Below are 56,091 nucleotides of genomic sequence, written 5' to 3' on the forward strand. Positions count from 1 at the left end.
GCCAAGACCTACGTCTCCGGCCTCGATCCGCAGACGGTGTTTGCGGAGACCATGGAACGGCCCGGTCTGCGCCGGTTGCGGGCCGTGATGCGCTACCGGGTGGAGCCCGACATGCGCATGGTGGAGGTGTCGCTGCTCGGCCTGCACGCCACCCGGGCCTCGTATCACGACGGTCTCGGTTGCGTGGCGCTTCAGGGTCAGAAGCCGCCTTACGTGCCCCACACCGACGTCGCTGCGCTGCGCGCCGCGGCGCCTGCTCCCGCCTTGCCCGACTTCGCCGAAGACGCTGCGGTGGAGCCCAGCGATCCCGCGCTGAAGGCGGCGCTCGATCACGCCTTCGAGGAGCCGGCCAGCCCGCCATTCCGCCGCACCAAGGCGATCGTCGTCGTCAAGGACGGTCGCCTGATCGCGGAACGCTATGCGCCGAACATCGGCGTCGATACCCCGCTCATGGGGTTCTCGATGACCAAGACGGTCACCAATGCGCTGCTGGGCATCCTCACCCGGCAGGGCAGACTGAGCCCGTCGATCCCGGCGCCGGTCGCGGAATGGCGCGAGCCAAGGGATCCGCGCCACGACATCACCGTCGAGCAGTTGATGCGCATGACATCAGGCCTGGCGCTGGACGAAACCAATTCCGGCTTCGATCCGTCGAGCCAGATGGACATCCACCGCGACATGGCGGCGTTCGCGGTGCATGCGCCGCTGATCGCGCCGCCGGGACAGCGCTGGGCCTATTCGAGCGCGAGCACCCAGATCCTGGCGCGCATCATCCGCGACGCCGCCGGCGGTCCCGAGCAGGCGATCGAATTCGCGTGGCGCGAGCTGTTCCATCCGCTCGGCATGCGCAGCCCGACGCTGCAGTTCGACGGCACCGGCACGCTGCAAGGTTACGGCAACATGCTGGCGAGCGCGCGGGACTGGGCGAAGCTGGGGCTGCTCTATCTCGGCGACGGCGTCGCCGGCGGCAAGCGCATCCTGCCCGAGGGCTGGGTGGCGATGTCGGCGACCGCGACGCTGGACACCGACTATGGCGCGGGATTGTGGACCAACCGCAGCCAGCACGTTCACGCGCAGGGACGGGCGCGCGCCGGCATTCCGGCGGATGCGTTCTTCGCCTTTGGCCTGCTCGGCCAGCGGCTCGTGATTATGCCGAGCCAGCGCATGGTGGTGGCCAGGCTCGGTGATTCCATCGACCCCGACGGCGACATCAAGGGCGTCGCGCGCCTGGTGCGCGAGGTGATCGCGGCGACGGAAGCCACCGCCGCGCAGTCGAAATAGACGCCGGCTTCAGCGGCCGACCTCGTAGGGCCCGCCCTTCTCCAGCGCGATCTTGTAGGCCGGCCGTGCCTCGATGCGGGCGAGGAAATCCATCGCCCGCGGATGGCCCTGCTCCAGACCGCCGCGCGATGCCGCCGCCTGCAGCGGGAAGCTCATCTGGATGTCGGCCGCGGTGAACGAATCGCCCGCAAACCACTCGCTCTTCTGCAGCTCGCTTTCCCAGAACGCCATGTGCTGCTTCAATTGCGGATTGACCAGCGTGCTCAACGCCTGGTTCGACACCTTGCGCACGATCGGACGCAGCAGCGCCGGCGCGCGCTTCGGCATGATGTTGAACAGCAGCTTCAGCAGCAGCAGCGGCATCGCCGAGCCCTCTGCATAGTGCAACCAGTACGAATAGCGCAGCCGCTCCGGCGTCTTCGACGGCGGGATCAGGCGGCCATCGCCATAGGTCTCGATCAGATATTCGACGATCGCGCCGGACTCCGCGACCGTGTTGCCGTTGTCGGTGATCACGGGCGACTTGCCGAGCGGATGAATGGCGCGCAGCTCCTTGGGCGCGCGCATGTCGGGCTGGCGCTCGTAGCGGATGATCTCATAGGGGACGCCGAGCTCCTCGAGCAGCCAGAGCACGCGTTGCGAGCGGGAATTGTTGAGGTGGTGAACGGTGAGCATGGGGTTCCCAGGGACGGATCGAGTGGCGGGCGGCGTTCCGTAGCAGGACGGCACGGGTTCGGCGAGGCGTCCTCGGCACTGGAGGAGAGTCACAATAATTATCCGGGTAATATTGACTTTAATTTCGCCCGGGTCTTATTAAGCGCATCAACGGGACCAAGCCATGGACACTTTCACCGCATTTGCCGGCCAGACCCGGATCGCCGCCGGGCCCCTGCCCAAGGTGGCGCTGGTGCTGAAACACGCCGCGCCGAACATCGAGCCGATCGTGATCTTCAACGACCGCACCGGGCAGCCGATCGACATCGATCTGCGCGGCAGCGACCGGGATATCCTGGCCCGCCTGCCGGTCGACGCCGGCGTGGTCGCAGACCAGCCGCCGACCGGGCCGCGCGGCCGCGGCCGGCCAAAGCTCGGGGTCGTGGCCCGCGAGGTCACGTTGCTGCCGCAGCACTGGGAATGGCTCAATGCGCAGCCGGGCGGCGCCTCGGTCGCCCTGCGCAAGCTGGTCCACGAAGCCCGCCGCGCCAACGGCGACAGCGACCGCGCCCGCGAGGCGCGCGACGCGGCCTATCATTTCATGTCGGGGATCGGCAGCAACCTGCCACAGTTCGAGGAGGCGTCCCGCGCGCTGTTCGCCGGCGATCTCGCCCGCTTCGCCGGCTTGATCGCGGACTGGCCGCCCGACATCCGCGACCATGCAGTGGCGCTCGCGCATCGCCACAGGGCCGAGTGAGATCGGCTGATTTCGACAGTCAACGAGAGCGGCCGCTCGCGGCGGCTCTCGCTTCCATTCCTCGCAACACGGCCGTGCCTCGAACGAAGGGCGGTCGACGGAGAACCACGCCGTGTCGCCGCCAACCGCCTCGCTGCGCAAGCCGTTCCTGATGTTCGTCGTCCCGATGATGCTGAGCAATATCCTGCAATCGCTGTTCGGCACCATCAACAATGTCTATCTCGGCCAGATGATCGGCGTCGATGCGCTCGCCGCGGTCTCGGTGTTCTTCCCGGCGATGTTCTTCTTCGTCTCCTTCGTCATGGGCCTCGGCTCGGGCGCCGGCGTTCTGATCGGACAGGCCTGGGGTGCCGGCGAGCCCGCGAAGGTGAAGCAGATCGCCGGCACGACGCTGAGCATCGCGCTGCTGCTTGGCGGCCTGATCGCGGTGCTGGGTGGCGTCTTCAGCCGCGAACTGCTCACCGCCCTCGCCACGCCCGCCAACATCCTGGATGCGGCCGCGGGCTATGCCCGCATCATGATGATCACAATGCCGCTGACCTTCGCCTACATCCTGCTGTCCTCGCAGATGCGCGGCGTCGGCGACACCGTGACGCCGCTGGCCTCGCTCGCCGCGTCGACCACGCTCGGGCTGGTGCTGACGCCGGTGTTCATCCGCGGCTGGCTCGGCGCGCCCGTTCTCGGCGTCGCCAGTGCGGCCTGGGCCTCGGCAATCTCGACGCTGACGACGCTGGCCTGGCTCCATGTCCATCTGCGCCGGCGCAAGCACCCGTTGGCGATCGATACGGCACTCCTGCGGGGCATGCTGCCGGACGCGAAACTGCTGCGGGCGGTGCTGCGGCTCGGCATCCCCGCCGCGATCGGCATGATCGTGATGTCCCTGGCGGAGATGGTGCTGATCGGCCTAGTCAACGGCTTCGGCTCGGACGCGACGGCGGCCTATGGCGCGGTCAACCAGGTGCTCGGCTATGTGCAGTTTCCGGCGCTGTCGATCGCGATCTCGGTTTCGATCTTCGGCGCCCAGGCGATCGGCCGCGGCCAGGCCAGGCAGATCGGCGACATCGTGCGGACCGGCATCGAGATGAACGTCGTGCTCACAGGCGGCCTCGTCGCGATCGGCTACCTGTTCTCACGGGTGCTGATGGGCCTCTTCATCACCGACCCCGCGGTCATCGAGGTCGCGCAGCGCTCGCTGCACATCGTGCTGTGGAGTTCCGTGCTGTTCGGCATGTCCATCACGTTCTCGTCGGCGATGCGTGCCTCCGGGACGGTGTGGATGCCGCTGGCGATCTCGGCGTTTGCGATCGCCGCGATCGAGGTCCCCGCTGCGACCTGGCTCAGCCGCAGCATCGGGCTCGACGGCGTCTGGCTCGCCTATCCCATCACCTTCGCCGCGATGCTGCTGCTGCAGATGAGCTATTATCTCGTGGTCTGGCGCAAGCGGACGGTGCACAGGATGATCTGATGCACTCCGATGCCTCCCGGCCGCTGGAATATGATGACCGTCATAAAACCCTGGACGGGGCTGCTGCGCTGGACCACAATGTGAAAAACCGAGGAGACCGCCCATGAGCCGTCCAGCGCCAGAATTCATGTTCGACTTCGGCAGTCCCAACGCCTATCTGAGCCACGAGGCGATCCCGGCGATCGTGCAGCGGATCGGCGTCCAGTTCTACTATGTCCCGGTGCTGCTCGGCGGCATCTTCAAGGCGACCAACAACAAGTCGCCCGCCGAGTCGCTCGCCGGCGTCAGGAACAAGCGTGAGTTCCACGAGGTCGAGACGCAGCGTTTCCTCAAGCGCTACCACGTGCAGCCCTGGGTCTGGAATCCATACTTCCCGGTGAATACGCTGAACCTGATGCGCGCGGCCATCGCCGCCCAGCTCGAAGGCGTGTTCGAGACCTATGTCGACGCGGCGTTCCACCACATGTGGCGCGAGCCGAAGAAGATGGACGATCCCGAGATCGCGATCGCTGCGATCACATCCTCCGGGCTCGACGGGGCCAAGCTGTTCGCGCGCGCCCAGGAGCCCGAGGTCAAGGCGAAGCTCGTGGAGAACACGCAAGCCGCCGTCGAGCGCGGCGCATTCGGTTCGCCCACCTTCTTCGTCGGCAACGAGATGTTCTTCGGCAAGGAGCAGTTGCGCGACGTCGAGGAATATATCCTGGGCAAGTGATCGCCATCATCGCGAGCCGACGGGTCCACTCGAAGCACGGCCGACGGGCTCGCCATAGGCGAGACCCGGGGCTCCTCGCAATGACGCTGAAGTGAGATCGGGAGACAAAGCATGCAACAGCGCAACGCCACCGTCGCGGTCGTCGGGGCCGGCGACTACATCGGCGCCGAGATCGTCAAGAAGTTCGCGTCGGAAGGCTTCACGGTGTTCGCCGGCCGCCGCAATGGCGACAAGCTCGCGCCGCTGGTCGCGGAGGTCGAGGCCGCCGGCGGGCGGATCGTGGCGCGCTCGCTCGATGCCCGCAAGGAGGACGAGACCACCGCCTTCCTCAATGACGCCGACAGGCATGCGCCGCTCGAGGTCGTGATCTTCAACGTCGGCGCCAACGTGAACTTCCCGATCCTCGAGACGACGGACCGGGTGTTCCGCAAGGTCTGGGAGATGGCGTGCTGGGCCGGCTTCGTCACCGGGCGCGAGGCCGCCCGGCTGATGCTGCCCCGCGGCGGCGGCAAGATCTTCTTCACCGGCGCGACCGCGTCGCTGCGCGGCGGCTCCGGCTATGCCGCCTTCGCTTCGGCCAAGTTCGGACTGCGCGCCGTGGCGCAGGCGATGGCGCGCGAACTGATGCCGCAGAACATCCATGTCGCCCATCTCATCATCGATTCCGGCGTCGATACCGCCTGGGTCCGCGAGCGCCGCGCCCAGCTCTGGGGTCAGGAGGCGCTGGACAATCCGGACCTGCTGATGCCGCCGGCGTCGGTCGCCGGTGCCTATTGGCAGCTCTACCACCAGCCGAAGAGCGCCTGGACCTTCGAAATGGAGATCCGGCCGTTCGGCGAGAAATGGTAGAGGCGAATGGCGAATAGGGAGTAGCGAATAGGAATGGAGCCTATTCCCATTCGCTGCTCGCCATTCGTCACTCGCTTCTGCATGATGCGGCCCGCTCACAGAGGGATCCACCCATGCGTATTCTCGTCGTCGGCGCCGGTGCCATCGGCGGCTATTTCGGCGGCCGGCTGCTGCAGTCCGGTGCCGATGTCACCTTCCTGGTCCGCCCGCGCCGCGCGGCTGAGCTCGCCAGTGCCGGCCTCGTGATCCGCAGTCCGACCGGTGACGTCACCTTGCCCAATCCGAAGACGGTGCAGGCGGACGGTTTGAAGCAGCACTTCGACGTCGTACTGCTGAGCTGCAAGGCGTTTGATCTCGACGACGCGATCGACTCGTTTGCACCCGCGGTGGGACCTGACACCGCGATCATTCCGATGCTGAACGGCATGAGGCACCTCGACGTGCTCGACGCCAGGTTCGGTCGCGCGCGCGTGCTCGGCGGGCTCTGCGCCATCGCCGCGACCTTGAACGAGAGCCGCGAGGTGGTGCAGCTGCAGCCGATGCAGTCGCTGAGCTTCGGCGAACGCGACGGCGGATCATCAGAGCGCGTCCGCGCGATCTTCGAGATTTTCCAGCGCGGCAATTTCAATGCGTCGGCCAGCGAGAACATCATGCAGGACATGTGGGAGAAGTGGGTTTTCCTGTCCTCGCTCGCGGCGTCGACCACCTTGATGCGCGGGCCGGTCGGCGTGATCCTGACCGCGCCGGGCGGCAAGGATTTCCTGCTCGGCATGCTCGATGAATGCAGCGCCACCGCTGCGGCTGCAGGCTACCCTCCGGCCGGCGCCTTCTTCCAGCGCGTTTCCGGCATGCTCACGGCGGAGGGTTCCCCCATGACCGCCTCGATGTTCCGCGATCTGCGCGCCGGCCTGCCGGTCGAGGCCGATCACGTCATCGGCGATCTCGTCGCCCGCGCCGATGCCGCCAAGGTCCCGGTGCCGCGGCTGCGGATTTCATATACTCAGCTGAAGGTGTACGAGGCGCAGCGGGGCAAGTAGTCCCTGACGTTGCGTGGCCTCAAGGGCGGACGCGTAAGTCAGCTCCGGCGCCACCACACACTCCGCCGTCGTCCCGGCCTTGAGCCGGGACCCATACGCCGCGGCCGTGGTGAGGCAGGCGACTGCCAGCGAACTTCCTCGATAGACTCCGCGGTATGGGTCCCGGATCGGCACCCACCGACGCTTCGCGTCGGCGGGCTTGTCCGGGACGACGGCTGTGGGTGGCGCGAGGCCTCCAGTCGATCACCCGTCACTGCACATGCGCGAGATAATGCGCGAGCGCCGTGATCTCCTCGTCGCTCAGCGGATAGGCAACATCCGTCATCGCGGCCTGGCTGCCGCCGACGCGTTGTCCGCTCTTGTAGTCGTGCAGCGCCTTGACGAGATATTCCTCGCGCTGGCCGGCGAGCCGCGCCACGCCCTTGGTGCCGGCATAGCTGTCGAGATGGCATGAGGCACAGCGGCGACCGGCGGCGGCTTCGGCGCCCTTCTTCGACAGCTCCGGATTATCGTCGGGCGGTGACTTCGCCGGCTGCAGCGAAGCGAAATAGGCGCCGAGGTTGCGGATGTCCTCGTTGTTCAGCTGATCGATGATCGGCTTCATCGCCTCGTTCTTGCGGGTGCCGGCCCGGAAGAACACCAGCTGCCACTGGATGAACTGGTCCTGCTGGCCGGCCAGCGAAGGAATGTTCTCGGTCTGGGAGATGCCGTTCTCGCCATGGCAGCCGACGCAGAGCTCGGCCTTTGCCTTGCCGGCTTCGACATCAGCCGCCTGCGCGGAGGGGCTCATCAACACCAGCGCCAGCACGCATGCCGCAGCGGCAACTCCATGACGCATGTCAAATCCTCCGAATGCCCGGCTTCGCCTGCGCGGCCGGGATCGCCACGCTCAGATCAACGCGCAGCCCCGAAAATAGTTGGGGCTGCGGCCGCCATAAGGCAGCGCGCAGCCCCGCTTTCACGACGAGATCACTTCTTCTCGTAGCTGATGCGATAGATCGCGCCGGCCCAGTCGTCCGCCACCAAGATCGAACCGTCCTTGGCGAGGATGATGTCGTCGGGACGGCCGAGGTAGCCCTGGTCGCCCTCGATGAAGCCGGAAGCGAACACCTCTTGCTTGGCGTCCTTGCCGTCGGGACCGACGATGACGCGCATGATCCGGGCGCCCTGGTACTTGTGCCGGTTCCAGGAGCCGTGCTCGGCGATCAGGATGTTGTTCTTGTACTCCGCCGGGAACTGGTCGCCGGTATAGAACTTCATGCCCAGGGGTGCGACGTGAGCCCCGAGGTTCAGCACCGGAGGCGTGAACTCCGAGCATTTGTGGCCCATCGCGAACTTCGGATCCGGCAGGTCGCCCTGGTGGCAATAGGGATAGCCGAAATGCTCGCCGAGCTTCGAGATCATGTTGAGTTTGTCGCTCGGCAGATCGTCGCTGACCCAGTCGCGCGCATTCTCCGTGAACCAGTATTTGCCGGTGCGCGGATCGACGTCGCCGCCGACGCTGTTGCGCACGCCGAGCGCATAGATCTCGGCATTGCCGGTGCGCGGATCGACGCGGCGGATCTGCGACACCGATGTCGGCGGAATGCCGATGTTGAAGGGCGGTCCGAAGGGAATATAGAACCAGCCGTCCTTGTCGACCGCGATGTATTTCCAGCCATGCGCCGCATAGGACGGCATGTCGTCATAGACGACCTTGCCCTGGCCGAGATTGTCGAGATTGGCCTCGGCGTTCTCATATTTGATCAGCTTGTCGACGGCGATGACGTACAGATTGCCGTCCTGGAAGGCGAGGCCGGTCGGCATGTTCAGGCCCTTGAGGACCGTCTTGACCTCGCGCTTGCCGCCCTTGTCGCTGATCGCATAGACGTTGCCGAGCCCGAACGAGCCGACGAACAGCGTGCCCTTGTCGCCCCAGGCCATCTGCCGCGCGGCAAGCACGCCCGAGGCCCAGACTTCCATCTTGAAGCCGTCGGGCAGCTTCACCTGCTTGACGATCTTGGCGAGCTCGGCATCGGAGGCGCCGGTCGGCGGGCCCGATGGCGGCGCCAACCCCTTCTGCGCCTCGGTCTCGTCGCCGAGGAACCAGTCGTCCGGCGGATGCGTCCAGAATTCCTTGGTGCCCGATTCGTACTTCTTGAGCGGCTTACCCGCGTCGGATTTCTGCTGCGCGCCGGCAATGCTGGTGCCGGCGAGAAGACCGATTGTTGCAAGCGCAAGAATGCTTCGGTGGAAAGCCGATGTCATCGCTTCACTCCCATGAGGCAGCTCGTCTGGCTGCGTCTACTTTTCGGAACGTATCTGAGGACGTCCTTTGGCCGGCCACGTCGAGTGGTCCTGCGCGAAAATGGTAGCACATCCTGAGCGGGTGAGAAGCGGATTGCGGCGAAGTTTGCGCGGCACTCACGAGCCGCCTCTGCACTCAAAGCATGCCAAATGCGCGCTTGATGTGCGCGCTCTTGCGACCCATCGATCGCTTTTGCGCTGACGGCAAGAACGGCCATGCGCTGTATTCATACGCACTGATCGCAGGCGCGACTGGCGGCCGCATCGCCAGTCGCTACTCTGCGGCAGCACGAGCGGGCGCGGGCCGTGCGAGAACCTCCAAGACTCGTGCCGAACAAAACTCGTGCCAAACAGGATGCCCGATGTCGCGACAGTCCGAACTTCAGACGCCGAAGGCCGGTGCAGGTGTTCTCGAGCTGCTGCGCCGGTTCGCCGCCGACCCGGCCGCGGCGGCGGGCTATGGTGAAGAATGTCTGACGAGGACACGGGCGATCGAGCCGCAGTTGAAGGCGTTCGAATATCTGCCGCGCGACGTCACGGCGAAGGCCGGACCGCTGGGCGGAATTCCCGTCGCCATCAAGGACATCATCGCCACCTCGGACATGCCGACCACCAACGGCTCGCAGATCTATCGCGATCACGTCCCGGAGGCGGACGCCTGGGTGGTCGAGCGGCTGCGCGATCTCGGCGCGACGATCTTCGGCAAGACGGTCTCGACCGAATTCGCCTGGCGTCATCCAGGCCCGACCGTCAACCCATGGAACCCCGAGCACACGCCGGGCGGCTCATCGTCCGGATCAGCCGCGGCGGTTGCGGCGGGCCTGGTGCCGCTGGCGCTGGGCACGCAGACGCTCGGCTCGGTGATCCGGCCGGCGGCGTTCAATGGCGTCGTCGGCTTCAAGCCGAGCTTCGGCGCGATTCCCCGCGTCGGCGTGCATCCGCTCAGCCCGTCGCTCGACCATGTCGGCTTCTTCGCCCGCCGCGTCGACGACGTCGCCTTGGCCCTCTCGCTGCTGGCCGGCAGCAGCGCCGACGATCGCCACGGCCGGCCGCTGCCGGGCTTCACGGTGGATGTTGCGCAGGGCGTCGCGCCGCTCTCCAGGCCGCGGCTCGCGGTGGTACGCTTCGCCAAATGGGAGCGCGCGGAGGCGGACCAGAAGGCGGTGTTCGAGTCGGTCGTCGACACGTTGCGCAGCGCCGGCGCAGCGATCACCGAGATCGAACTGAGAGAGCTCGATACGGTGAACGGGAAGGCGGTCACCACCATCATGCTCAGCGAGGCGACCACGATCTTCTCCGATCTGATCGCGCGTTATCCGGATCGCGTCAGCGCAGTCATGAAGGACCATGTCGAGAGCGGCCGCAGCAAGACCGCCATGGAATATCTCGCCGCCAAGGCGGCCCAGGCCCACCGGCAGAGGGCGCTCGCAACCGAGCTCGACGGGTTCGATGCGGTGCTCACCTTGCCGGCCTTCGGCGAAGCGCCGCGCGGCCTGGATTGGACCGGCGATGCCGAATATTGCGCGCCCTGGACCTTCGTCGGAGCGCCTGCAATCTCCCTGCCGGCGGGGTTCGGCCATGACGGCCTTCCACTCGGCGTGCAGATCACCGGCCCCTATCGCAACGACCTCCACGTGCTCCGCGTCGCGAAATGGGCCGAAGCTGTGCTGGCATTCGATCCCGGCGTACCGCTGCTGGCGCGCGAATAGCCCTCAAAGAGTGCGAGCGAGGATGCCGCCGCGCCACAAGGTTCACCTGCGACAAGCCCAGTGGCGGGTTTGCGGCCGGCGCTGTAGAACGATCACATGACAGTCACAGACATCGCGAGCAGGACCTATAATCACGGTTGGCGCCTCGATCCGATCGTGCGCAGCCTGCTCGATACCGATTTTTACAAGCTGTTGATGCTGCAGATGATTCGGGAATTCTACCCGAGTCAGCAGGTGACGTTCTCGGTCATCAACCGGACGAAGCGTGTACGCTTGGCAGACGTCATCGACGAAGGCGAGTTGCGCGCCCAGCTCGATCACGCCCGCACCATCCGCTTCTCCAAGAAGGAGCTGATCTGGCTGGCCGGCAACACGTTCTACGGCAAGACCCACATGTTCTCGCCGGAGTTCATCGCCTGGCTCGCCAATTTCCGCCTGCCCGAATACGAGCTGCGCAAGTCCGAGGGCCAGTACGAGCTGCATTTCCACGGGCCATGGACGCACACCACGATGTGGGAGATCCCGGCGCTCGCCATCGTCAACGAGCTGCGCTCGCGCCAGGCGATGAAGGGCCAGGGCCGGTTCGCGCTCGACGTACTGTTCGCTCGCGCCAAGGCCAAGCTGTGGGCCAAGGTGGAGCGGCTGCGCAAGCTGGACGGCCTGCGGCTGTCGGATTTCGGCACCCGCCGCCGTCACGGCTTCCTGTGGCAGCGCTGGTGCGTCGAGGCCGTGAAGGAAGGTCTCGGCTCGTCGTTCACCGGCACTTCCAACGTGCTGCTGGCGATGGACAATGATCTCGAAGCCATCGGCACCAACGCGCATGAGCTGCCGATGGTCGCGGCGGCGCTTGCCAAGGACGATGACGAGCTTCGCTTCGCGCCCTATCGCATTCTCGACCAGTGGCGGCAGACCTATGCCGGCAACCTCCTGATCGCACTGCCCGACGCATTCGGCACCAAGGCCTTCCTGCGCGACGCACCCGACTGGGTCGCCGACTGGACCGGCTTCCGGCCCGACAGCGCGCCGCCGATCCAGGCCGGCGAGGAGATCATCGCCTGGTGGAAATCGAAGGGGCGCGATCCCAAGCAGAAGCTGCTCGTGTTCTCCGACGCGATGGACGTCGAATCCATCGAGCAGATCCATCATCGCTTCTCCGACCAGGTGCGGCTGTCGTTCGGCTGGGGCACCAACCTGACCAACGATTTCGTCGGCTGCTCGCCGGACGGCTCGGTCGACCTCGATCCGATCTCGCTGGTCTGCAAGGTGACGTCGGCGGACGGCCATCCCGCCGTGAAGCTGTCCGACAACCCGGAGAAGGCGACCGGCGACCCCACCGAGATCGCGCGTTACCTGCGGGTGTTCGGCGACGCCGGGCGGGTGCGCACGCCGGTGGTCGTCTAGGCGGCCAACACCCGGCGGCAATTTTCTCTTTTCTGCCACGATTCTTGTTCCGGTTTTGTTCGACTTGCGGTATTACCACCGCGAGCGTTCGGATCGGATGGCAGGAGATCGTTGGCATGCGTCGGGTGATCGGCCGAGTTGGGCAGCTGCTGTCTGCAATCATCCTTTGGTTCGGCGCGATCCTGATCACCACGGGGCCGGCTGCCGCTGACAAGCGGGTGGCGTTGGTGATCGGCAACTCCATCCACGAGCGCGCGCCGCTGCTGGACGAGCCGGCGGCGGACGCCCGGCTGATCGCCGACAGCCTGTCGCGGCTGGGCTTCACCCTGAGCGGTGGTGCTGCGCAGATCGACCTCGACCGACGCGGCTTCGATCGCGCGCTGGCCGAGTTCAAGGGCCGGATCGCCGACGCCGACGTCGCGCTGGTCTATTACGCCGGCTACGGACTCAACCTGGGCGGCGCCGATTATCTCGTCCCGGTCGACGCGGCGCCGGCGACGCCCGCGGACCTGACCACCGAGCTGCGCGACCTGACTGGCATTCTGCGCGAGCTGAGCGGATCGAGCTCCCGGCAAAACGTGATCATTCTCGACGCCTTCCGCTCCAATCCGTTCGCCGGGCGCGGCATCGCCGGTCTTGCCGCCGGCCTTGTCCCGGTCGACGTTTCCGCACAGACCGTGATCTCCTTTGCCGCACAGGCCGGGACGGCGGGACAGCGCGGTCCGGACGGTCACGGCGTGTTCGCCGCCGCCCTTGCAGAAGCGCTCCAGCAGCCTGGCCAACGCCTGATCGAGACCTTCAACCAGACCAACGCGGCGGTGGAGCGCGCCACCGGCGGAGCGCAGCGCCCGCTCGTGATGTTCACGTCGATCGACGGCAGCGCCCAACTGAACGCCGCTGCGGCGAAGCCAGCGCAGCCCGCTGGCCTGGGCGCCGGACGTAGCAGCGCTCCCCTGCCCAGCCCGGCCGCATCCTCCGACGCGCCGGACGCGCGGACGCCCGGACTCGCGGTGCTGTATGACGAGGATCTCTCCAACCCCAACGGCAAGCGGTATTCCGGCTCGGTGACCTGGCGGACCGAGACGGTCAAGAATGCACAATCAGGACGGCCCACGCCGGTGATCCGCGGCGAGATCGACATTCCCGAGCGCAAGCTGAAGGTCAGCCTGCAGCTGCGCCGTAACGACGATCCCAGCCTGCCGGCCAGCCATGTCGCCGAGCTCACCTTCAGGCCTGCCGCCGATTTCGTCGGTGGCGGCGTCAGCAACGTGCCGGGAATGCTGATGAAGACGGATGAGAAGTCGCGCGGGACGCCGCTCGCCGGGCTCTCCGTCAAGATCACCGAAGGCTCGTTCCTGGTCGGCTTGTCCAACGTCGAGGCCGATCGCGCACGCAATGAGGAGCTTCTCGCGCGGCGCGAGTGGTTCGACATCCCGGTCGTCTATGCGAACCAGCGCCGGGGCATCCTCGCGATCGGCAAAGGTCCAAGTGGGGATCGGATATTTGCCGACGCACTCGCGGCCTGGGACAAATCCCCGGCGACGAAACGATGAGGCATAAAGCGAGAGAGCAACGGAGCGGAATTTTTGGAGCGGGCGAAGGGGTTCGAACCCTCGACCCCGACCTTGGCAAGGTCGTGCTCTACCACTGAGCTACACCCGCATCCGTGACGCCTTGGCGGCGTGGCCGCCAGCGACGGGCAGACCTATGCCAAATGCCGCGGACGAATGCAACAGGTCTGCGACAGGTTTCGTACGCCGGCGACGTTCAAATTTTGGCGGTCGGGACCGGCCGAACCGGGCCAAAACCTGCCCATCACCGGACCCCGAAGGGCGCTGATTGAAATTTCCGGCTGGACCGCCACTTAAAGTGAAAGAAAACGTGTATTGAGGCGCGGCGGCGGCCGGTTCCCGGTCGCCGTCCATCGGAATTTTTTCGGACGAGGGACCCCGTGACCATTGTTGAACAGGGCGGCGGAGCGGCGCCGCAGGTGCCGGATCTGATCAAGGACACCACGACGCAGAGCTTCGTGAAGGACGTCATCGAGGAATCGAAGCGGCAGCCGGTCCTCATCGACTTCTGGGCGCCGTGGTGCGGACCGTGCAAGCAGCTGACGCCCATCCTGGAAAAGGCCGTCAAGGCCGCCAAGGGCAAGGTCAAGCTGGTCAAGATGAACATCGACGAGCATCCGGCCATCCCGGGCCAGATGGGCATCCAGTCGATTCCGGCCGTGATCGCGTTCGTCGGCGGACGGCCCGCCGATGGCTTCATGGGTGCCGTGCCCGAGAGCCAGGTCGCCGCCTTCATCGAAAAGATCACCAAGGGCGTTCCCGGCGCCGGCGAGCCCGACATCGCCGAGATCCTCAAGGAAGCCGAAGCCGTGCTGGCCGAGGGCGATGCGGCCGGCGCGGCCGAGATCTATGCCGAGGTGCTCGCGGTCGACGCCGCCAACATCCCGGCGATCGCCGGGCTTGCCAAGTGCCAGGTCGAGCTCGGCGCGATCGACGAGGCCAAGCAGACGCTGGCGATGGTCCCGGACTCCAAGCGCAGCGATTCGGCGGTCTCCGCCGTGCAGGCCGCGATCGATCTGGCCGAGCAGGCCCAGTCGCTCGGGCCGGTCGGCGAGCTCGAACAGAAGGTCGCCGCCAATCCGCTCGACCACCAGGCGCGTTTCGACCTGGCGACCGCGCTGAACGCCGCGGGCAAGCGGAAGGAAGCCACCGACCAGTTGCTCGAGATCGTGAAGCGTGACCGCAAATGGAACGAGGACGGCGCGCGCAAGCAGCTCGTGCAGTTCTTCGAAGCCTGGGGCGGCGCCGACGAGGCCACCATCGAGGGCCGCAAGCGGCTGTCGACGATCCTGTTTTCGTAACCCGGCTGGGCGGGACGCGCGCTCGTTCCAGCGGACACGAGGTATCGCATGCCGATCAATGCCGAATATCGCGGTCCCGCCGAGCTGCCGGAGATCGTTCCGGTGTTTCCGTTGGCGGGAGCCTTGCTGCTGCCGCGCGGCCAAATGCCGCTCAACATCTTCGAGCCGCGTTATCTCGCGATGGTCGACGATGCGCTTCGTGACGGCCATCGGCTCATCGGCATGATCCAGCCCGATGTCACGCATTCCTCGAGCGAGGAGCGGCCGGTGCTGTTCAAGGTCGGCTGCGTCGGCCGGATCACGCAGCTCGCCGAGTCCGGCGATGGCCGCTACATCCTCGAGCTCACCGGCGTGTCCCGCTTCAAGGTGGTCGAGGAAATGACGGTGCTGACGCCCTATCGGCAGTGCAAGGTCGATTATTTCCCGTTCGTCGATGATTTCACGGCGCGCAAGGGTGAGGACGCGGTCGACCGCGAGGCGCTGCTCGCGGTGCTCACCGACTTCCTCAAGGCCAACAATCTGAAGGTCGACTGGGCCGGCATCGAAGCGGCGCCGAACGAGGCGCTCGTGAACGCGCTGGCGATGATGTCGCCCTACGGACCGGCGGAGAAGCAGGCGATGCTCGAGGCGCCGGACCTGAAGACCCGCGCCGAAATCCTCATCGCCGTGACCGAGATGGATCTCGCCAAGAAGCGGACCTCGGGCGATCCGCCGCTGCAATGATCATTCGGCGGGAGCCGCACGCGGCGCTGGCGGAGCCGCCGTCAGACGCATCAGCGCGATGGTGGCGACGATCACCCCGATGTAGACTGCGAGCTGCATCGCGGTAGGCTGATCAGTATAGCCGATCAGAGCCTTGAGCGTCCGCCCGGCGACGCCACGCTCGGGCAGAACCGCGCTCGAATCCCACACCACCTGGTCGAATGACGTCAGCCAGTTGGCGCGGGCGAGAAAGAACACCGCCTGCGCGGCCATTCCCGCCGACAACAGGGTGATCAGCACGGTGGTGGTCTTGAACAGCGCGCGCGGCGGGATGCGCATCAGACCGAGATAGGTCGCGAGACAGACGGCGACGCCGAGCAGCAGGCCAAGAACGCCGCCACCGAGCAGCGCCCGCCCGCCGCCGTCGCCGGAGGCCGCCACGCCATAGAGAAACAGCGCGACCTCACTGCCCTCGCGCAACACGGCGATGGCGATCACGGTCGCCAGCGCGACCAGCGGCTTGGCGCCTTCGGCCACCGCCTGGCCCATCGTCCGCAGCTCGTTGCTCATCTCGCGGCCGTGCCGGGCCATCCAGACATTGTGCCAGGTCAGCATGATCACGGCAGCCGACAGTATCCCCGCATTGAACAATTCCTGTCCCATGCCTTCAAAGAGCTGAGTCAGCGTTCCCGCGAACGCCGCGACGATGCATGCGCCGACCAGGCCGGCAAACAGCCCCGCGCCGATCCAGCGCAGGCGATGCGGGACCGCGCTGGTGACGGCAAGCACGATGCCGACGATCAGGCCGGCTTCGAACACTTCGCGGAAGACGATGATCAGGGCGGCGAGCATGGGATCTGGACCTATTGGACGTTGACGAAGCCGCGGGCCTTTTCGTTGAAGTCGTTATAGAACTCGTAGCGCCCGGACTTCATCGCGCGGACGTTGAGAACCGCCTCGCTGTTGGCCGCGATCACCTTCTCGACCTTCAGGGTCTCGCTCTCGAACTCGATCGCCTTGCCCTCCATGTTCCTGACGCGGATGGTCAGCGGCGCGTCCGCAGGAACGGTCGGCTCCTTGGGCTCGAATTGACCATTGGCATAGGTGAGGCAGATCTCGTTCGATCCGCCGGCGTGCGCCTGCGCTGCCATCACGAGCATGCCGACGCTTCCACCTACGACGACCAACTTCCGCACCACGTCGACCAACATCGATCCGTCCCCTCTCCTATCCAGACAAGCAAATCGGAGAACGGTTGCGCGCCCCGGATCGATGTCGACACCGGGCACCCGTTCGCGACGACGAACAACTAAGCGGCTCGTCGCCGTGTCTGCAAAGAGACTCCTTCTAAGTTGGAACCATTCTTGGCGAATGTGTCGTGGCAGTGGCCTCGCGGTGAACGGAGTGCGGCCGAACGGCAGTTGAGGCAATGCGGCGGTGACGGAGCGTCGCGATGCCTTCTTCTCGCCGGGTACGTGGCGGCGCTGCGGTCGACCGGAATTCCCCGCATCAGTAGCCGGCGATGGCGAGGCTGACCACGCCGACGAGCATGACCCAGCCGAAATGCCGCCCGCGCGTCGCCAGCGCATTGGCGCCTGCAGCGAAAACGAACACGACGATGACCGTGGCCACCGTCCAATGCCGCGCCGGCTCCGACGCCATTTGCGGGGCGACGGCGAGCAGCACGCCACAGCCGATCCACGCCACCGTGCCAGTCTGCCAGACCAGCCGCAGCAGGGTTCGCAGCCGCTCCGGCGAGATGGCGGCACGCGCGAAGACCATCGTCTCGCCGAGCACGCCATGGATCACGGCGACGGTGATCGCCAGCAGCCCCGCGCATACCAGCAGCACATCACGCATGGCACACCCTCCATACAGTTCTGTATGGAGGATGCACGACGTCCTGGCGGCCGTCAATACAGTTGTGTATGGTCGTCTCATGGAGACGACATGACCGATCAGCTCTCGGCCGACGATTGGCTGGACCAGGGATTGAAGGTGCTGGCCAGCCAAGGCTTCACCGCGCTGAAGGCGGAACCGCTGGCAAAAGCCCTGGGCGTGTCACGCGGCAGCTTCTACTGGCATTTCGCCGACGTGGCTGCGTTTCACGCCGCCCTCCTCAAGACGTGGCGGGAGATTGCGGCCGAGCAGATCATCACCGGGGTGGAGGCGAGCGCCGGCGACCAGCCGGCGATTGCCGTGCTCCTCCGGCGCACGTTCACGGTCAAGCTCGTCCTGGAGCGCGCCGTGCGCAACTGGGCCGGATCCGACCCCGCCGCGCGCCAGGCGGTGCAGGCCATCGATAGGCGCCGGCTGGGCTATGTCGAGAGCCTGCTTGCAGCCGAGGGACTGACGCCGACGATCGCACACGCACGCGCCCAGGTGCTGTACTGGGCTTTTCTCGGCCATGCGCTGTCGGATCGGCCGTTGCCGGCCCAGCAACTGGACACGGTCATCGACGAACTGATCCGGATCGCCCTGCACAGGCCTTGATGGACGACAAGCAGGCGCGCGATATGCTACAGAGGCGCCCGCCGGAGACCCTTGCCATGAACGCCCCGCTCGAACGCCCCGCCAATTCCGTCGATCCCAAGCTGCTCGAGATCCTGGTCTGTCCGATGACCAAGGGCCCGCTGGAATACGACGCGGCGAAGCAGGAGCTGGTCTCCCGGTCGGCGAAGCTCGCCTACCCGATCCGCGACGGCATCCCGATCATGCTGCCCGAGGAAGCGCGGAAGATCGACTGACCGATGCGGTCCGTCGTGATCCGCTGCGCGCTCGCTTTGGCGCTGATGGCCCTCGCTTCGGCGGTCTCGGCCGAGGAGAGCGCCGTCCGCATTGGCCCACTCGACGCCGTCTTGACGACGCCAGCGGGTGTCGCGCGCCCGCCGGTGGCGCTGTTGATCGCCGGCTCGGGGTCGACGGACCGGGACGGCAACGGGCCGCAGCTCAAGCCGGCGACCTTGAAGAAGCTCGCCGAGCAGCTCGCCCTCCAGGGCATCGCCAGCCTGCGCTACGACAAGCGCGGCGCGCGCGGCTGGAAGGCGGAGTTCGGCAAGCCTGAGGACTTCCGCTTCAAGGACTATGTCGACGACGCCGCTTCGCTGGTCGACTTCCTGCGCGGCAAGTTCGCCCGCATCGTTCTCGTCGGCCACAGCGAGGGCGGCCTGGTCGCCATCCTCACCGCCCGCCGCACCCCGGTCGACCGCCTCGTGCTGCTCACGACGTCGGCGCGGCGGCAGGGCGATCTGCTCAAGGCGCAGCTCGAGAAGAAGCTGCCGGCGGCGAAGATGGAGCCGGTCGCCAAGGCGATCGACGCCATCATGGCCGGGCAGGTCGTGGACCCGCCACCGCCCGAGCTGCCGGTCGCGCCGAGCATGCAGCCCAGCATCGGCTCCGCCTTCGCAGAGGACCCGATCGATCCGCTGAAGCAGCTCACGATCCCGATCCTGATCGTCGGCGGCGCCCGCGATCACCAGATCGCACGCCTCGACATGGTCGCGCTCGCCGCCGCCGCACCGGCCGCCAAGTCGCTGTGGCTGCCGGAGATGAACCACGTCCTGGTCGACGTCGCCAACGAGGACGAGAACCTCGCCTCCTACAACGACACGGAGCGTCCGCTCGACCCCGACATGGTCGAGGCCGTCGCCGGTTTCATCACGGCCGCAGGCCCGCGCTAGCTCTTTGTTTGAGCATGATCTTTTCGGAGAACCGGTCCCCACTTTTCCGGATCATGCTTTATAACGCTTCCCCCTTCAACAGCCGCGGCATCTCTCCGGTAAGGCCCGCGGCCTGCTTGATGAACAACTCCTTCAGCGGCGGCGCGCGATCGACGATCCCAAGGCCGATGTCGCGCACGGCGCGCAGCAAGGTCGACTTGTTCGAGAACAGGAAGTTCAGCGAGTTGGTGGCGACGCCCATCGCCATCGTGTCGAAGCGGCGCCAGCGCTGGTAGCGCTCGAGGACATCGACCTGCCCCGGATCGATCCCCATGCGCGCAGCATCGACCACGACCTCGGCCAGCGCGGCGACGTCCTTCAGCCCCATATTGAGGCCCTGCCCCGCGATCGGATGGATCACATGGGCGGCGTCGCCGACCAGCGCCAGCCGCGGCGCGATGAAGGAGCGGGCAACGAAATAGGACAGCGGAAACGCCCGGGGCTGGTCGAGCACCTTGATCTCGCCGAGATGCAGGCCGGCGCGCTTTTCCAGCTCGGCGTGGAATTCGTCCGCGCTCAGCTCCACGAGGCGCTTCGCTTCCTTGCGCCGCTCGGTCCACACCAGCGAGGAGCGCTTGCCGGTCAGCGGCAGGATCGCGAATGGGCCGGGCGGCAGGAAATGCTCTTCGGCGCGGCCGCCATGGTCGCGCTCATGACCGATGGTGACGACGATGCCGGACTGATCATAGTCCCAGCCATGGGTCTGGATGCCCGCGCGCTCGCGCAGCTTCGAACGCGCGCCGTCGGCGGCAACCAGCAGGCTGGCTTCGCAGCGGCTGCCATCGCCCAGGGTTACTGCAACGCTGTCGCCGCGCGTCTCAAAACCGGTCACAGGCATCGCCTTGAGCTCGACGCCCGCCGCCTCCGCATGCTTGACCAGCGCGTCGATCAGGTGCCGGTTCTCGACCATGTGCGCGAACGGCTCGCCGGCCTCGACCTGGCCCGCAAAGGTCAGGAACGACGGCCGCGTCGCATCCTCGAGCTTGGAATCGGTGATGACCATGTCGAGGATCGGCTGCGCCTGCGGCGCCACGTCCGCCCAGACGCCGATCGCGTCGAACAGCTTGCGGCAGGCCGCGACGATGGCGCTGGCGCGTGGATCGCGGCTTGGCCGGTTGGCGAGCGCCGGATCGGCCACGATGACGGGCACCTCGGGGCCGAGCCCCTGCCGGAGCGCCAGCGCAAGCGCCAGGCCGGCAAAGGCGCCGCCACAAATGACAATGCTTCGCTGTGTCGTCATGGCACCCTGCTCACGGTTACTCTTGCGGGGCGATTATAGCTGGGCGAAACAGGGGCGTGAACCAAGGGCTGCCACCCCAGGCCGTCATTTCCGGATGCCTGATCCCGCCCGAACGGGGCCGGAGCGGACGGCCGAGCCAGCGAAAGCAACACGCCATGTCCAAGGGACTGATCGACCTGATCTCGATCCTCGATCTCGAGCCGATCGAGGTGAACCTGTTCCGCGGCAACAGCCCGAAGACCAGCTGGCAGCGCGTGTTCGGCGGCCAGGTGATCGGCCAGGCGATGATGGCGGCGTGCCGCACCGTCGAGGGCCGGCTGCCGCATTCGCTGCACTGCTATTTCATCCTGCCGGGCGACCCGCAGGTGCCGATCATCTACCAGGTGGAGCGCCTCCGCGACGGCAAGAGCTACGCGACGCGCCGCGTCACCGCGATCCAGCACGGCAACGCTATCTTCTCCATCATGGTCTCGTTCCACAGCGACGAGGAGAGCGCGTTCAACCATCAGGACAGGATGCCGGACGTGCCGCCGCCGGAGAAGCTGACGGCCGAGGAGATCTCCAAGCAGCCGATGTTCCAGGAGGTCTTCCAGCGGATGCCGGACTTCATCCGCCGCTATTACGAATCCGATCGTCCGATCGAATTGCGCCCGGTCGAGCTCAGCCGCTATTTCGGCCAGAAGATCGACGACGGGCGCATCCATGTCTGGATCAGGACGGCGGCGAAGCTGCCCGATGATCCGGCGCTGCACATGTGCGCGCTGGCCTATGCGTCGGACTTCTCGCTGCTTGACGCCGTGATGGCGCGCTACGGCCGCACGCTGTTCGACAAGCGCATGATGCCGGCCTCGCTGGATCATGCGATGTGGTTTCACCGCCCGTTCCGCGCCGACGAATGGCTGCTCTATGCGCAGGATTCGCCGAGCGCGCAGGGCGGCCGCGGGCTCACCCGCGGCTCGATCTTCAAGCCCGACGGCACGCTGGTCGCCTCCGTCGCGCAGGAGGGATCGATCCGCGAGCGCCGGGCCTAGCCGCATCACATCGGCTGCGCGGTGCGCGGCACGACCGCGAATTGCGACACGTACCAGGCGCTGTACCAGCGCAGCAGCCACGGGATCGGAATGATCACCGAGCTGCCGAGCACGAACGCGAAGGTGCGCCACAGCACCTGCAGGCCCGAGCCGGTGAACACGACCTCGCGCCGCGTCCCCTGGATGTTGCGGCACACCCAGCGCATCCAGGCGGTCAGCACCCAGGCCCAGCCGATGACGGTGATGCCCGACACGATCATCAGCAGGTACCAGCCGGCATAGACGACGGGGCTGCCTTCAAAATGGATCGGCAACCGCTCGCCATTCGAGGCGAGGTTGCTCAGCAGCCAGCGCAGCACCATCCAGCCCAGGAACGCCGGGGCAACCAGCGAGATGAGGTTGAGGATCGGCCGGTCGCTGAGGCTGACATAGGCCAGCACGCCCATCGCGACGAAGACGTACCAGATGTCGAGCGGCTGACCGGTGAAGGTGAGGTTCGGCCGGCCGGGCACCCTCATCCGCTCGATCACGTAGCGGTAGAGATAGACAGCGGTCCAGGGCGTGATGACGATCAGGAACTGGCCGACGACATACAGCAGCGTCCAGCCGAGATAGGACCAGGTGTCGAGCTTGACCGAGAGCGCGCCGCCCGACGCGGCGGTGCCGGCGTCGAACGCGGGCGGCGTGGCCGGCGACATGCTCGGCACGCCCGACATCAGGCCGGGAATGCGCCCGGCCTTCTCCCAGCCGGCCATGCCGTCGCTCCACAGCAGCGTCTCGGCGGTCACGACGCCCCGGGCGATCAGGTCGCGCAGTTCGTCTTCCGAAATGGGACCCTGTTGCTGGCCTTGCGCCGCGTAATACCAGGAACGATTCGACATGGGATGTCCTTGAATAGAGGATGGCAGGAACACGTCTTCAGTCTGTCGGGCGATGTCGCGTTCCGTTCAGTGATATCCGTCACTCCTTGACGTTTTCGCTTAACGCTGCGCTGATTTTGTGCCATTTGCCTAGGAACAGGCCAAAACGGCCGTCCCAAGCCTGCCTCCGAAACAGGCTGCTTCGCTCCGAGGAAACCAAGGCCCGCCCATGAAGCTCGTCGTCGCGATCATCAAACCCTTCAAGCTCGACGAGGTGCGCCAGGCCCTCACCGCGATCGGCGTCCACGGCATGACCGTGACCGAGGTCAAGGGCTACGGCCGCCAGAAGGGCCACACGGAGATCTACCGGGGCGCCGAATACATCGTGAACTTCCTGCCCAAGCTGCGCATCGAGATCGCGGTCAACTCCGAGATGGCCGACAAGGCGGTCGAGGTGATCACCACGCATGCGCGCACCGGCCAGATCGGCGACGGCAAGATCTTCGTGACGCCGATCGATCATGCCCGCCGCATCCGCACCGGCGAGACCGACACCGACGCTCTGTAAACCGTTCAAGCAGCCGCGACGGCTGCACGCCCGCCGCAACGGCGCGGCGGAGCGAACATTCTCAACCTGATCCGACATGCCGGGGGGACTGTCATGGGGACCTGCGCGTCTCGTTGCCTGCGCGCGCCTGCTGCTTTGGCTGCGGCGGCCGCGATCATCTTCGTTACACCCGCACGGGCGGCAGCGCCGTCCACGATCGATCCGGCCGACACCGCCTGGATGATCGTCGCCACCGCGCTGGTGCTGATGATGACCATTCCCGGTCTGGCGCTGTTCTACTCGGGCATGGTGCGCAAGAAGAACGTGCTGGCGACCATGGCGCAGAGCCTCGCGGCGGTGATGCTGATCTCGATCCTGTGGGTCGCGTTCGGCTATTCGCTGGCGTTCGTCGGCGACGGCACCTGGATCGGCTCGCTCGACCGCGCGTTCCTCGCCGGCATGGGCATGGACAGCGTCCATCCTGGCGCCAAGACCATCCCCGAGTCGCTGTTCATGCTGTACCAGATGACGTTTGCGATCATCACGGTGGCGCTGGTGGCGGGCTCGGTCGCCGACCGCATGCGATTCTCGGCCTATCTGCTGTTCAGCATCGCCTGGTTCATCTTCGTCTATGTCCCGCTGGCGCATTGGATCTGGGGCGGCGGCTTCCTTGCGCAGGCCGGCGTGGTCGATTTCGCCGGCGGCCTCGTCGTGCATCTCTCCGCCGGCACTGCCGGGCTGGTCGCCGCGCTGGTGATGGGACGGCGCCAGGGCTATGGCAGCGAGAACCTCTCGCCGTTCGACCTGTCGCTCGCGGTGGTCGGCACCGGCCTGCTCTGGGTCGGCTGGTTCGGCTTCAATGGCGGCTCGGCGCTTGGGGCCAATGCACATGCGGTGATGGCGATCCTGACCACGCATCTCGCCGCCTGCGCCGGCGCCGTCACCTGGGGCGCGCTGGAATGGTCGACCCGGCGCAAGCCCTCGGTGCTCGGCATGATCTCCGGCGCGGTCGCCGGCCTCGGCACCATCACGCCCGCGTCCGGCTTCGTCGCGCCGTGGCACGGCCTGGTGATCGGCGCGCTCGCCGGTGTCATCTGCTACTGGGCCTGCACCTCGCTGAAGCACCGCTTCAACTATGACGATTCGCTCGACGTGTTCGGCGTCCACGGCATCGGCGGCCTGACCGGGACCCTGCTGGCCGGCGTGTTCGCGACGGCCGCGATCGGCGGCACTACCGGGCTGATCGAGGGCAACCCAAAGCAGCTTGCGGCCCAGCTCTACGGCGTCGCCGTCACACTGGTGTGGTCGGGCGGCGTGACCTGGGGTCTCCTGAAGCTGGTCAGCGCCTTCGTACCGCTGCGGGTGTCGCGCGAGCACGAGCTGGAAGGGCTCGACATCTCCCAGCATGGCGAGGCGCTGCAATAGCTGCAGCAAACGGCGCCAATTGACCTGTTCGGCGTCGCGGGATTCTGCCCGCGCCGTGGGCAGCATTGTGTCTTGAGCCTGACATGCGCAACTTTTGCGCATGCCTGCCCATTCCTTGAGCGCGGCGGAATGGCGCAGCCCCTGATGCCCCCCCTGAGGGCTGAAAAGGTCAGGATTCACCGCTCGTTAGCCCTGACCAGCCGTCTGGCACGGCATTTGATTCTATCGCCCCCGGCTGTGCCCGCGTCGTGAAGATTTTCTCCGCGTGGTGAACCTCAGTCGACAGGAAGCGCTCGGTAGTGTCCGTACCGGGCCCAAGCGGGGATTGGACCCATGAAAATTGTTATGGCGATCATTAAGCCATTCAAGCTCGAAGAAGTCCGGGACGCCCTGACCGCCATCGGCGTTCATGGTCTCACGGTGACGGAAGTGAAGGGGTACGGCCGTCAGAAAGGTCATACGGAAATCTACCGCGGCGCTGAATATGCGGTGAGCTTCCTGCCCAAGATCAAGATCGAGGTCGCGATCCCCTCCGACCAGGTCGACAAGACCATCGATGCCATCTCTTCGGCCGCCAAGACCGGCCAGATCGGCGACGGCAAGATCTTCGTCATCAGCCTCGACCACGCCGTGCGCATCCGCACCGGCGAAGCGGACGCTGCGGCCCTTTGATTTCGCGCTCAAACCAGAACACTTACGGAGTAGAATAAAATGACGTTCAAACGTCCAACCAGCGCGGGATGGATCACGCTCGCCATCGCCGGGCTCTGCGTCGCAGGCCTCGCCGACGTGGCGTTCGCCGAGGACGCGCCGGCCGCCGCTGCCGCAGCCGCCCCCGTTCCCAATAAGGGCGACGTCGCCTGGATGCTCGTGTCCAGCGCCCTCGTGCTGATGATGTCCATCCCCGGCCTCGCGCTGTTCTATGGCGGTCTCGTCCGCACCAAGAACATGGCCTCGGTCCTCACCCAGGTGTTCGCGATCGTCGCCATGGTCGGCGTGATCTGGACGCTCTACGGCTACTCGATGGCCTTCACCGACGGCGGCAGCATGACCTCGTGGGTCGGCGGCTTCTCCAAGGCCTTCCTGCACGGCGTCGACGCCAACTCGACCGTTCCGACCTTCTCGAACGGCGTGGTGATCCCGGAGCTGGCCTACTTCGTGTTCCAGATGACCTTCGCGATGATCACCCCGGCCCTGATCGTCGGCGCCTTCGCCGAACGCATCAAGTTCTCGGCGGTGATGCTGTTCATCCTGCTCTGGGTGACCTTCATCTACTTCCCGATCGCGCACTGGGTCTGGTACATCGCGGCTCCCGATGACGTGGCCGCCGCTGCCAAGGCTCTCGCCGCCGCCGGCGACGCCGCTGCCAAGACCGCCGCCCAGGCCAAGCTCGACGAAGTCACCGGCGCGGTCGGCTGGCTCGCCGGCGCTGGCGCTCTCGACTTCGCGGGCGGCACCGTCGTTCACATCAATGCCGGCATCGCCGGTCTGGTGGGCGCGGTTCTGATCGGCAAGCGCACCGGCTACGGCAAGGAGCTGATGGCTCCGCACTCGCTGACCATGACCATGATCGGCGCCGCGCTGCTGTGGGTCGGCTGGTTCGGCTTCAATGCCGGCTCCAACCTGGAGTCGAACGGCGTCACCGCGCTGGCCTTCGTCAACACCATGGTTGCCACCGCTGGTGCGGCGCTGTCCTGGCTGCTGTGCGAATGGGCCGTCAAGGGCAAGCCCTCGCTGCTCGGCATCTGCTCGGGTGCGGTCGCCGGCCTCGTCGCCGTCACGCCGGCCTCCGGCTTCGCCGGCCCGATCGGCGCGCTGGTGCTCGGCCTGATCGTCTCCCCGATCTGCCTGTTCTTCGTCTCCACCGTGAAGAACGCGCTGGGTTATGACGACGCCCTCGACGTGTTCGGCGTGCACTGCATCGGCGGCATCGTCGGCGCTCTCGCCACCGGCATCCTGGTCAACCCGGCACTGGGCGGCGTCGGCATCACCGACTACACCAACATCACCGGCAACAACGCCGGCACCTACGACTTCGCCACGCAGATGCTGGCGCAGATCAAGGCTGTCGTCGCCACGCTGGTGTGGTCGGGTGTCGGCTCGGCGATCCTCTACAAGGTCGTCGACGTGATCATCGGCCTGCGCCCGACCGTCGAGCAGGAGCGCGAGGGTCTGGACATCACCGACCACGGCGAGCGCGCCTACAACTACTGAGTTCTCCCGGGACTTGGTCGTAAGCGACCAGGTCCGCAACTTCGGTTCGGGCAAATACCCGGCAATGCCCTGACCGTTGAGGGGCTCCAGCGCAAGCTGGGGCCCCTTTCTTTTTTGGCCTTTCGACTGGGCTTGTCTTTTGTCCGAGATGGGCAGCCGCAGCGCTGCGGACAGGTCGTAGAGGCCGATCGCGTGCCACACCGCCGGTGTCGTCCCCGCGAACGCGGACCCATACCGCGTGATCTTTGTAAGGGGCAGGCGGCAGGTACCACAGGTCTGGCCGAACGCACCCGGCCCTCCCTGCGCAACGATTTTAACGGCTGCTTCGCGTTCTCCCTGGTGCGCCGGGCTGTCTGGCCACCATCACGAGCGCGACACTCCAGGGCATCGCCACCCGCTTGATATCAGCGTCGGGATATCAGGACCGCGCGACTTGACCGTGCGTGCATCGATCGTTCGTCCGCGCAACTAAGTCACGCTGCGTTGACACACGCCCATCGCATCCCACTGCCAACGATCCGTGACGGTCGCGAAACGACCCTCATGCGGCAGCAGGGACGCCGCGGAAATGTGATTTGCCCGACGGTGCAAGGGGAAATGCTGCGGCAAACTAAAACGACGGGCAGTTTGCCAATGGCAGGCTTGCGGTCACGTCCATCCCGCTCGGCTTTACGGTGAGCCCGGCCATCCCCGTCCTTGTTTGCTCAAAAGGAAGACGTGGATGCCCGGGACAAGCCCGGGCATGACGGAGTAGTTAGTTCGCGATCACCACGCCCTGATGACGGGTGTGACGCCGAATAGCACGTCCGCCGTTGCTCTGGCCGATGGGCGCTGCGAGCAATGCAAGCCGATGGACAGCTCATGCACCTTCGAACTTGAACGACACGTTGAGCTTGGCCCGATAGGCTTCCACTTTCCCCTTCGCGTCGAGCTGCATGTCCAGCTTGACGACTTCCGCGACGCGGAGGTCTCGGAGTGTTTTCGCCGCCTGTTCGACCGCATTCGCGGCCGCCTTTTCCCAGGATTCACCGCTGGTACCGATCAGCTCGATGACTTTGTAGACGCTGTCAGACATGTCGTTCTCCTGTTCGGTATGAAGCAGGAAGCAGGAGCTTCCTGCCACAACCGAGCGTAGCATCACGACATCAACACGGGAAGCGCTCGGCAGAGTATTGATCCCGAAGTTCACCCAGCCTTTCAGGGCAGGATTTCCTATTCTCAGATGCGATCGCGGCCCTCTACGCCGGGAACTTCTCGACTGACGACCTGAGGGCCATGGGCAGGCGCTCGGCGAAGAGATCGCAACCAGATGGTCGACGAGCCGCGCAAGAAAGGTCTGGATCTCTGAGCTGCGCCAGAGCCGGGCGCTGCTGAGCCGGCATCTTACGCCGTTCGATCGGTTATACTCCGCCCAACTTGCAGATGTGCTTCCATTCCTCCGGCGTCACCGGCTGCACCGACAGGCGCGACTGCTTGACCAGGGCCATCTCACTGAGCGTCTTGTCGGTCTTGATCGCGGCGAGCGTCACCGGGGTCTTGAACGCCTTGTGCGCCTTGATGTCGACGCAGACGAATTTGCCGGTCTTGTCGGTCGGGTCGGGATAGGCTTCCTTGATGATCTCGGCGATGCCGACGATCTCCTTCCCCTCGTTGGAATGATAGTAGAAGGCGAGGTCGCCCTTCTTCATCGCCACGAGGTTCTGCCGCGCCGTGTAGTTGCGCACGCCGGTCCAGGCCTCCCCCTTCGCGCCCTTCTCCACCTGCTGGTCCCACGACCATACCGAGGGTTCGGATTTCACCAGCCAGTAGTTCATGATGCAGTTCTCTTTTCTCTTTCCATTCATCGTGGCCGGGCAAAAGTGCGAAGCACGTCTGTCAAAGGCCCCGGCCATCCACGTCTCACCGCCAGCTCTATTATCTTAGACGTGGATGCCCGCGACAAGCGCGGGCATGACGGCGGAGGTGGCTGCGCGACCGGTAGCGCCGCGCCTACACCGCTCACTCCTCCGCCTTGAACGGGCGCAGCATCAGCGCCTCGATCGCAGCGTCGATCGTGACGCTGCCGGCGAGAATGGCGGCCACGGCCAGCGCGACCGGCATCTCGACGCCGCGCGAGGTGGCGAGCTCGACCAGCACGGGCGCGGTGTATTGTCCCTCGGCGAGCTTGCCCGCCGGCAGCGGCTCGCCGTGGCCGAGCGCGAGGCCGGCGGCGAAGTTGCGCGACTGCGGGCCGGCGCAGGTGAGGATGAGGTCGCCGAGGCCGGACAGGCCGGTCAAGGTCTCGCTGCGCGCGCCATAGGCGCGGCCGAGCCGGACCAGCTCGGCGAAACCGCGCGTGGTCAGCGCCGCCAGGGCCGAGGCGCCGAGCTGCCGTCCGGCGACGATGCCGGCGGCGATCGCCAGCACGTTCTTGGCGGCGCCGCCGATCTCGACGCCGCGCACGTCGGTCGCGTGATAGGGCCGGAAGGTCGGCGAGCCCAGTGCCTGCACCAGCGCCGCCGCAAGCGGCTCGTCGCGGGCGGCGAGCGTCACCGCCGTGGGCAGGCCGCGCGCGACATCGTCGGCGAAGCTCGGGCCGGACAGGATGGCGGGGATCGCATTCGGCGCCGCCTCGGCGATGACCTCGGTCATGAATTTGTGGGTGCCGTGCTCGATGCCCTTGGCGCAGGCGATGAGCGGTGTGCCAGGCCGAAGCAGCGGCGCGAGGTGCATGACCGCGCCGCGCAGGTGCTGCGCGGGAACGACGATGAGAACGGCGTCGGCGCGGGCGGCCCGGGCGAGATCGGCGGTGACGGCGATGCTGTCGGCGAGCGGAATGCCGGGCAGGCGCGGATTCTCGCGCGCGCTGGCGATGCGCGCGGCGTGGTCGGCATCGCGGGCGTACAGCGTGACGTCACGGCCGGCGCGTGCCGCGACGGCGGCGAGCGCGGTGCCCCACGCCCCGGCGCCGATGATGCTGATGGTTTGGAAACTGATCATGCGCGGCAACCGCCGCTGCGCTCCCTCTCCCCTTGTGGGGGAGGGCTGGGGAGGGGAGTGCCACGGGCGAGAGCGTTCGTGGGGCTACGCCCACCCCCGACCCCTCCCCGCCTAGCGAAGCTCCGCTTCGCGCGGGGGTAGGGGGGCGCACCGAGTTTGCCGCGCCAGCTTGCGCTATGGCGTACAAGAGAACGAGCCAATGGATGGCGCGTGCTCGGCGCAGCCAGCGAGTCTGCCACGGTCAAAACCCCGCGCGCGTATTCGCGAACTTGCCCGGCACGCTGGCATTGGCATCCAGCAGCCAGCGGGCGCGCGGGGCGGCGTCCATGCCGTCGACCATGCCGAGCGCGAGCCGCTCCAGTCCGGCCCAGGCAATCATCGCACCGTTGTCGGTACACAGCGCCGGCGGCGGCATGATCAGGCGGGTGCCGCCGGCTTGCGCGACATCGTCGAGCGCGCCACGGATCGCCTGGTTGGCGGCGACGCCGCCGGCGGCGACCAGCGCGGTTGGCGCGCCGAAGCGCTGCTTGAACAGATCGAGGCCGACGCGCAGACGGTCGGCGGTCGACTCCAGCACCGCCGCCTGGAAGCTGGCGCAGAGGTCGGCGACATCCTGGTCGGCGATGCTCTCCAGTCGGCCGATCTCGTTGCGCACCGCGGTCTTCAATCCCGACAGCGAGAAATTCGCATCGCGGCGGCCTAGCATCGGACGCGGAAACGCAAAGCGCTGACCGTCGCCGTTGCGCGCGGCCTGCTCGACTTCAGGTCCGCCGGGATAGGGCAGGCCCAGCATCTTCGCGACCTTGTCGAACGCCTCGCCCATGGCGTCGTCGACGGTGGTGCCGAGCCTGATGTAGTCGCCGACGCCGGCGACCGCGACGATCTGGGTATGGCCGCCGGAGGCCAGGAACAGGCAATAGGGGAAGTCGATTGCATCGGTGAGGCGCGGCGTCAGCGCATGCGCCTCGAGATGGTTGACCGCGATCAGCGGGGTATTGTGGACGAGAGCAATCGCCTTGGCGGTGGTGAGGCCGACGATGACGCCGCCGATCAGTCCTGGGCCGGCCGCCGCGGCGACGCCACCGAGCGCGGCATAGTCGATGCCGGCTTCGCGCATCGCTGCGTCGATGAGATGGTCGAGCATGTCGACATGGGCGCGCGCCGCGATCTCGGGAACCACGCCGCCATAGATGGCGTGCTCGTCGGTCTGCGAGCGCACGACGTTGGACAGGATCTGCCCCTTGCCGTCCGAATCACGCGCCACCACGGCGGCGGCGGTCTCGTCGCAGGTGGTTTCGATGCCCAGCACGAGCGTTTGCGATTCGTTACCCAATCTCAACCCTTTTGGTCATTATGAGTGCGCAGAACCGCCTAACACCACGAGGTCGCCAGGTGCAATCACCCGTCCGTTGCAGCCCGGCCGATCCGTATTCGACGGGAGCATAGCACATGGCCGTGCTGGTGACCCGTCCCGCCCCCGACAATGAGCGCACCGCCGCGGCTTTGCGCGCGCGCGGCTTCGACGTGCTGCTGGCGCCGATGCTGCGCTTCGAGCCGGTCGCGCTGCCGCCTGACGCCGGCCGCGACGCCGCCGGACTGATCGTGACGTCATCGAACGCGCTGCGCGCGGCCGCGCCGCAGCTCGGAGCGTCCGCCTTGCTGCGCCTGCCGCTGTTCGCGGTCGGCGACCAGACCGCGGCGGCCGCACGCGACGCCGGCTTCACGCAAGTGATCTCGGCCGCGGGCGATGCGACGGCGTTGCGCGACCTGATCGCCAATGGCGGCGGCGTCGACGCCGGGGCCACCCTGCTCTATCTTGCGGGCGCCGACATCTCGCGCGATCTCGCCTCCGAGCTCGCCGCGCGCGGCTACGACGTGGTCACGCAGACCGTCTATCGGATGGCACAGGTGACCAGCCTGCCACGCGAGGTCTGCGACGCGTTCGCGGCAAACGCGATTCGTGCGGTGCTGCATTATTCGCGGCGGAGCGCGGCGGCGTTCGTGGCGGCGATCCGGGCCGACGGCGTCGAAATCTCGGCGCTGGCGGTGCCGCATGCCTGCCTGTCGGCCAATGTCGCCGAGGTTCTTCGAGAGGCTGGCGCGACCCAGGTCACAATCGCGGCGCATCCGGATGAAAACGACATGCTGGAGGGCCTGACCCGTGCGCTACGGTCGTGAATGGCGTAAGAGGGCCTGCTCAATCTTGCCTCAGCCAGGGAACTTCCACCATGGTCGATGAACCCGACACCGCTGCACCGGCCTCCGACACCGGGCGGCCGAAACGGCCACCGCCGACCATCGACCTGGAGCCGACCTCGCGCGAGGAGCGCCCGTCGGCCAGCGAGAGCGCGGCCGAGCGGCCGACTGCCTCGCCATGGTCCGCGCCGGCCGAAGCCTTGGCCGAGGGGTCGTCGGGCGCGGCGAGCCAGTCGCATCCGCATGCCGCCGGTGACACCGAACCGGAATCTGCTGCCAGCGAGACGCCCGAGGAGACCGTCGCCGCGGCCGAGCCGCCGCGCGCCGAGCTTCCTCCGCTCCCGCCGCCCCGCCCGGTCTCGCCCTGGATCATCGCGCCATTCTCCGGCGCGGCCGCGGCCGCGCTGGTGATCGGCGTCGGCTGGATGCTGGGCTGGCCGCAGGTCGTATCGCCGTCGGCCGTCTCACCGCAGGCGTCCGCCGTCGACGCGCTCGCCACCCGCGTCGCTGGGCTGGAGCAGCGGATCGGCAAGCCGGATGGCGCCGTGACCGGGCGGCTCGATGCCGCCGACAAGGCGATTGCAGCGCTGCGCAACGATATCGCCGGCCTGCGCGCGCAGTCCGACAAGACGGTGGCCGCGCTCAACGACGTCAGGGCGCAGCCGCGCGACGGCTCCGCGCCGGCCCCCGCACCCGAGCCGGTCGATCTCTCCGGCCTGACCGCCCGCATCGATGCGCTGGAGCAGGCGAGCAAGAGCCAGAGCGCGGCGCTGGCGCAGGAGAGCCGCAAGATCACCGAGGCCGCGGCTGCCAAGCCCACCGACGACGCGCCGCTGCGCCGTGTGGTCGCCGCGACCCTGCTCGACGTCGCCGTGCGTCACGGCGATCCCTACGGGCCGGCGCTGTCGACGGCGAAGTCGCTGGCGCCCGATCCGGCCGCGCTGAAGCCGCTGGAGGTCTTCGCCACCAGCGGCGTGCCGAGCCCCGCGGCGCTCAGCCGCGAGCTGCTCACCATCGTGCCGAAGCTCTCGCCGCCGGCACCGGAGAGCACCACGGGAACCTCGATCCTCAGCAAGCTCTCGGCCGGCGCCTCGAGCCTGGTCAAGGTCGAGCGCACCGACGGCGCCGGCACCGATCGCGGCGCGGTGGTGGCACGGATCACCGCGGCGGCGCTGCGCAACGACTTCGCCGAGGCGCGCCGCGAGCTGAAGGGTCTCTCGCCGGAGGATCGCGCCCCCGCCAATGACTGGCTCGCACGTGCCGACGCCCGCGACGCCGCGCTGTCGACCGCCCGCAAATTCGCCGACGACGCGATGACCGCGCTCGCCAAACCCGCGCAATAGGACGCCCAAGGACGCACATGTTCCGGATCGTCATTTTCCTCATCCTGGTCGGGCTCGCCGCGGCGGGCTCGGCCTGGGTCGCCGAGCAGACCGGCGACGTCGTCTTGAATTGGGGTCCGTGGCGGATCGCCATGACCTTGCCGGTGTTCGTGCTTGCGCTCGGCCTGACCATCGCCGCCTGCGTGCTGGTCTGGAACCTGATCAGCGCGCTGCTGCGGGCGCCCGGCCGGATCCGCAAGGCGCATCGCGCCCGCCGGCATCAGCGCGGCCGGCACGCCATCACCCACGGCCTGCTCGCGATCGGCCATGGCGATTCGACCGCGGCGCGCCAGCACGCCGACACCGCCAGGCGGCTGGCCGGCGACGACCCGCTGACGCTTCTCCTGCACGCCCAGGCGGCGCAGCTCGAAGGCGACCGCGACGGCGCCCGGCGCGCCTTCCGCGCCATGGCCGAACGCCACGATACCCGCCTGCTCGGCCTGCGCGGCCTGTTCATCGAGGCGCAGCGCGCCGACGACGCCTATGCCGCCGTCATGATCGCCGACGAGGCGCTCAAGCTGGCGCCCAACGCCACCTGGGCCTCGCATGCCGTGCTCGGCTTCCGTTGCGCCGAGGCCGATTGGGACGGTGCGCTGGCGATCCTCGACAGCAACTACACCGCGGGGATGATCGACAAGCCGACCTACCGCCGCCAGCGCGGCGTGCTGCTGACGGCGCGCGCGCTGGCGCTGGAGACCGCGGATCGCGACCTGTCGCGCACGAGCGCGATGGAGGCGGTGAAGCTGGCGCCGAGCCTGGTGCCGGCCGCGGTGCTGGCGGCGAAGTTCGAGAGCGAGGCGCACCAGGTGCGGCGCGCGATGAAGATCATCGAGGCGGCCTGGGCCGCCGGCCCGCATCCGGAGCTCGCCGACGCCTACGCCCATGTGCGGCTCGGCGATTCCGCAACCCAGCGGCTGGCGCGGGTCGAGAACCTCGCCGCGCGCACGCCCGGCCATGTCGAGGGCGCGCTGGCGGTGGCGCGCGCGGCGATCGACGCCGCCGAGTTCGGCCGCGCCCGCGCGGCGCTGGCGCCGTTCACCGACGATCCGACCCAGCGCGTGGCAATGCTGATGGCGGAGCTGGAGCGCACCGAGCATGGCGATGCCGGCAAGGCGCGGGAATGGGCGCTGCGCGCGGTGCGCGCCCGCCACGACCCGGCCTGGACCGCGGACGGCTATGTCAGCGACCGCTGGCAGCCGATCTCGCCGGTCACCGGCCGGCTCGACGCCTTCCAGTGGCAGACGCCGGTCGCGAGCCTGCCCTCGGAGCGCAGCGTGATCGAGAGCACGGCCTTCGCCGAGGCCGTGCTGGCCCCGCCGGCCCGTCCGGCCGCCGCCGAAGCCGTGATCGAACCGCCAAGCGAACCCGCGAGCGAGCCGGTGGTCATCACGCCGGCCGTGCAGGACAACGAGCCGCCTCGCCCGGCGGCGGCCGCCGAGCCCGAACAGGCCGAAAAGCCGGTCGAGGAGGCCGTGGACAAGCCTGTCGACAAGCCGGTGGATATCCCTGTGGACACGGCTGAGGACGGCAAGCTGATCGAAGCCACCGCCGTCGCGGTTGAGCCGGCGCCGCCGCTGCAGGCCGCGGGACCCGCCGAGACCGAAGCCGGGCCGGACACGGAGGCCGAGCCGGACGCGGTGGCCGCCAAGCCGGCCGAGACCGCGGCGGCCGCACCGACGCCGCTGTTCCGCACCCGCAACGATCTCGCCAGGCCGGCGGAGACGCCAATCCAGGCGATCGTCCCGATCATGCGGCCGCCGGACGATCCGGGCGTCGACGACGACGACCAGCCCCGCGACGAGTTCGCCGAGCAGATCGCCCCCAAGGCGCAGGCCGGCGGCTGGCGCGGGTTCTGGTCGCGGTTCGGCGGCTGAGGGCCGTCAGGCCGTCCGGCTGTTCCCGGCCACACCGGTTCGATTCCGGGCCGCGGCGGCGCGCGTTGTCCTTGCCAACGGGCCGTCCGCCCGATATCAGGAGCGCGTCCGCGTCGTCCGGCCCGTGCCGGGCGCTCGCCGCTATGGTTCGCCGCAATAGCTCAGCTGGTAGAGCACGTCATTCGTAATGACGGGGTCGGGGGTTCGAGTCCCTCTTGCGGCACCACGCTTCGCCCTTCGGGCTACGCGTGGCGCAGCCAGGCCGTGGCCCGTAGGGCGAAGCGTGCCCGGCGTAGCCCCTTGGCGCAGCCGGGCGTTTGAGCCCCCCAAGTTTCGCTTGAGCCAAGCTCTTTGATCCCATTCCACCCTGTCAAACAGCCTGCCGCTGGTCGCAGCCTTGCTCATAGCCATGCCGCCGCGATCTCGCGGACTAAATAGCCCCGAGTTCTGCTGCAGATGGCGTCCTCGTCAATCGAGAGGGCGCAGGGAAGGCCGAGTGCCGACTGGCACCCATGGCCCCCGTGCGAAAGAAGTGCACGGGGCAGGAACCACAGGCTCAGCCGGAAACAACCCGGCCTTCCCTGCGCAATGGTTTGAACGGCTGCTCCGTGCTCTCCCAGGGGACCGGGCTTGCTTGCCCCCGTCATCGACATCGTCGCCGACCAAGACACCAGCGTCGGGGTGTCGGGACCACACGGCTTGACCGTCCGCAAAACGACGTTCGTCCGCACCTCCAGGAGATGCTGCGTCGCCCCGCGGCCACCGCTCCCCGCCGCAACGTCCCGTGACGATCGCGATACGCCCCTCTCAGTGCGGGCGGGATGGCGAGATCAAACCACTGATTTGGGGACCGTGTCAATAAGATTTCTGGTATTCGGAATCGCGCCCTGCGCTGCTCCGTTGCTGCGGCACACCGTCAATGGTTCCGTGTTGACCGCCATCAAACTCGATGGCGAGGCGACATTAACTCCCGAGCAGGACGACGAGAAAGGTGCAGCGTCACCGTATCCCGCCAGCCTTCCTAGCAAGTCAGTTGCGCCCCACCTCGCTAGCCTGCGTTAACGGCAGCTGCCGGACTGCTGTCCGCCCTGCGGCCGGTCATCTCGCCGATATCTTTTTGTACACTCTCGATCAGGATCGTTCGCGTCCTGCCGCTATCGCCAAATTCAACTTCCGTGCCTTCCTCTGCCCCGCAGATGGCCTGTCCAAGCGGGGAAGTGACTGAAAGTCGACCCTTCTCGATATCCGTCGAATCATTCGTCAGGCGGACGGAAATGCGCGCTTTGGTGTCTGCATAGATCAGAACCACGCGGTCGCCGACACTAATTCCGTCGGTGAAACTGGCGTCATCTTCCGCCAGACCACGCAGGTCGCGGCTGATATCTTCAAGCGCAACCGGGATGAGAGGCTCTTCCTGAGGCGGCGTTATGACCCGGTACTCAGTCAGTTTTCGGCCGTGATGCGTTGCTGCGTCATTGCCGACCGGTTCAATGCCGAGACGTGCCAGCTGCTCGAACAGGTCGTTCATGACACCGTTCTGGTCTCGATAAAAACTCGAAGCAAAACAGCGCCAAAACCGCCAGCCAACGCGCTCAAGAACCCGTTGACGGCGCATATCGTTCCGCCATTGCTGCGGGCCGTGGTACGCGTCCCCGTCGCATTCAATCGCAAGGCGCCTGTGATCGGCCCCCTCGACGACCATGTCGATGCGGTAGCCCAACGATCCCACCTGGCCCTGAACCCGATATCCGCGGGAAATTAGATGCTGCATCACATCGCGTTCGAATTGAGATTCGCAGGTCGCCAGCGCATCACCAGCCGCCTCTTCGCCCGGCATGGGGTTCTCAAAATGCGCGATGAGGCGCGCCTTCAGATCATCCTCCTTAAGCTCCTCGCGCCGAACGGACCGGACAAGGACGACACGATCGCGAGCGCGGGAGATGGCGACGTTGAAGCGCTGTTCGTAGCGTTGCATTGTCAGTGCGGTCTTATTTCGGGGATCAGCCACCATCGACAGAAAAACAATATCGCGCTCACTTCCCTGAAAGGTCGCGCTGTCGCCGCAAAGAATTGCGTGCCGCTGCATGATCTCCTCGCCGATACGCTCTGACAGGCGCGAGCGGATAAACTCAGACTGGTCGGAGCCAACCAGCGAGATCACGCCGATCGTACGGTCCTTCATGTCGGGTTTGCCGGTCAGCAAGGCGATCTCATCGACGATCACATCGGCCTCCGGAATATTGACCTTCTTCCGGCGTTCGCGGCTGCCGTGCGGCACGTAGATGTCGATCAAGGGCGGATCAAGCCGTTCATGGGCCGCCGGGATACGCAGAGGTAACATCTTCTCGGGATAGAACTGCATCGAAAACCGGATGATCGGCTCAACACAGCGGAAGTGTTCCTTCAGCATCAGGCGCTGGTCCGGAAAAACCGCGCGCATCAGGTCGTAAATGCTTTCGCCGGGCTCCATCAAGCTGCCGTAGGGCGAGTCACCTAGAAAATGATGCTTGAGCTGAACGATTTTTTCCTGAGTGACGAAAGGCGCGGTGGGGCTCACCTGGCGGTCATCGCCGACCACCAGGATCTTCTTGCCTCGCATCAGGGCCGGCAATTCGGTTACGTCCGACTGCGAGGCCTCATCGATGATGACTAGCTCAACGGCGCCGAGCTCCGCCGGAAGTTGCTCGGCCACACGCCAGGTCGGCATGATCCAGCATGGGACGGCGCCGTAACATTTGGCCATTTCCTGACGGGCAGTATGGCGGTGGGTGCCGGCGGATTTCCCCGTGCCCTTGCCGATGCGCGTCAGTGCGCGGACAAAGGTGACAAGAGCCGCCTTGATCGCCGCCGATAGGCGTTGCTCCAGCTGATAGAAGGTCCGTTCGCGGACGATCTGCCCGAACAGCTCGCGGCAACGCCGTTCGCATATGTCACGTTGTTCGGACAGCTGCATCAGCTTCTGCCGCGCGTCGATCCGATGAAGATGCGCATCGGCGGCGGCATGATCCCACGCATCCCTCCATGCAGGCGATGTGCGCGGATCGTCCGCCACTGGCTTTTCAGACCGAAGAGTCGTTGCCCACTGAGGAGCTCCGGCAGCCGCGATCTGGTCGGTTACGCGACGAATGGTCTGGAAATCGCTTTGAAGCGATTTGAGCCTTTCCAAACGCTTGAGTAGCGCTTCCCAGGTTCCGCCTATCTTGTCCATGGGAGCCGATGGCTTTCCGACGACGTCCTGCAGGAGTTGCCGGACGATGACCGAAGTGCGGTCATCGGTGTCAAAGCGCTGCAACAGCTGCTGGCGCGCCTGCTCGACCGTCGCAAGCTGCACCGAACTCGCGAGCGCGCGAATCTGCCCGGCCAGAGCGCGGCAAAGCTGAGGATCGGTTGCCACCCTGTCGACGGTGAATTCATTCGATGTGAGACCTGAGAGGTAGCGCGCGGCGATGCGCGCATTGTCACCGCAATGCAGAATCCGGGATGCAAGATTCAAGGCGGGACGGGTGTCCTTACCCGCTGGCGCGCCAATCTGCTCGGCAAAACCGTCCCAGCGCGCCTGAAACTCGCGCTGTTGGTCGGCCGCCCCCAACGCCACCTCGACATAGCGCCAGCCATCGGCATCGTCGTCGCGGACCGGAGCCCCGTCGAGACGAACGGCTGCAACCAGAGCCTTGGCCGGGCTCTTGCCAAAGGCAACAAGCGACCAGAGCCTCTCTCCCTTTGCTCCACGCCGGATCGCCTCGCGGGCATCAAGGTTGTCCAGCAGCACTTCGGGCAGGACGACGGAGCGGCGGCTCAGATGAACGCGTTCCGCATCGAGCTTGGCGGATGTCGCGATCATTTCGCGTAAGCGCTCGCTCCACGGATCCTGCTGCCCTTGAAGTGCAGCCTGCCGGAACGGCTCGAGCCAGGTGGCGCGGGAGCAGGCTTCATGCGCCAGGGCGAGTTCTTCCAGTATCTTGGCCAGTTGCATGGACTGCGGCAGCCTGTCTCGCGTGAGGTGCATCGTCCGCGACGGACCTGTATCCGCCGCCTGCTTCTGCTCGCGCGCCCCAATCAGGTCGTGATGCCACTGCAGAAGCGTTGCCGCGTCTGGCAGATCGAGCGGTGAGGGCAATCTGGCGTCAAGATGGTCAATCAAGTCCCCGCAATGAATGCGGGCCTGAAACAGGTCACCAACCACGGCATCGGTCAGTCCCGTCTCGGAGACAAAGCGGGCGGGGCGGTCCCCGAACCAGCGATAGGCCTCGCGCTCGGTAACAATGCGTTGCGCCAGTTCGGCAGGCGTCTCATCTCGCGGACCAACTTTCGTAAAGTGCTGCTCGGCAATACCATCGAGCTCCCGGTCGATCTGATCGATGCGCTTGCGGTTCCGGTCAAGATCGGTCTCGAGACGCAAGATCAGGTCGCGGCGTTTACCCGGCTGAGTCTCTTCAATAACGCTCTGAATATTGCGGATGGTACTCTCGATCTGCCGCAGACCCTCGCGTTCGTTCGAGAGAACGGCGATCGCGAGAGGCTGTACCTCTTTGGGCAGTTGCTCCTTCAATACGGTCAATGCCGCTTCGCCACGCGAAACCACCAGTACGCGCTGACCGGTCGCCATCGCATGACAGATCAGGTTTGCGATGGTGTGTGTCTTGCCCGTTCCCGGCGGCCCCTGGACGACAAGCCCGTCCGATTTGTTGAGGCGCCGCACGATTTCGAGCTGATCGTCATTGAAGGGCTTAGGAAAGAAAACGTCGAACGTTTCATCACGCACCGCTTCGCTAGCGGGTGCGCTTGGGGCGGACGCTCCAATGCGGGAGCTCAACGGCGTCCAGTTCGACCCCGCCGCCTGATTTGATGGCGCCGTCACCAGACGTTCCGAAAATCCCTTCAGCGGGTGCGTTAAATCTTCGGTCGACCGGCGCATCCGGTCGATATCCTGCAGAATGATGTGTTGAGAGCGTGGTCTCGCGAACAAAACCCATTTATCCGTGATGATGAGCTTGGCGGAGCGGGCTTCCTGGGCCGCTCCATCCATTTGAGGCTTATAGTTTCCTTCCGCATCGATGCGCGAGCTCGCCATCATCAGAATGAATTCGAAGCTGTCCTTTACGAATGGCAAAATCCCGTCATTTTCGGCGGCAGTTTGAATCTCCCGCTTCATCAGCTCAGCGAGACTTGGCAGATTACTACAGCCAAGCTCTTCATAGGGCTTCAGGTCGAACGAGGCGTCGGCAGCAGTCGGCCGAATTCTGATAACCCCGCCGCGCTTCTCGTCGAGTTCGATGTCGACGCGCCGCTCCAGAAGCGGCCGATCGACGATCCGCCCGTCCTTCTGCCAGTTGACGGCGCCGATCCCCCAGATCACTTCAACGGGGCTTTCCGCTCCGCCGACTTCCACCAGCTGAAAGACCTTATAGAGGGACTGGTAAAGCGCGATTGTCCTGCGGCGTGGGTTCTCGAGTTTCGACCACTCCGACCAGGCTCCCCCGATCCAGCCTTCAATCTCATTCCGTACCAGAGGCCGATCTTCAAGCCTCAGCGTGAGGTCATAACGTGTGGGGGCATCTGAAGACTCTCCACGCTTCTTTGGCGCCACCATTATATCGTCAGGTCGAACCTCGCCCTTGGCGATCGCTTCGTCGCGTTCAGGCGCGGAGACCGTCACGATCCGCGTCTGGTGTATCTCCGGCGCTTGGGTCGGATCACTCGATACGGCGATCCAGGGACGAATGGAGTCCGGACGGGGTGGCGGGTCCTTCCGAACAAGGCGATCAACCTCAAGCCAGCTCGCGCCTTCATCGTCCTGAAGGTCATGCCGCACGCCCGGCAGATCACGCGTGTTGTCCGCCGAAATGGCGAATGTACTGCCGTCCGGCAACCGGTACTCAGAAAGCCGAAACGCCACGCGCTCGTCGAGCCGGATGACTTGCTCGACATAATCCAACAGTCCAACCAGTCTCTGGCGCGCATCGGCCATGTAGAATTGAATCCCTCGCCCTCAGATTGTCTCCCCATCACAGCGCGCAATCGGCTGCAGCGCAACTGCCAAAGGCGTAACCCTGGCCGATTCTGCTGCTTGCCAGGCCTAGATGGGATTGTCGCTCGACTCTGGTCGCTGAACCCCAAGGCTGCCGTGAAGCTCCAGTTTCGATTGGTTGCAATGATCGTACGCGAGTCTCTGTACCTATCTGAGCCGAGGCGCGGGCTAGTCTGACTTCCCAGGAACAGTCCAGGCATCGAGTGCGAGGCCAACGCATGTACCACAAAAGCAAGTGTGAGAGGATCACGTGGCCCCGAACAGCGTAACACGCCACGGCTCTCGAGCTGGATACGATTGGCCGTGCATGCCGTCCGTTTGGCCAAGCGAGCCAACCTCCTATTGCGGCACAAGCCTTCGCTCCCTCCGCCCCGCGGCGGCCATTCGAGAATTGGTAGTGTGAGGTTGAGCCGAAAGCCTGGCAGCTGCGATCTTGCTTTTGATTCCAGGCGCCGTTCAAACGGACTACCTTGATACCGTCAATGACCTACGGGCCGCCTGCACGGACGGATATTGCGCGGCGCACGCTCGCGGCACCAGCATTGTTTCCAAACATTTCCGCCCGTGTCCCTGGTTAAGAATTGCTTAACCCAAATCGCGCCATCGTCGGGCGCGAGCCGCGGGAAAAGTTCCCGCAGAGGCGGCGTTTCGGACCCCGCGTTTCCTGGTGTTCGATCCGAGACTTGCCGGCCGCGCTCGGGCGTACGTCAGCGGCCAGGCCGGTGACGATCAGTATTCAGAGGTCATGGTCGGAAGGAAGCGCCCGCAGCGTCTGAATTGCGCGCGTGGCGATTCGACCGGCACTGGCGATGCACCGGTTGCCGGCTACGGCACCGGACCAACGGCCGAAGACGCAACGCGAGACAAAGGCGAACCCGCGACATGAGCACCACTGCCCTCGACAGCCACACGCAGTTTCAATCCATCGTCGGCCAGATCCGGACGCTCGCCTACAAATATATCGAGGACAAGGACTTCGTCAGCGCGCAGCTCGCGTTCCAGAAGCTGCTCGAGCTCGACCCCAAGGACATCAACGCGCGCTTCATCTATGCGCAGCTGATCGACGACGGCTCGCACAAGAAGCGCGCCGAGGCGCGCGACATGATGCTGGCGATCCTCGACGAGAACCCCGAGATCTTCGAGCAGGCCACCGAAGGCAATCTGCACCTGATCCGCAGCGCCGCCGTGCGCTGCAGCCATGTCGGCCCGTTCACGCGCTCGATGGAGCTGTTCCGCAAGCTCGCGGCAGCCTCCAACGAGGCCGCCGACTATTTCTCGCTCAGCGAGATCCTGACCCAGAACAACGAGTTCGAGGAGGCGGTCGCCGCGCTCGAAAAGGCGATCAAGCTGAACCCGGCCTACGACAACCCGCTCAACCGCGAGACGCTGGAGCTTTCGCGCACCAACGCCAAGAAGGGCAAGGTCAAGGACGCCAAGGCAGGCCGCGCCAAGGTCGGCCGCTATCCGGAGACCAAGGACTTCCTCGGCGACCTGCAGACGCTGATCACCAGCCACATCGCCGTCAACCTCGCCGCCGCGCCAAAGTTTCTCGACAAGAGCACGCGCTTCTTCACCATGGGCTCGTGCTTCGCGCGCAACCTCTCCAAGAGCCTCAATGACAGCGGCTACAACAGCCACCACATGGAGATCTCGGAGTACATCAACACGACCTTCGCCAACCGCGTGTTCGTCGACTGGCTGCGCGGCGCCAAGATCGATCCCGAGATCCGCGAGCGCATCGTCGAGCTGCTGCCGCCGGGATCGAGCCCGGAGAATACGCTGGGGGTCATCAAGCAGGCCGACGTGTTCATCCTGACGCTTGGCGTCGCCGCGGCGTTCTTCGACCGCGAGACCGGCGCCTTCGTGCTGCCGCGGCCGACCGCGCTGAACTCGCGGGCGCTGGCGGAGAAGTACAAGTTCCGCACCGCCAGCGTGCAGGAGAACGTCGACAACGTCCTCTACCTGATCGAGTTCATCCGCAGCATCCGGCCGGACATCAAGGTGATCGTCACCGTGTCGCCGGTGCCGCTGTTGACCTCGTTCGAATATGAATCGGTGGTGCAGGCCGACTGCCTGTCGAAGAGCACGATGCGGCTGGTCGCGCACGAGGTCGTCAACAATTCGAACCTCGCGGACATCTGGTACTGGCCGTCGTTCGAGGTGTTCCGCTGGGCCGGCTCGAACGCGTCGAGCTTCTTCGCCGCCGACGACGGCGCTGCCTGGCACGTCTCGGAGGACAAGGTGTCCGCGACCGTCCGCGCCTTCGTGCAGACCTTCTCGCCGGCCTGAGCGCTGGTCGGGACGGCGATCGAAGGCGGCTGCCTCAGGGCAGTCGCTTCTTCCACAGGCGGATGATCAGGATGCCGGCCTGGGCGTAGCCTGGCGGCGAACTTTCCGTGCCGAACGGCGTCTTCGAATACAGCGAGCTCGAGACCAGGAAGCCGCCGACATACGGCTCAGGCAAGCCCGACAGCGCCAGGAAGCAGCGGTGGGTGAGCAGGCCGTCCTCCGGCAGATTGCCGCGCACCAGCCGGCAATCGCCGATGCCGGTGAATGCGATGCCGTTGAGCTGGCCTTCGGTGTAGGTGCCGAGCAGGGTCGGATCCATCGCCTGACCGATACAGACCCGCATCTCGCCAATGCTCTTGTCGCCGGTCTCGGTCATGCGGCCGTCAGCCGGCCGGACCCCGACGGAGCGGATCGAGAGCTGATCCTCCAGCGCCGGCGCGAAGCCGGTCTTGGTCGGCGCGCAGAAATCCGACGGCACGACACGGCCCTGGCGCACGCTCCGCGCGATGTAGATCTCCTCGACGTCGTCGCCGGACTGCGCCCGGCCCTGCCCGCTGGCGGCCAGCAGGGTCACGGCCGCCAAGAACACTGCAACGATCACCCGGCGCATGCGCGCATCCTTCCTCCGAATCGATCGCTCTCCCTATCGGATTCGGCGAATCTTCTGAACAGCACCAACGAACAGTACATAGGCATACAATCATACCTCAAGTCCAGCATCTCACCGGTATCATGGGAGCACCTCGTCATGACGGTAATTTGGTAGCCACAGCCGGGTGTGCCGGATCGCCGCGGTGCCCACCGCCCAAGGGCTGCGGCCGGTGGATGTCCGGATGGGCTCGTCCCGAGCTCCCCTCGTCCTGAACGGACGTCGGCGCGACGGCGGAAAGGTTTCGAGAAAGATGGTGCGCCGATCCGCACTGCCGTGTGCCGGCACCCGGCTCCATTCGCGCGCAATGCCGACTGTGACGGGGGTCACATCGGACCGCCACGCCGGCGCCTAAACGTTCCCGCAGTCAACAAAGGGGAGCTTACTCGATGCGCAAGATGATCCTGATCGGAGCCATGGTGCTCGCCTCCGCCACGGTCGCGCAGGCCGAGGGAACACGCAGCCTGTCGCTGTCGTCGAACGACGCCGCCGCGCGGGCGCCGCGTCCGACCTACGTTCAGCAGGCCGGCGAGGTCACCGTCACCCCGGCGCCCGTTCCGGCCGTCGCGGCCCAGACCCAGCCCATCGACCCGCCCGCCGCGCCACCGGTTGCGCCAGCGGCCCCGGCCGCCGCACCGTCGCCGCCGCAGCCCGCCGCCACCGCGGCGCCGGCACCGCAGCCGGGCTCGGTGCAGCGATCATCGCGGCGGTCGACATCGGCGCGCTCGGACCGGACGCGCCGCAACAAGTGGACCGAAGCCCGCATCGTCCGCGAGCTGCATCGCCACGGCATCTATTGGTGAGCGGCCGGCAACAGAGGACAAACGAACAAGGCCGGGCGAACGCCCGGCCTTTCGCGCGCAGAGGTCATGCAGCCATCACTGCGAGATGGTCTGGATCACGCTCGAGATCGGCCGCGCATTGGTCATCGTGGTCGGCAGCTTCGGATCCTGGCCGATCATCGCGTCATATTCCGGCAGCGTGTCGAGCGTGCCCTTCGGCTTCATCGCGACCACCTTGTAGCCGCCAGCCTTGAGTCGCCGCAGCAAGGTCGGCAATGCGAGCGCGGTGTTCTTCTGGAAGTCGTGCATCAGGATGATGCCCTTGCCCTTCTTGTCGAGCCCGGTCATCACGGTGTTGACGACCTGGTCGGCGTCCTTGGAGCGGAAGTCGAAGCTGTCGACGTCGCAGGAGAACATCGCGATGTTGCGGCTGCCGAGATAGGCCACCGCCGACGGCCGGTGCTGCAACTGCGGGAAGCGGAAGAACGGCGCGGGGTTGGTGCCCAGCGCAAATTTCACCGCGCTGAAGCCCTTCTCCAGCTCCTCCTTCGCCATCTCGTCGGTCATCTTCTTGCCGTTGAGATTGGCGTGCGACCAGGTGTGCACGCCGACCACGTGACCGGCGGCCAGCACCTGACGCAGGATCTCCGGATGATAGGTCGCGTGCTTGCCGATCGAGAAGAAGATGCCGGTGGTGCATTCGTCGGCCAGCGCCTTCAGCACGGCCGGCGTGTTGACCGGCCACGGGCCGTCATCGAAGGTCAGCACCACCTCGCGGTCGGCGAGGAAGTCGAACTGCTTGAAATGGTCGAGGCCGAAGCCGGGGCCACCTGACGTGTCGACCATGACGGTGCGGGAGATGCCGAGCGCGTCCGGATTGGCGCAGGTCGATCTGGGCTGCACCGGCGCCGGCACGCTTGCGGCCGTACGCGTGGGAATGGTGCCGGTGGTCTCGACATCATCCTTCGCGCTGGCCTTGGCGGCGACGCGCGCCGGAGGCGGCGCCGGCTCGGACGGCTTCGCCGCTGCGCTCTGCGCGGCGGCCTTGGCGGCGCTGGGCTTCGATACGTAGTACCAGACACCGGTGATCGCCAACGCCGCGACGACGGTGGCCAGCAGCAAGCCTAACGCATGACGCATGGTTACTCTTCCCGAAAACGCGAGACACTCGATGGCGGACGCAACGCTGTCCGCCTGCTTCGATTAGCTTCCATTAGTGCCAACGAATCCTTAACGCGGTGCCAACACGGGCAGGATCAGCCAAGATTTCCAGGATGATGCCGGCGCGAGACCGGCAGTTGACCGGAGCGACATGTCGCCGCGGCCATCGGCCTGCCGAACCTGCCGGGCAGGGTTGAGCCGCCGGATCTGGCGTGACCGGCATCACGGTTGCTCGAGCGGGATCGGACCATGATGGGCGCATTGAAACGCGGCCCGCGACATGCGGCGCCAATGGGAGCCAGCCATGACGAATTCGACCAACCTGCTGCGCAAGGCCGTCCTGACGGTCGTCAGCCTTGCCGCCGTCTCGACCTTGTCCTCGACCGCGAGCTTCGCCTTCAGCGCCGAGGCGCAGCAGATGTGCACCGGCGACGCCTTCCGGCTGTGCAGCAGCGAGATCCCTAACATCCCGGCGATCACCGCCTGCATGATCAAGAACCGCTCGTCGCTGAGCTCCGGCTGCCGCGTCGTGCTCGACCGCGAGCTGTCCAGGCGCAACGGCAAGGTCGCCGAGGCGGGCGACGCCAATTGAGAACGCTTCCGGCTCCCGCCTGCGCGCCCCGGCTGCGACCGGGGCGCTTGCGAGGCCCGGTTGTGAGCACTAAAAGCGCCGCCAAACCTTCAATGCCGGGAGCGAGGCGCCAGTCATGAACAAACTCACACTGATCATCCCCCTGGTGCTGATCGCGTCGACCGCCTCGGCCCAGCAGCAGCCCGGTCAGGACGCGTGCGCGCGCGACGTGTCACGGCATTGCCGCGCCGTGATGAACAACGGCGACCAGGCGGTGCTGGCCTGTCTCAAGGAACACCGCGCCAAGCTGTCCAAGGCCTGCGACAAGGTGCTGACCGAGCACGGGCAGTAAGCGCCCAACTAAGGCCCGCTGCGAGCCCCGGTCGCCACGGCCGGCGCCTGCTCGGCGGTGCGGTCGATGTCCTCCTTGGCGCGGACCGAGCCGAATGGCCGCTCCAGCATGCGGCGGATGCGCACCGGGTCGGCCCCGATGTGGAAATCGATCGCGCGCTTGTGCAGCTCGCGCTCGGCGCGGGTCGAGCGGTTGCGCTGGCGCAGATAGTCGATCCAGGTCGGACAGTGATAGCGCTCGGTCCAGAGCTCGGGATCGGCGATGTCGCGCGCGATCGACCAGCCATAGGCGCCGTTGCGCTGGCGGCTGAGCTGGACGTCCTGCATCAGGTCGTGGAAGGCGCGGGCATTGTCCTCGGCGACGCGGTACTCGATCTCGACCACCAGCGGGCCCGAGCGCGGCGTCAGCTCGAGCTGCACCTCCGGATCGGCCAGGGTCTCGCCGTCCTCATTGCGGGCGCCGATCGGCGGCATCCGCAGCCACAGGCCGAGCAGCGGCGACACCATCATCAGCGCTCCCGACGCCAGCAGCGCGACCTCGACGCCGGCGGCGTCGGTGAGACGTCCCCAGCCCCAACTGCCGATCGCGATGCCGCCGGAGATCGCCGCCTGGAATGCCGCCAGCGCGCGGCCCGCGACCCAGCGCGGCGCCGACAACTGCACGCCGATGTTGAACAGCGCCACCGCGAGCATCCACACCGCGCCGGCGATGACGAGCGCCGCCGCCGTCAGCACCGGCGCGGTGCTGAGCGCGACGGCCGCGGTGGCCGCGCCCAAGGTGAGCGCGCAGGTGCGGATCGCGGCCTCGCCCGACAGCCGCTTCCTGATCTCGCCGATGTTGAGCGCGCCGACCACCGCGCCCATGCCGAAGGCGCCGAGCATGATGCCGTAGGTCTGCGCGCCGCCATGCAGCAGGTCGCGCGCGACCAGCGGCATCAGCGCCGAGATCGAGCCGCCGATGATGCCGGTGACCAGCGTGCGGATCAGCACGATCCGGATCGACGGCGAATGGACGATGTAGCGGACGCCGGAGACAATGGCACGGTTGAGCGGCTCGCGCGGCAGCCGGCTCGGCTCCACCACGCGCCGCCACAGGAACAGCGCCGCGAGCAGCGGCAGATACAGCAGCGCATTGGCCGCGAACGCCGCGACCGCGCCGGCGGCCGCGACCACGACGCCGCCGATCGCCGGTCCAAAGCTGCGCGCGATGTTGTAGCTGATGCCGTTCAGCGCGACCGCGGCCGGCAGCGTCTCCGGCGGCACCTGTTCGCTGACCGAGGATTGCCAGGCCGGCCCCATCAGCGCCATGCCGCTGCCGATGACGAAGCACAGCGCCAGCAGGCGCTCGGGCGTCACCAGCCCGTACCATGCCAGCACCGTCAGGGTGGTGGCGCCGCCGAGCGCCACCACGAGCGCGACCAGCGCGACGATGCGCCGGTCATACATGTCGGCGATCGCGCCGGCGGGCATCGAGATGAACATCACCGGCAGCATCAAGGCGGTCTGCACCAGCGCCACCTTGTCGGCCGACGACGTCATCTGCGTCATCGCCCAGGCGGCGCCCACCGCCTGGATCAGCAGGCCCAGGTTCGACAGCAGGCTCGCCAGCCAGATGCGGCGGAACACCGCGTGCCGGAGCGGCGCGGCGATGCTCTCGGCCGCGAACAGCTCACGTTTCTGCGGCGCATTCATGCGGGTCCGTCCACGTCGCCAGGTCGCCTCCGATAAGATCGCATCGAACTATCGCTTGATTCCGGCCGGACCTATGTGATGCCTGCGAATGTCTGCCGCTGTCCAGTGCCCAGAGCGCTCGCATCAGGGACCGCGGCCAACGAACACGACATGAACAAGACCAAAGGGAGACCGCCGATGAATCTGACGCGCCGCACCATTTTGAAGAGCATGGGAACCTTGCCCCTGCTCACGAGCGGCCTGACCTTACCAGCGCGCGCGCAAACGGCGGCAGCCGCGGCCGGCGAGATGCCGCCTGTGCTGTTCGTCCACGGCAATGGCGATCACGCGGCGCTATGGATGACCACGCTGTGGCGGATGGAATCCGACGGCGTGCCGCGCACGCGCCTCGCTGCGCTGGACTTCACCGACCCGCTGGCGCGCAACGACGATTCCGTGGCGCAGCCGAGCCGCTCGTCGACCGAGGATCAGCGCCGCGAGCTGACCGAAGCGATCAAGGCGCTCAAGGAGCGCACGGGCGCGGCGCGCATCGCATTGGTCGGCAGCTCGCGCGGCGGCAACGCGATCCGCAACGTGGTGAAGAACGGCGGCGGCGCCGATGTCAGTCATGCCGTGCTGTGCGGCACGCCCAATCATGGCGTGTTCGACTGGGAGGATAGCCCCGGCAGCGAGTTCAACGGCCGCGGCCCGTTCCTGCGCGGATTGAATGCCGGCGACAGCGAGGTGACGGAGGGCACCGCCTTCCTGACGCTGCGCAGCGATGGCCTCGACAAATATGCCCAGGCTGACGGCCGCCTCGTCGGCAAGCCCGGTGTCCCCACCGGCATCACCGCCGAGGGGCCGGCGCTGAAAGGCGCGACCAATCTGGTGATCGGCGCGCTCGACCATCGCGAGGTGGCGTTCCATCCGCGCGCGTTCCGGGAGATCTATAAGTTCATCGCCGGCCGAGAGCCGACGCAGATCGCGATCCAGCCGGAGCCGCAGGTGCGGATCAGCGGCCTCGTGACGGCAACGCCGGGCGGCGCGCCGACCAATCGCCCGGTGGCGGGCGCAAGCGTGGAGGTCTATCGCGTCTCGAGCGAGACCGGCGCACGCAATGGCGAGCCGGTGTATCGCGGCCAGACCGGCGCCGACGGACGCTGGGGTCCCGCGGAGGTCGATCCGACGTCCTATCTCGAGATCGTGCTGACTTCGCCGGGCGCGCCGATCACGCATTTCTACCGCTCGCCATTCCCGCGTTCGTCCGACGTCGTGCATCTGCGCGCGGCGCGGCCGCTCGGCAAGGCCGATGCCGGCGCTGGAGCGATCCTCATCATGATCAGGCCGCGCGGCTATTTCGGCCTGCCCCGCGACATCGTGCTGCTCGACGGCAAGGAACCTGCCGACATACAGAAGGGAATACCGACCGATGCCGCAACGACATTGCGGCTGCCGGCGGGCGACGTCGGACGCAGCGTCACTGGACTGTTCAACGAGGAACGCATCGCCGCCCGTCTTTGGCCAGCATCGGAGAGCAGGATTGCGATGATCGAGCTGACTAATTAGTTGCCGGAGTATGATGGTACATCACAGCCTCGAAGAGCGCGGAATCGCGCTCTCCCTCTCGCATTGCGAGCGAGATGACAGCGTTACCTCTGGCAGAAGACCGTCCCTGCGCGGCGGCCCGGCGCGGCCTGCAGCCGGGGGCTCGGTTGGTCGCAATGCAGCCGATCGATGGTTCCAGGCTCGTGACAGCGTCAAGAGGCCGTGAATGAGTACCGCCGACGTCCATTATCTGCCGCAGGCACGATTGCCGCTGATACCGCCAACACCGCCGCGGGCGCCGGACAGCATGGGCGCGCTGCGCCGCGTGCTGATGATGGGCGACAACGCGATCGCGACCTGGAGCCAGCGCGCCTATGAGGACGACATCATTCGCGGCCGCTTCTTCGGCAGCTCCAGCTACATTCTCAATACGCCCGATACGATCAAGCATGTGCTGGTCGACAATTGGGAGAACTACGGCCGCACCGTCGGCGCCATCCGCGTGCTGCGTCCGGTGCTCGGCGAGGGGCTGCTGATCGCCGAAGGCAAGGCGTGGAAGCACCAGCGCCGGACGCTCGCGCCGGCTTTCACGCCACGCGCCGTTTCCGGCCTCATCCCGCACATGGTCGCGGTGAGCGACGAGACCGTCACCAGGCTGAGGCAGCAGTGCGGGCAGCCGCTCGACCTGCGCGAGATCATGCAGCGCATGACGCTCGACATCGCCGGCCGCACGATGTTCTCGTTCGAGATGGGCCGCCACGGCGCCACCCTGCGCGATTTCGTCTACGAATATGGCGCGCGGCTGGCCAGCCCGCATCTGCTCGACATCGTGCTGCCGCTGTCCTGGCCGACACCGCGCGATGTCGCGCGCCGGCGGTTCCGCAAGCGCTGGACCGCCTTCGTCGCCATGCTGATGGCGGAGCGCCGCGCCGCCGGCAAGCTGGAGGACGCACCGCCGCGCGACCTGTTCGACCTGATGGGCGCGGCACGCGATCCCGAGACCGGCGCGGCGTTCACCGACGCACAACTCGCCGACGAGGTCGCGACCATGATCCTCGCCGGCCATGAGACCACGGCAACGGCACTGTTCTGGGCGCTGTATCTGATCGCGCTCGATCCAGCCAATCAGGACAGGCTGGCGCAGGAGGCGCGCGCCGCGACCGATCTCAGCGACCCCGATCAACTGCCGTTCACGCGCGCCGTGCTGGACGAGACATTGCGGCTCTATCCGCCCGCGTTCCTGATCGCGCGCGCGGCCGGCGGCCCGGACCGGATCGCCGCGTTCCCCGTGAAGCGCGGCGACGTCGTGCTGATCTCGCCGTGGCTGCTGCACCGGCACGAGAAGCTGTGGGATGCCCCCAACGCCTTCAAGCCCGAGCGATTCGTGCCGGGCGCGCCGCCGCCGGAGCGCTTCGCCTATCTGCCGTTCGGGGCCGGCGCGCGGGTCTGCATCGGGGCGCATTTCGCGCTCGTCGAAGCCGTGCTGGCGCTGGCGCGGCTGGTCGGCGCCTTCAGGATCGAGCTCGTCGACCGCGCGCCGGTGCTGCCGGTGGGCGTGGTGACGACGCAGCCGGACCGGTCGCCGCTGTTCAAGATCACGCCCAGGATGGAGGTCTGACCGCCACGCGGCAGCCACGCTCGGCACTTGCTTGCGGGTTTGCCAAGTCCCATCTTAGCCGGGCATGAGCGACATCCAGGCCCAGCTTTCGGTTCTGAAGCAGACCGCCCATCCGGCCGTCGCCGACGCGATCATACGGCTGATCGAGTCGGGCGAAGATCACGAGCTCAACCGTATCAACGCCCTCGAGTTCTCCGCGCGCGCAGGTCTCGACGAGGAGCAGGTCATCTCCGGCTTCCTCCATGCGGCACGGATCGGCTTGTTCGATCTCACCTGGAACGTCCTGTGTCCCGGCTGCAGCGGCGTGCTCGATGCGCACGCCACGCTGAAATCCCTCCGCCATGACGATTACCATTGCGGATTATGCGCGTGCGGCTACGAGCCCTCCGTCGACGAGCAGGTCGAGGTTGCCTTCACCGTGACCTCCAAGGTCAGGCGCATCGCAGCCCACGATCCCAACACGCTGACGCTCTGGGAGTATTACAAGCAGATCTTCTGGAGCTCCGGCATCGACCTCGATCGGGAGTCCTTTGCTTCGCTGAGCGAGCAAGTGACCCTCGATGCCCTCGAGCTGCCGGCCGGCGAGAAGGCGGTGCTATCGCTGCAGCTCCCGTCGGATTTCATCATCATCTTCGAGCCGGTGACGCATTCTGCGCATTTCATCGACGTTCAGGGCGAGCCGACCAGGGAGCGCCAGCAACTCGGGCTGCTGTTCAACAAGACGCATCCTCCGACCGGTTCGGTCACCTTGCGTCCAGGCCCGCTGCGGCTGGCGCTCGACAATCAGGCCGGCGTCCGGACGCTGCCGACGGTGTTCATCGCCGGCGATGCGCTCCACCATCTCCTCGGCAAGCGCCGGCCGTTCCTGACCGCCAAGCGCATCCTGTCCAACCAGACCTTCCGCGACGTGTTCAAGGCCGACAATCTCAACATCGACCAGCGGCTGAAGATCACCTCGCTGACCTTCCTGTTCACCGACCTCAAGAGCTCGACCGCGCTGTATGAGCGCGTCGGCGACCTCGCGGCGTTCGACCTGGTGCGCGCCCATTTCCGCGCGCTGCTGGAGATCATCAACGCCGAGAAGGGCGCGGTGGTGAAGACGATCGGCGACGCCGTGATGGCGACCTTCATCAAGCCCGAGCATGCGCTCGCCGCGGGCCTGCGCATGCGCGCGGCGATGCAGCGGCTGAACGCCGAGCGGGGCACCGAGGACCTCGTGGTCAAGATCGGCATCCATGAGGGGCCGTGCCTCGCGGTGATGCTGAACGACCGCCAGGACTATTTCGGCCAGACCGTCAACATCGCCGCCCGCGTGCAGAGCCTGTCGACCGCGCAGGAGATCCACCTCACCGCGCCGGTGATCGAGAGCCCGGGCGTCGCCGACATCCTGCGCAGCGCAAAGATCGCGCCGATCCAGAAGCACGCGGCGCTGCGCGGCATCGCCGACCGGATGATGGTGTACGAAATCCCCTGAGGCCTTACCGAAATGTCATGCGCTGCGCAGGCCGCGGCGGATTGCCGGCGGCGCGTGGCATTTGCATATAATGAGCAGTTGCCGACCGGCTTGCGGCCGCCAAGGGATCCAACAGCGAAGGACGTCATGCTCGAAGGACTGCGCCAATTCATCGCCGACGTGGTTTCGCCGCACGAAACCCCGGCCTTCGACGACAACAGCTATCAGCTGGCGGCAACCGCGCTGCTGATCCACGTGATCTCGCTGGACGGCGAGCCGAGCGAGATCGAGCGGCGCAAGCTGCACGGCCTGATCGAGCTGCGCTTCGGGCTCGACCACGGCTCCGCCGACCGGCTGATCGCCCAGGCCATGCTGGCCGAGGGCGAAGCGGTCGATCTCTATCGCTTCACCAGCGTGATCATGCGCGAGGTCGATGAAGCCGGCCGCCTGCGCATCGTCGAGATGATGTGGGAGCTGGTGTTCGCCGACGGCAAGGTGACCGAGTTCGAGGACAATGTGGTCTGGCGCGCCTCGGAGCTGCTCGGCATCTCCACGCATGACCGCATCGACATCAAGCACCGGGTCGCGGCGCGCAAGTCCGGCGCTCCCGCGTGAACCGCTCTGTCTCGGCCGGAACCGGCGTGATCCGGAGATGAACAAACTTTAATTTTGTTCCGGACCTCGCCCCTGCATTTAAACCTATGTGAATCCGAAACTATTACTGCAATCTGGTGCAGGACTGCCGATCGCGGCGTCTTGCATGTTCCCGTCCGCCTATGCTCTCGTCCGCCGCTATTGGATGATGTGTGGATTGTGATCGAAGAGCAGGATTGTGGGTGAACGTGTCACGCTGGTAACGGGTGCGTCGGCCGGGATCGGCAGCGAATTGGCGCGCGTGTTTGCCGCGAACGGGCACCGGCTCGCATTGACGGCCCGGCGCGAAGACCGGCTCGCCGCGCTGGCGCAGGAGATCGCGGCCAAAGGCGGCCCGGCGCCGCTGGTGATCCCCTGTGATCTCACCTCCGCCGACGCCGGGGCGACCATCGAGGCCGCGCTGGCCGCCGCCGGCGTGGAGCTGGAATATCTGGTCAACAATGCCGGCTTCGGCCTGTTCGGCAAGGCGGTGCAGCTCGACCGCGCCGAGCAGCTGGACATGATCTCGGTGAATGTCCGCGCCCTGACCGAGCTGTCGCTGCGCTTTTCCGAGCAGTTGATCCGCAACAAGGGCGGCATTCTCAATCTGGGCTCGGTGGCCGGGTTCCTGCCGGGGCCCGGCATGGCGGTCTATTACGCCTCCAAGGCCTATGTGATCTCGTTCACCGAGGCGCTGCGCAAGGAGATGGCGCCGCATGGCGTCCGGGTCACCGTGCTGTGCCCCGGTCCGGTGCCGTCGGAATTCCAGGATCGCGCCGGGTTCAAACCGGGCGTGGATTCGGTGATCCTCAACGTCTCGCCCAAGGCGGTGGCAGAGGCCGGCTACCGCGGCCTGATGGCCGACAAGCGCGTGGTGCTGCCCGGGCTCGGCATCAAGATCGTACCGTTCCTGCTGCGCTGGTTCCCGCGGGGCTTCATCCTCGATGCGGTCGGGCGGCTGCAATTGAAGCGGAGCTGATCGCGCTGGCCCGGCCCTTGCTTTGCAATGTGCGCTCGCTCACGCGCCGTTAACCTTTGCTTAGCTATGATCGCCAGGTGATGCTCAGGCAAGACCCTTCGTTCCATCCGAACGGGCCCCAGGCGGACGTTCGGCAGCTCCATCCGAAGCCGGCCATGGCGGCTACGCCGCATCGGCCGGTCCTCATCATCCTGCACCAGGAAACCTCGAGCCCCGGCCGGGTCGGCAATGCGCTGCGCGCCCGCGGCTATCCGCTCGACATCCGCCGGCCGCGGTTCGGCGATCCGCTGCCGGAGACGCTCGATGGGCATTCGGGTGCCGTTATTTTCGGCGGTCCGATGAGCGCGAACGATCCGGATGATTTCGTCCGCCGCGAGATCGACTGGATCGAGGTGCCGCTGCGGGAGCAGCGTCCGTTTCTCGGGATCTGCCTGGGCGCGCAGATGCTGGCGATCCAGCTCGGCGCCGAGGTGGCGCCGCATCCGCAGGGGCGCGCCGAGATCGGCTATTATCCGATTCGCCCGACCCGGGCCGGACGCAAGCTGTGCCCGCATTGGCCCGACCATGTCTATCATTGGCACCGCGAAGGCTTCGACCTGCCCGACGGCGCCGAGCTGCTCGCCGAGGGCGGCGATTTTCCGGTCCAGGCCTATCAATACCAGAACGCCACCGGGCTGCAGTTCCACCCCGACGTGACCTACGCGATGATGTGCCGCTGGACCACCCGCGGCCATGCCCGGCTGGACACGCCCGGCGCCCGCCTGCGCCACCATCATTTCGAGGGCCGCGCCGTGCATGACGCCGCCGAGCGGGCCTGGCTGGCGCATTTTCTGGATGGCTGGCTGGCACGCGAGCCGGTGGCAGCGATGGCGGAGGCTGCGGAGTAGGACCGGTGATTTGAGCGGATTGGCTTGGGCGATGCTGAAACAGCCCGGCTTCGCCCTTCAGGCTACTTGCGCGGCTGCGGACGACGGCCCGCCGCCGCCCTTCGGGCTATGGCGTGGCAACCTTCGCTATCGAATTGTTGAAATCGGCTTGCCGAGCCGAAGCTCGCGAAGCGAGCGAAGGTTGGTGGAGCCAGGCGGGATCGAACCGCCGACCTCGTCATTGCGAACGACGCGCTCTCCCAGCTGAGCTATGGCCCCGTAACACGACCGCTTCGATGTTGG

Annotated in this window: 47 protein-coding genes, 3 tRNA genes and 1 pseudogene (1 of these 51 running past the window's edge); 33 read left to right on the plus strand and 18 right to left on the minus strand. The window is 66.5% G+C overall.

What is annotated here, in order from left to right:
• Nucleotides 1-1,281, plus strand: the 3' portion of a protein-coding gene (locus ACQR1D_RS00785) for a serine hydrolase domain-containing protein (RefSeq protein ID WP_434838819.1). The gene continues 126 nt to the left of window position 1, outside the view; the window shows 1,281 of its 1,407 coding nt (coding positions 127-1,407); its start codon lies off the left edge, out of view; its stop codon occupies nt 1,279-1,281.
• A 9-nt stretch (nt 1,282-1,290) separates the two neighbouring features.
• Here ACQR1D_RS00785 and ACQR1D_RS00790 read toward each other — a convergent pair whose 3' ends face one another.
• Entirely contained in the window at nt 1,291-1,956 is a 666-nt protein-coding gene (locus ACQR1D_RS00790) for a glutathione S-transferase family protein (protein WP_434838818.1), read from the minus strand.
• Nucleotides 1,957-2,119: 163 nt separating this feature from the next.
• Between ACQR1D_RS00790 and ACQR1D_RS00795 the strand changes: the two genes are divergently transcribed.
• From ACQR1D_RS00795 to panE, 5 genes are all read left to right on the plus strand, one after another.
• Nucleotides 2,120-2,692: a DUF2239 family protein gene (locus ACQR1D_RS00795; RefSeq protein WP_434838817.1), complete on the plus strand. Its 573-nt coding sequence runs from the start codon at nt 2,120-2,122 to the stop codon at nt 2,690-2,692.
• Nucleotides 2,693-2,843: 151 nt separating this feature from the next.
• The gene (locus tag ACQR1D_RS00800) at nt 2,844-4,157 is read left to right on the plus strand and encodes an MATE family efflux transporter (RefSeq protein ID WP_434838893.1); all 1,314 of its coding nucleotides are present in this window, start codon (nt 2,844-2,846) and stop codon (nt 4,155-4,157) included.
• A 103-nt stretch (nt 4,158-4,260) separates the two neighbouring features.
• On the plus strand, nt 4,261-4,869 hold the full coding sequence (locus tag ACQR1D_RS00805) for a 2-hydroxychromene-2-carboxylate isomerase (RefSeq protein ID WP_434838816.1): 609 nt from the start codon (nt 4,261-4,263) through the stop codon (nt 4,867-4,869).
• A 111-nt stretch (nt 4,870-4,980) separates the two neighbouring features.
• Nucleotides 4,981-5,718 (plus strand): SDR family oxidoreductase, encoded by a 738-nt coding sequence (locus ACQR1D_RS00810; RefSeq protein WP_434838815.1) that lies wholly within the window; start codon nt 4,981-4,983, stop codon nt 5,716-5,718.
• A gap of 113 nt (nt 5,719-5,831) precedes the next feature.
• On the plus strand, nt 5,832-6,755 hold the full coding sequence (panE, locus tag ACQR1D_RS00815; RefSeq protein ID WP_315800767.1) for a 2-dehydropantoate 2-reductase: 924 nt from the start codon (nt 5,832-5,834) through the stop codon (nt 6,753-6,755).
• A gap of 250 nt (nt 6,756-7,005) precedes the next feature.
• Here the strand turns inward: panE and ACQR1D_RS00820 are convergent, their stop codons facing one another.
• Nucleotides 7,006-7,593 (minus strand): c-type cytochrome, encoded by a 588-nt coding sequence (locus tag ACQR1D_RS00820; RefSeq protein WP_434838814.1) that lies wholly within the window; start codon nt 7,591-7,593, stop codon nt 7,006-7,008.
• 131 nt (nt 7,594-7,724) lie between these two features.
• A complete protein-coding gene (locus ACQR1D_RS00825) occupies nt 7,725-9,002 on the minus strand; it encodes a PQQ-dependent sugar dehydrogenase (RefSeq protein ID WP_315800769.1) in 1,278 nt (425 codons plus the stop codon).
• A gap of 401 nt (nt 9,003-9,403) precedes the next feature.
• Here ACQR1D_RS00825 and ACQR1D_RS00830 point away from each other — a divergent pair, with 401 nt between their 5' ends.
• The 3 genes from ACQR1D_RS00830 (at nt 9,404) to ACQR1D_RS00840 (ending at nt 13,704) form a co-directional block, all read left to right on the plus strand.
• A complete protein-coding gene (locus ACQR1D_RS00830; protein WP_434838813.1) occupies nt 9,404-10,750 on the plus strand; it encodes an amidase in 1,347 nt (448 codons plus the stop codon).
• Nucleotides 10,751-10,846: 96 nt separating this feature from the next.
• Complete coding sequence (pncB, locus tag ACQR1D_RS00835; RefSeq protein ID WP_434838812.1) at nt 10,847-12,151, plus strand: nicotinate phosphoribosyltransferase; 1,305 nt, start codon at nt 10,847-10,849, stop codon at nt 12,149-12,151.
• Nucleotides 12,152-12,267: 116 nt separating this feature from the next.
• A complete protein-coding gene (locus ACQR1D_RS00840) occupies nt 12,268-13,704 on the plus strand; it encodes a caspase family protein (protein WP_434838811.1) in 1,437 nt (478 codons plus the stop codon).
• A gap of 34 nt (nt 13,705-13,738) precedes the next feature.
• Here the strand turns inward: ACQR1D_RS00840 and ACQR1D_RS00845 are convergent.
• Nucleotides 13,739-13,813: transfer RNA gene (locus ACQR1D_RS00845), tRNA-Gly, on the minus strand.
• A gap of 289 nt (nt 13,814-14,102) precedes the next feature.
• On the opposite strand from ACQR1D_RS00845, the gene trxA reads away from it, so the two are divergent.
• Both trxA and ACQR1D_RS00855 read left to right on the plus strand, forming a co-directional pair.
• A complete protein-coding gene (gene trxA, locus ACQR1D_RS00850) occupies nt 14,103-15,023 on the plus strand; it encodes a thioredoxin (RefSeq protein WP_315800773.1) in 921 nt (306 codons plus the stop codon).
• Between the two features lie 48 nt (nt 15,024-15,071).
• The gene (locus ACQR1D_RS00855) at nt 15,072-15,746 is read left to right on the plus strand and encodes an LON peptidase substrate-binding domain-containing protein (protein ID WP_315715855.1); all 675 of its coding nucleotides are present in this window, start codon (nt 15,072-15,074) and stop codon (nt 15,744-15,746) included.
• On the opposite strand, the gene ACQR1D_RS00860 is transcribed toward ACQR1D_RS00855, so the two are convergent.
• The 3 genes from ACQR1D_RS00860 to ACQR1D_RS00870 form a co-directional block, all read right to left on the minus strand.
• A complete protein-coding gene (locus ACQR1D_RS00860) occupies nt 15,747-16,577 on the minus strand; it encodes an FTR1 family iron permease (protein ID WP_315800774.1) in 831 nt (276 codons plus the stop codon).
• An 11-nt stretch (nt 16,578-16,588) separates the two neighbouring features.
• A complete protein-coding gene (locus ACQR1D_RS00865) occupies nt 16,589-16,885 on the minus strand; it encodes a cupredoxin domain-containing protein (RefSeq protein WP_315800775.1) in 297 nt (98 codons plus the stop codon).
• Nucleotides 16,886-17,234: 349 nt separating this feature from the next.
• Nucleotides 17,235-17,585 carry a hypothetical protein gene (locus tag ACQR1D_RS00870; protein ID WP_434838810.1) on the minus strand — a complete coding sequence of 117 codons (351 nt, stop codon included), beginning with the start codon at nt 17,583-17,585 and terminating at the stop codon, nt 17,235-17,237.
• 90 nt (nt 17,586-17,675) lie between these two features.
• Between ACQR1D_RS00870 and ACQR1D_RS00875 the strand changes: the two genes are divergently transcribed.
• The 3 genes from ACQR1D_RS00875 to ACQR1D_RS00885 are packed head-to-tail and all read left to right on the plus strand — an operon-like array spanning nt 17,676 to nt 19,405.
• Complete coding sequence (locus ACQR1D_RS00875) at nt 17,676-18,218, plus strand: TetR/AcrR family transcriptional regulator (protein ID WP_434838809.1); 543 nt, start codon at nt 17,676-17,678, stop codon at nt 18,216-18,218.
• A gap of 56 nt (nt 18,219-18,274) precedes the next feature.
• A complete protein-coding gene (locus ACQR1D_RS00880) occupies nt 18,275-18,472 on the plus strand; it encodes a Trm112 family protein (protein WP_006613415.1) in 198 nt (65 codons plus the stop codon).
• 3 nt (nt 18,473-18,475) lie between these two features.
• Complete coding sequence (locus ACQR1D_RS00885; RefSeq protein ID WP_316215477.1) at nt 18,476-19,405, plus strand: alpha/beta hydrolase; 930 nt, start codon at nt 18,476-18,478, stop codon at nt 19,403-19,405.
• A gap of 58 nt (nt 19,406-19,463) precedes the next feature.
• Here ACQR1D_RS00885 and ACQR1D_RS00890 read toward each other — a convergent pair.
• Nucleotides 19,464-20,687 (minus strand): annotated as a pseudogene (locus tag ACQR1D_RS00890) (ubiquinone biosynthesis hydroxylase); the annotation flags it as partial.
• Between the two features lie 152 nt (nt 20,688-20,839).
• Here ACQR1D_RS00890 and tesB point away from each other — a divergent pair.
• Nucleotides 20,840-21,715, plus strand: coding sequence for an acyl-CoA thioesterase II (gene tesB, locus ACQR1D_RS00895; protein WP_315800779.1), 876 nt, complete (start codon nt 20,840-20,842; stop codon nt 21,713-21,715).
• A gap of 5 nt (nt 21,716-21,720) precedes the next feature.
• Here tesB and ACQR1D_RS00900 read toward each other — a convergent pair whose 3' ends face one another.
• On the minus strand, nt 21,721-22,596 hold the full coding sequence (locus tag ACQR1D_RS00900) for a DUF4339 domain-containing protein (protein ID WP_315800780.1): 876 nt from the start codon (nt 22,594-22,596) through the stop codon (nt 21,721-21,723).
• Between the two features lie 208 nt (nt 22,597-22,804).
• Between ACQR1D_RS00900 and ACQR1D_RS00905 the strand changes: the two genes are divergently transcribed.
• The 4 genes from ACQR1D_RS00905 (at nt 22,805) to ACQR1D_RS00920 (ending at nt 26,761) form a co-directional block, all read left to right on the plus strand.
• Nucleotides 22,805-23,143, plus strand: a complete 339-nt coding sequence (locus tag ACQR1D_RS00905; RefSeq protein ID WP_315800781.1) for a P-II family nitrogen regulator — start codon at nt 22,805-22,807, stop codon at nt 23,141-23,143.
• Nucleotides 23,144-23,236: 93 nt separating this feature from the next.
• Nucleotides 23,237-24,547: an ammonium transporter gene (locus tag ACQR1D_RS00910; RefSeq protein WP_434838808.1), complete on the plus strand. Its 1,311-nt coding sequence runs from the start codon at nt 23,237-23,239 to the stop codon at nt 24,545-24,547.
• Nucleotides 24,548-24,880: 333 nt separating this feature from the next.
• Nucleotides 24,881-25,219, plus strand: coding sequence for a P-II family nitrogen regulator (locus ACQR1D_RS00915; protein ID WP_006611147.1), 339 nt, complete (start codon nt 24,881-24,883; stop codon nt 25,217-25,219).
• Between the two features lie 39 nt (nt 25,220-25,258).
• On the plus strand, nt 25,259-26,761 hold the full coding sequence (locus tag ACQR1D_RS00920; protein ID WP_315800783.1) for an ammonium transporter: 1,503 nt from the start codon (nt 25,259-25,261) through the stop codon (nt 26,759-26,761).
• Nucleotides 26,762-27,620: 859 nt separating this feature from the next.
• Here ACQR1D_RS00920 and ACQR1D_RS00925 read toward each other — a convergent pair.
• The 4 genes from ACQR1D_RS00925 to tsaD all read right to left on the minus strand — a co-directional run bounded on the left by ACQR1D_RS00925 (nt 27,621) and on the right by tsaD (nt 31,049).
• Nucleotides 27,621-27,836: a dodecin family protein gene (locus ACQR1D_RS00925; protein ID WP_315800784.1), complete on the minus strand. Its 216-nt coding sequence runs from the start codon at nt 27,834-27,836 to the stop codon at nt 27,621-27,623.
• 325 nt (nt 27,837-28,161) lie between these two features.
• Complete coding sequence (locus tag ACQR1D_RS00930; protein ID WP_315800785.1) at nt 28,162-28,575, minus strand: EVE domain-containing protein; 414 nt, start codon at nt 28,573-28,575, stop codon at nt 28,162-28,164.
• 184 nt (nt 28,576-28,759) lie between these two features.
• Entirely contained in the window at nt 28,760-29,740 is a 981-nt protein-coding gene (locus tag ACQR1D_RS00935) for an NAD(P)H-dependent glycerol-3-phosphate dehydrogenase (RefSeq protein ID WP_434838807.1), read from the minus strand.
• A gap of 241 nt (nt 29,741-29,981) precedes the next feature.
• The gene (gene tsaD / locus ACQR1D_RS00940; RefSeq protein WP_434838806.1) at nt 29,982-31,049 is read right to left on the minus strand and encodes a tRNA (adenosine(37)-N6)-threonylcarbamoyltransferase complex transferase subunit TsaD; all 1,068 of its coding nucleotides are present in this window, start codon (nt 31,047-31,049) and stop codon (nt 29,982-29,984) included.
• Nucleotides 31,050-31,189: 140 nt separating this feature from the next.
• On the opposite strand from tsaD, the gene ACQR1D_RS00945 reads away from it, so the two are divergent.
• The 4 genes from ACQR1D_RS00945 (at nt 31,190) to ACQR1D_RS00960 (ending at nt 35,418) form a co-directional block, all read left to right on the plus strand.
• On the plus strand, nt 31,190-31,918 hold the full coding sequence (locus ACQR1D_RS00945; RefSeq protein WP_434838805.1) for a uroporphyrinogen-III synthase: 729 nt from the start codon (nt 31,190-31,192) through the stop codon (nt 31,916-31,918).
• Nucleotides 31,919-31,968: 50 nt separating this feature from the next.
• A complete protein-coding gene (locus ACQR1D_RS00950; RefSeq protein WP_434893696.1) occupies nt 31,969-33,279 on the plus strand; it encodes a COG4223 family protein in 1,311 nt (436 codons plus the stop codon).
• A 17-nt stretch (nt 33,280-33,296) separates the two neighbouring features.
• Nucleotides 33,297-35,192 carry a heme biosynthesis protein HemY gene (locus ACQR1D_RS00955; RefSeq protein WP_434893695.1) on the plus strand — a complete coding sequence of 632 codons (1,896 nt, stop codon included), beginning with the start codon at nt 33,297-33,299 and terminating at the stop codon, nt 35,190-35,192.
• A gap of 150 nt (nt 35,193-35,342) precedes the next feature.
• Nucleotides 35,343-35,418 (plus strand) — tRNA-Thr (locus ACQR1D_RS00960).
• A gap of 822 nt (nt 35,419-36,240) precedes the next feature.
• Here the strand turns inward: ACQR1D_RS00960 and ACQR1D_RS00965 are convergent.
• Nucleotides 36,241-41,160, minus strand: a complete 4,920-nt coding sequence (locus tag ACQR1D_RS00965; protein WP_434893694.1) for an AAA domain-containing protein — start codon at nt 41,158-41,160, stop codon at nt 36,241-36,243.
• A gap of 942 nt (nt 41,161-42,102) precedes the next feature.
• Here ACQR1D_RS00965 and ACQR1D_RS00970 point away from each other — a divergent pair.
• A complete protein-coding gene (locus tag ACQR1D_RS00970) occupies nt 42,103-43,509 on the plus strand; it encodes a GSCFA domain-containing protein (protein ID WP_434893693.1) in 1,407 nt (468 codons plus the stop codon).
• 34 nt (nt 43,510-43,543) lie between these two features.
• On the opposite strand, the gene ACQR1D_RS00975 is transcribed toward ACQR1D_RS00970, so the two are convergent.
• Nucleotides 43,544-44,119: a hypothetical protein gene (locus tag ACQR1D_RS00975; protein WP_434893692.1), complete on the minus strand. Its 576-nt coding sequence runs from the start codon at nt 44,117-44,119 to the stop codon at nt 43,544-43,546.
• Between the two features lie 428 nt (nt 44,120-44,547).
• Between ACQR1D_RS00975 and ACQR1D_RS00980 the strand changes: the two genes are divergently transcribed.
• The gene (locus ACQR1D_RS00980) at nt 44,548-44,961 is read left to right on the plus strand and encodes a hypothetical protein (RefSeq protein ID WP_434893691.1); all 414 of its coding nucleotides are present in this window, start codon (nt 44,548-44,550) and stop codon (nt 44,959-44,961) included.
• Nucleotides 44,962-45,036: 75 nt separating this feature from the next.
• Here ACQR1D_RS00980 and ACQR1D_RS00985 read toward each other — a convergent pair whose 3' ends face one another.
• Nucleotides 45,037-46,080, minus strand: a complete 1,044-nt coding sequence (locus ACQR1D_RS00985; protein WP_434838775.1) for a polysaccharide deacetylase family protein — start codon at nt 46,078-46,080, stop codon at nt 45,037-45,039.
• 325 nt (nt 46,081-46,405) lie between these two features.
• Here ACQR1D_RS00985 and ACQR1D_RS00990 point away from each other — a divergent pair, with 325 nt between their 5' ends.
• A complete protein-coding gene (locus tag ACQR1D_RS00990) occupies nt 46,406-46,693 on the plus strand; it encodes a hypothetical protein (protein WP_434848413.1) in 288 nt (95 codons plus the stop codon).
• Between the two features lie 115 nt (nt 46,694-46,808).
• Complete coding sequence (locus ACQR1D_RS00995; RefSeq protein WP_315800812.1) at nt 46,809-47,024, plus strand: cysteine rich repeat-containing protein; 216 nt, start codon at nt 46,809-46,811, stop codon at nt 47,022-47,024.
• Between the two features lie 8 nt (nt 47,025-47,032).
• Here the strand turns inward: ACQR1D_RS00995 and ACQR1D_RS01000 are convergent, their stop codons facing one another.
• Nucleotides 47,033-48,715, minus strand: a complete 1,683-nt coding sequence (locus tag ACQR1D_RS01000; protein ID WP_434893690.1) for an MFS transporter — start codon at nt 48,713-48,715, stop codon at nt 47,033-47,035.
• Between the two features lie 177 nt (nt 48,716-48,892).
• Here ACQR1D_RS01000 and ACQR1D_RS01005 point away from each other — a divergent pair, with 177 nt between their 5' ends.
• The 6 genes from ACQR1D_RS01005 to ACQR1D_RS01030 all read left to right on the plus strand — a co-directional run bounded on the left by ACQR1D_RS01005 (nt 48,893) and on the right by ACQR1D_RS01030 (nt 55,809).
• On the plus strand, nt 48,893-50,260 hold the full coding sequence (locus tag ACQR1D_RS01005) for a hydrolase (RefSeq protein ID WP_316215463.1): 1,368 nt from the start codon (nt 48,893-48,895) through the stop codon (nt 50,258-50,260).
• A 205-nt stretch (nt 50,261-50,465) separates the two neighbouring features.
• Nucleotides 50,466-51,857, plus strand: a complete 1,392-nt coding sequence (locus ACQR1D_RS01010) for a cytochrome P450 (protein ID WP_315800815.1) — start codon at nt 50,466-50,468, stop codon at nt 51,855-51,857.
• A 64-nt stretch (nt 51,858-51,921) separates the two neighbouring features.
• Entirely contained in the window at nt 51,922-53,331 is a 1,410-nt protein-coding gene (locus ACQR1D_RS01015) for an adenylate/guanylate cyclase domain-containing protein (RefSeq protein WP_315800816.1), read from the plus strand.
• Between the two features lie 126 nt (nt 53,332-53,457).
• The gene (locus tag ACQR1D_RS01020) at nt 53,458-53,925 is read left to right on the plus strand and encodes a TerB family tellurite resistance protein (RefSeq protein WP_434838772.1); all 468 of its coding nucleotides are present in this window, start codon (nt 53,458-53,460) and stop codon (nt 53,923-53,925) included.
• A gap of 217 nt (nt 53,926-54,142) precedes the next feature.
• Complete coding sequence (locus tag ACQR1D_RS01025; RefSeq protein ID WP_315800818.1) at nt 54,143-54,922, plus strand: SDR family NAD(P)-dependent oxidoreductase; 780 nt, start codon at nt 54,143-54,145, stop codon at nt 54,920-54,922.
• Nucleotides 54,923-55,002: 80 nt separating this feature from the next.
• Nucleotides 55,003-55,809, plus strand: coding sequence for a glutamine amidotransferase (locus ACQR1D_RS01030; protein WP_434838771.1), 807 nt, complete (start codon nt 55,003-55,005; stop codon nt 55,807-55,809).
• Nucleotides 55,810-55,991: 182 nt separating this feature from the next.
• Here the strand turns inward: ACQR1D_RS01030 and ACQR1D_RS01035 are convergent.
• Nucleotides 55,992-56,067, minus strand: a tRNA-Ala gene (locus ACQR1D_RS01035).
• Nucleotides 56,068-56,091 lie beyond the last annotated feature (24 nt).

The organism is Bradyrhizobium sp. HKCCYLRH2047 (assembly GCF_051168175.1).
Taxonomy (GTDB): domain Bacteria; phylum Pseudomonadota; class Alphaproteobacteria; order Rhizobiales; family Xanthobacteraceae; genus Bradyrhizobium.

What these genes read in the sequence shown, in the direction of transcription:
- ACQR1D_RS00930 (WP_315800785.1), bottom strand. Translation starts at nt 28,575, where the DNA reads ATGAACTACTGGCTGGTGAAATCCGAACCCTCGGTATGGTCGTGGGAC.
- ACQR1D_RS00900 (WP_315800780.1), bottom strand. Translation starts at nt 22,596, where the DNA reads ATGTCGAATCGTTCCTGGTATTACGCGGCGCAAGGCCAGCAACAGGGT.
- ACQR1D_RS00865 (WP_315800775.1), bottom strand. Translation starts at nt 16,885, where the DNA reads ATGCTCGTGATGGCAGCGCAGGCGCACGCCGGCGGATCGAACGAGATC.
- ACQR1D_RS01010 (WP_315800815.1), top strand. Translation starts at nt 50,466, where the DNA reads ATGAGTACCGCCGACGTCCATTATCTGCCGCAGGCACGATTGCCGCTG.
- pncB (WP_434838812.1), top strand. Translation starts at nt 10,847, where the DNA reads ATGACAGTCACAGACATCGCGAGCAGGACCTATAATCACGGTTGGCGC.
- ACQR1D_RS00990 (WP_434848413.1), top strand. Translation starts at nt 46,406, where the DNA reads ATGACGAATTCGACCAACCTGCTGCGCAAGGCCGTCCTGACGGTCGTC.
- ACQR1D_RS00805 (WP_434838816.1), top strand. Translation starts at nt 4,261, where the DNA reads ATGAGCCGTCCAGCGCCAGAATTCATGTTCGACTTCGGCAGTCCCAAC.
- ACQR1D_RS00980 (WP_434893691.1), top strand. Translation starts at nt 44,548, where the DNA reads ATGCGCAAGATGATCCTGATCGGAGCCATGGTGCTCGCCTCCGCCACG.
- ACQR1D_RS00955 (WP_434893695.1), top strand. Translation starts at nt 33,297, where the DNA reads ATGTTCCGGATCGTCATTTTCCTCATCCTGGTCGGGCTCGCCGCGGCG.
- ACQR1D_RS00905 (WP_315800781.1), top strand. Translation starts at nt 22,805, where the DNA reads ATGAAGCTCGTCGTCGCGATCATCAAACCCTTCAAGCTCGACGAGGTG.
- ACQR1D_RS00985 (WP_434838775.1), bottom strand. Translation starts at nt 46,080, where the DNA reads ATGCGTCATGCGTTAGGCTTGCTGCTGGCCACCGTCGTCGCGGCGTTG.
- ACQR1D_RS01000 (WP_434893690.1), bottom strand. Translation starts at nt 48,715, where the DNA reads ATGAATGCGCCGCAGAAACGTGAGCTGTTCGCGGCCGAGAGCATCGCC.
- ACQR1D_RS00855 (WP_315715855.1), top strand. Translation starts at nt 15,072, where the DNA reads ATGCCGATCAATGCCGAATATCGCGGTCCCGCCGAGCTGCCGGAGATC.
- ACQR1D_RS00795 (WP_434838817.1), top strand. Translation starts at nt 2,120, where the DNA reads ATGGACACTTTCACCGCATTTGCCGGCCAGACCCGGATCGCCGCCGGG.
- ACQR1D_RS00820 (WP_434838814.1), bottom strand. Translation starts at nt 7,593, where the DNA reads ATGCGTCATGGAGTTGCCGCTGCGGCATGCGTGCTGGCGCTGGTGTTG.
- ACQR1D_RS00965 (WP_434893694.1), bottom strand. Translation starts at nt 41,160, where the DNA reads ATGGCCGATGCGCGCCAGAGACTGGTTGGACTGTTGGATTATGTCGAG.
- ACQR1D_RS00925 (WP_315800784.1), bottom strand. Translation starts at nt 27,836, where the DNA reads ATGTCTGACAGCGTCTACAAAGTCATCGAGCTGATCGGTACCAGCGGT.
- ACQR1D_RS01005 (WP_316215463.1), top strand. Translation starts at nt 48,893, where the DNA reads ATGAATCTGACGCGCCGCACCATTTTGAAGAGCATGGGAACCTTGCCC.
- ACQR1D_RS00975 (WP_434893692.1), bottom strand. Translation starts at nt 44,119, where the DNA reads ATGCGCCGGGTGATCGTTGCAGTGTTCTTGGCGGCCGTGACCCTGCTG.
- ACQR1D_RS00810 (WP_434838815.1), top strand. Translation starts at nt 4,981, where the DNA reads ATGCAACAGCGCAACGCCACCGTCGCGGTCGTCGGGGCCGGCGACTAC.
- ACQR1D_RS00950 (WP_434893696.1), top strand. Translation starts at nt 31,969, where the DNA reads ATGGTCGATGAACCCGACACCGCTGCACCGGCCTCCGACACCGGGCGG.
- ACQR1D_RS00995 (WP_315800812.1), top strand. Translation starts at nt 46,809, where the DNA reads ATGAACAAACTCACACTGATCATCCCCCTGGTGCTGATCGCGTCGACC.
- ACQR1D_RS01030 (WP_434838771.1), top strand. Translation starts at nt 55,003, where the DNA reads ATGCTCAGGCAAGACCCTTCGTTCCATCCGAACGGGCCCCAGGCGGAC.
- ACQR1D_RS00885 (WP_316215477.1), top strand. Translation starts at nt 18,476, where the DNA reads ATGCGGTCCGTCGTGATCCGCTGCGCGCTCGCTTTGGCGCTGATGGCC.
- ACQR1D_RS00875 (WP_434838809.1), top strand. Translation starts at nt 17,676, where the DNA reads ATGACCGATCAGCTCTCGGCCGACGATTGGCTGGACCAGGGATTGAAG.
- ACQR1D_RS00830 (WP_434838813.1), top strand. Translation starts at nt 9,404, where the DNA reads ATGTCGCGACAGTCCGAACTTCAGACGCCGAAGGCCGGTGCAGGTGTT.
- ACQR1D_RS01020 (WP_434838772.1), top strand. Translation starts at nt 53,458, where the DNA reads ATGCTCGAAGGACTGCGCCAATTCATCGCCGACGTGGTTTCGCCGCAC.
- ACQR1D_RS00860 (WP_315800774.1), bottom strand. Translation starts at nt 16,577, where the DNA reads ATGCTCGCCGCCCTGATCATCGTCTTCCGCGAAGTGTTCGAAGCCGGC.
- ACQR1D_RS00915 (WP_006611147.1), top strand. Translation starts at nt 24,881, where the DNA reads ATGAAAATTGTTATGGCGATCATTAAGCCATTCAAGCTCGAAGAAGTC.
- ACQR1D_RS01015 (WP_315800816.1), top strand. Translation starts at nt 51,922, where the DNA reads ATGAGCGACATCCAGGCCCAGCTTTCGGTTCTGAAGCAGACCGCCCAT.
- ACQR1D_RS00920 (WP_315800783.1), top strand. Translation starts at nt 25,259, where the DNA reads ATGACGTTCAAACGTCCAACCAGCGCGGGATGGATCACGCTCGCCATC.
- ACQR1D_RS00825 (WP_315800769.1), bottom strand. Translation starts at nt 9,002, where the DNA reads ATGACATCGGCTTTCCACCGAAGCATTCTTGCGCTTGCAACAATCGGT.
- ACQR1D_RS00935 (WP_434838807.1), bottom strand. Translation starts at nt 29,740, where the DNA reads ATGATCAGTTTCCAAACCATCAGCATCATCGGCGCCGGGGCGTGGGGC.
- ACQR1D_RS00945 (WP_434838805.1), top strand. Translation starts at nt 31,190, where the DNA reads ATGGCCGTGCTGGTGACCCGTCCCGCCCCCGACAATGAGCGCACCGCC.
- ACQR1D_RS00800 (WP_434838893.1), top strand. Translation starts at nt 2,844, where the DNA reads ATGTTCGTCGTCCCGATGATGCTGAGCAATATCCTGCAATCGCTGTTC.
- ACQR1D_RS00840 (WP_434838811.1), top strand. Translation starts at nt 12,268, where the DNA reads ATGCGTCGGGTGATCGGCCGAGTTGGGCAGCTGCTGTCTGCAATCATC.
- ACQR1D_RS00790 (WP_434838818.1), bottom strand. Translation starts at nt 1,956, where the DNA reads ATGCTCACCGTTCACCACCTCAACAATTCCCGCTCGCAACGCGTGCTC.
- tesB (WP_315800779.1), top strand. Translation starts at nt 20,840, where the DNA reads ATGTCCAAGGGACTGATCGACCTGATCTCGATCCTCGATCTCGAGCCG.
- ACQR1D_RS00970 (WP_434893693.1), top strand. Translation starts at nt 42,103, where the DNA reads ATGAGCACCACTGCCCTCGACAGCCACACGCAGTTTCAATCCATCGTC.
- ACQR1D_RS00910 (WP_434838808.1), top strand. Translation starts at nt 23,237, where the DNA reads ATGGGGACCTGCGCGTCTCGTTGCCTGCGCGCGCCTGCTGCTTTGGCT.
- ACQR1D_RS00870 (WP_434838810.1), bottom strand. Translation starts at nt 17,585, where the DNA reads ATGCGTGATGTGCTGCTGGTATGCGCGGGGCTGCTGGCGATCACCGTC.
- panE (WP_315800767.1), top strand. Translation starts at nt 5,832, where the DNA reads ATGCGTATTCTCGTCGTCGGCGCCGGTGCCATCGGCGGCTATTTCGGC.
- ACQR1D_RS00880 (WP_006613415.1), top strand. Translation starts at nt 18,275, where the DNA reads ATGAACGCCCCGCTCGAACGCCCCGCCAATTCCGTCGATCCCAAGCTG.